Source organism: Mesorhizobium sp. B2-3-10, assembly GCF_006442275.1.
GTDB lineage: Bacteria > Pseudomonadota > Alphaproteobacteria > Rhizobiales > Rhizobiaceae > Mesorhizobium > Mesorhizobium australicum.
This window is the reverse complement of the sequence record NZ_VFVT01000013.1, coordinates 57,672-113,547: the sequence shown is the minus strand read 5'-3', so window position 1 is coordinate 113,547 and position 55,876 is coordinate 57,672. Positions and strand designations below refer to the sequence as shown.

The following is a 55,876-nucleotide window of genomic DNA, read 5'->3' as shown; positions in this document are numbered from 1 at the left end:
CACAGCGTCCCGCCAGCCCATCAATTTGACGGACCGGGTAGCGGATTCCATCTCGGGCACGAACCGCCGCTCCAGGGCCCAGGTCTTCGCGAATTCCCGCGCCTTCGGCCATACGCCGGCCTTCGAACCGGCAAGCCATGCCGCCCCCAGCGCGGTCGTCTCCAGAATTGTCGGCCGATCGACCGGCGCGTCGAGAATGTCGGCCAGGCGCTGCATGGTCCAGTCCGATGCCACCATGCCGCCATCGACCCTGAGCACCGTCTTTGCCTTGGCGCCCTTCCAATCCTTGTGCATGGCGTCGAGCAGGTCGCGGGTCTGGTAGGCGACGGATTCCAGTGCCGCGCGGGCAAACTCCGCCGGTCCGGTGTTGCGGGTCAATCCGAAAATCGCGCCCCGCGCCTCGGCATCCCAGTGCGGCGCACCGAGCCCGACAAAGGCCGGCACCAGATAGACGTTCTGCGTCGGATCGGCTTCCGCCGCGAGTTTGCCGCTCTGTTCTGCCTTGCCGATCACCTTGATGCCGTCGCGCAGCCATTGCACGGCAGCCCCAGCGATGAAGATCGAGCCTTCCAGCGCATAGGTGGTCTTGCCGTTCAGCCGATAGGCAATGGTGGTCAAGAGTCGGTTCTTCGACCGCACCAGGTCGCTGCCGGTGTTGAGCAACGCAAAACAGCCGGTGCCATAGGTGGATTTCATCATGCCCGGCTCGAAGCAGGCCTGGCCAATCGTCGCGGCATGCTGGTCGCCGGCAACGCCGAGGATTCTGATTTCGGCGCCAAACAGGTTTTTCTCTGTTATTCCATAATCATCGGCGCAATCCTTGACTTCGGGCAGCATCGCGGCGGGGATGCGCAGGATGGCCAGCAGCTCTTCGTCCCAGGCATTCTCCGCAATGTTGTAGACCAGCGTGCGCGACGCGTTGGTGGCATCCGTGGCGTGAACCTTGCCGCCGGTCAGCCGCCAGATCAAAAAGCTGTCGATGGTGCCGGCGAGCAGCTCGCCCTTCTCGGCACGCTTCCTCGCGCCCTTCACCTTGTCCAGCATCCAGGCAATCTTGGTGCCGGAGAAATAGGGGTCGAGCAGCAGGCCGGTCTTGCGGGTGAATTTCTTCTCAAGCCCCTGCTTCCTGAGCTTCTGGCATAGCGGAGCGGTGCGCCGGTCCTGCCAGACAATGGCGTTGTGAATCGGCTTGCCGGTCGCTTTGTCCCAGATGACGACCGTCTCGCGCTGGTTGGTGATGCCGATCGCAGCCACATCCGAAGCCTCGCGGCCGGCATTCTTCAGCGCGGCCCTCACAGTCTCAATGACGCTCGACCAGATCTCCTCCGGATCGTGTTCGACCCAGCCTGAGGCCGGATAGTGCTGGGTGAATTCCTTCTGCCCGGCGCCTGCGACCTTCATCGTGCCGTCGAACAGGATCGCCCGGCTCGATGTCGTACCCTGGTCAATCGCAAGGATATATCCGGTCATTCTCCCTCCCGGTAAGCAGCTTATACAAACAGGGGAGACGGCAAGAAGCCGCCTCCCCGATCATTATGACGCCGGCGCGAACGCCAGCACCGGAATTTACTTCTGCCAGCTCTTCACCAGTTCGTCGTAGTTGATGGTGATCGGCTTGTCCTTCTCCTTCTCGAGCTTCAGCTGAGGCGCGAGATTGCCTGCCTTGACCGCGTCGGCGTTCCAGTAGGCAAGGTCATGCTCTTCGGCCATCTTCGGTCCGATGTCGCCCTGGACACCGGATTTCTCGATACGTGCCATGACTTTTTCCTGATCGGCGCAGAGCGAATCCATGGCTTCCTGCGGTGTCTTGGCACCAGACGATGCGTCACCGATATTCTGCCACCAGAGCTGCGCCAGCTTCGGATAGTCCGGCACGTTGGTACCGGTCGGCGTCCACTGCACACGGGCCGGCGAGCGATAGAACTCGATCAGACCGCCGAGCTTCGGCGCACGTTCGGTGAAGCTCTTGTCATGGATGGTGGAGTCGCGAATGAAGGTCAGGCCAACCTGGCTCTTCTTCACATCGACGGTCTTCGAGGTGACGAACTGGGCATAAAGCCAGGCGGCCTTGGCGCGGTCGGTCGGCGTCGACTTCATCAGCGTCCAGGAACCGACGTCCTGATAGCCGAGCTTCATGCCGTCCTTCCAGTAGGAGCCGTGCGGAGACGGCGCCATGCGCCACTTCGGCGTGCCGTCTTCGTTCATGACCGGCAGGCCGGGCTTCACCATGTCGGCGGTGAAGGCGGTGTACCAGAAGATCTGCTGAGCGACATTGCCTTGCGACGGCACGGGGCCGGATTCGGAGAAGGTCATGCCCTGGGCTTCCGGCGGCGCATAGGCTTTCAGCCAATCAAGATACTTCTGGATGGCATAAACCGATGCTGGTCCATTGGTGTCGCCGCCGCGCGCGGTGCACGAGCCGACAGGCCGTGAATTCGCATCGACCTTGATACCCCATTCGTCGACCGGCACGCCGTTCGGCAGGCCCTTGTCGCCATTGCCGGCCATCGACAGCCAGGCGTCCGTGAACCGCCAGCCGAGCGACGGATCCTTCTTGCCATAGTCCATGTGGCCATAGACCTTCTTGCCGTTGACGTCGCGGCCAGTAAAGAATTCGGCGATGTCCTCATAGGCCGACCAGTTGACCGGCACGCCGAGATCGTAGCCGTACTTGGCCTTGAAGTCCGCCTTGTTCTTCTCATCGTTGAACCAGTCGTAACGGAACCAGTAGAGGTTCGCGAACTGCTGGTCGGGCAGTTGGTAGAGCTTCTTGTCCGGCGCGGTGGTGAACTTCGTGCCGATGAAGTCGTCGACGTCGAGCATCGGATCGGTGACGTCCTTGCCTTCGCCCGCCATCCAGTCGGTCAGGTTGCGCACCTGCTGGTAACGCCAGTGGGTGCCGATCAGATCGGAATCGTTGACCCAGCCGTCATAGATATTCTGGCCGGTTTGCATCTGGGTCTGGATCTTCTCGACGACGTCGCCTTCCTGGATGACGTCATGCGTGACCTTGATGCCGGTGATGGCGGTAAAGGCCGGTGCCAGCACCTGAGACTCGTACTGGTGGGTGGTCAAGGTTTCAGACACGACTTTGATTTCCATGCCGGCAAAGGGCTTGGCCGCGTCGATGAACCACTGCATCTGCTTTTCCTGGTCGGCGCGGGAAAGGGTCGAGAGCGGGCCTATCTCCTTGTCGAGAAAGGCTTTTGCTTCATCCATCCCGGCATAGGCATTACCGGCCCCGAGCAATAGTACAAGGGCCGTCGTCGATGTCAAAAATTGCCGTCGCATGTGTTCCTCCACAGTTAAAATGTTTCAAGTACGATCTGGAGCGGTCACCGGCACGCGACCGCTCCAACAGTTTCCCCCTCTATACGTAGCGGAACACGCCGATGGCGTAGACCACGGAGAGAGCGAGAGCCCACCACAGGTTGGGTCCGACAAGACCCAGCCAAGCGAGATGGATAAAGGCGCTGCCGAGCAGCGACAGGAAAAGACGATCGCCGCGCGTCGTCTCGAAGCGCAGGACGCCGACGCGCGGATTGCCGCCCGGCGAGGCGTATTCCCAGGCGCCCATGCCAAGCAAAAGCAGCGCGATGACGGTGAAGAACGCGGCCGTCGGCCAGGTCCATGCCATCCAGGAGAAGTCGAGGTTCACGTTACACCCTCCCCAGGGCAAAGCCCTTGGCGATATAATTTCGCACGAACCAGATGACCAGCGCGCCGGGGATCAGCGTCAGCACGCCGGCGGCGGCAAGCAGGCCCCAATCCATGCCCGAGGCCGATACCGTACGCGTCATGGTGGCGGCGATCGGCTTGGCGTCGGTGGTGGTCAGCGTGCGTGCGATCAGCAATTCGACCCACGAGAACATGAAGCAGAAGAAGCAGGCGACACCGATCCCGCTCGCGATCAGCGGCATGAAGATTTTTACGAAGAAGCGCGGGAAGGAATAGCCGTCGATATAGGCGGTCTCGTCGATTTCCTTCGGCACGCCCGACATGAAGCCCTCGAGAATCCACACGGCCAGCGGAACGTTGAACAGGCAATGCGCCAGCGCCACCGCGATATGAGTGTCGATCAGCCCGAAGGCCGAGTAGAGTTGGAAGAACGGCAGTGCGAACACCGCCGGCGGCGCCATGCGGTTGGTCAGCAGCCAGAAGAACAGATGTTTGTCGCCAAGGAAGCGGTAGCGCGAGAAGGCATAGGCCGCCGGCAGCGCCACCGATACGGAAATCACCATGTTCATGACCACATAGGTGATCGAGTTGATGTAGCCGGAGTACCAGGCCTTCTCGGTGAAGATGGTAACGTAGTTGGCGATGGTCGGCGTGTGTGGGTAGAGCGTCATCGAGTTGACGATCTCGGCATTGGTCTTGAAGCTCATATTGATGAGCCAGTAGATCGGCAGCAAAAGTACGATGATGTAGAGCGTCGGCACGATCCACCACCAGCGCGATTCCTCGCCGCGCCGGCGCATGCGCCTGTCGAGATCGCTCTGCGACAGCGTACCGGCGAGACTTTCCGAGGCGGTCCCGTTCATCGCATTGCGCTCGGTTCGTTCATTGGCGCCAGCCATTTCAGCGCTCCGCGTCGTAATTGGTCATCACGGTGTAGAACACCCATGACAACAACAGGATGATGAGGAAGTAGACCAGCGACATGGCGGCCGCCGGGCCAAGGTCGAACTGGCCGAGCGCCGTCTTGACGAGGTCGATCGACAGGAAGGTCGTCGAGTTGCCCGGCCCGCCGCCGGTGACGACGAACGGTTCGGTGTAGATCATGAAACTGTCCATGAAGCGCAGCAGCACGGCGATCAAAAGCACGCGCTGCATCTTAGGCAGCTGGATGTAGCGGAATACCGCCCATCGCGAGGCCCCGTCGATCTTTGCCGCCTGGTAGAAGGCATCGGGGATCGAGACCAGTCCGGCATAGCAGAGCAGCACGACAAGGCTGGTCCAGTGCCAGACATCCATGACGATGATCGTCACCCAGGCATCGAACGGATCCTGCACATAATTGTAGTCGATGCCGAGCGCGTTGAGGTAATAGCCCAACAGCCCGATGTCGTTGCGTCCGAACACCTGCCAGATGGTGCCGACGACATTCCACGGGATCAGCAGTGGCAGCGACATCAGCACCAGGCAGACCGGCACGCCCCAGCCCTTCTTCGGCATGTTGAGCGCGATGAAGATGCCGAGCGGCACCTCGATCGCCAGGATGATAAAGGAAAAGATCAGGTTGCGAACCATCGCTTCCCAGAAGCGGCTGGATGAAAGCAGTTCCTCGAACCATTCGGTGCCGGCCCAGGTGAAGACATTGTTGCCGAACGTGTCCTGCACCGAATAGTTGACCACCGTCATCAGCGGTATGACGGCGGTGAAGGCCACCAGCACCAGCACCGGCAGCACGAGGAACCAGGCCTTGTTGTTCCAGGTCTTGTCCATCTATGCCCCCATCTCGACACGCCAGGAATCGGCATAGATGTTGATGCCGGCCGGATCGAACCGCACCTTCGGTTCGGCTGGCACGGTCTCGTCCTCACCGATGACGGCAGCGATGTCCCTGCCTTCCAGCTTGGCGCGAACCACCTTGTGGCGGCCGACATCCTCGACCTTGGTGATCGAGACGGCCATGCCGTCCCGGCCGAGCCGCACATATTCGGGGCGAATGCCGAGTTCGACGGCGCCGCCGGCGGCTTTGGGCGCGCCCGGCAGTTCGATACGCTGCGAGCCGAGCGTCGCCGTCTTGCCGTCGATCGCCACAGGCATGACGTTCATGCCCGGCGAACCGATGAAATAACCGACAAAGGTATGGCGCGGCCGCTCGAACAGTTCGGCCGGCGTGCCGATCTGCACGATGCCGCCATCATACATGACGACGACCTGGTCAGCGAAGGTCAGCGCCTCGGTCTGGTCGTGGGTGACATACACCATCGTGTAGCCGAAGCGGCGATGAAGCTGTTTCAATTGCGAGCGCAGCACCCACTTCATATGCGGGTCGATGACGGTCAGCGGCTCGTCGAACAGGATGGCGTTGACGTCCGAGCGCACCAGGCCGCGGCCGAGCGAGATCTTCTGCTTCTGGTCGGCGGTCAGGCCCCTGGCCTTCTTCTTGGCCCAGGACGCCAGGTCGATCATCTCCAGCGTCTCGCGCACCTTGCGGTCGACGTCTGCCTCCGGCACGCCGCGATTGCGCAGCGGGAAGGCCAGATTGTCATAGACAGTCATGGTGTCGTAGATGACCGGGAACTGGAACACCTGCGCGATATTGCGCTCCTGCGTCGACAGGGTGGTCACGTCCCTGCCGTTGAACAGCAACTGGCCATGCGAGGGATGCAGCAGCCCCGATATGATGTTGAGCAGCGTGGTCTTGCCGCAGCCGGACGGCCCGAGCAGCGCGTAGGCACCACCATCCTCGAAAGTGTGATGCACTTCGCGCAGCGCGAAATCGGCATCCTTGCGCGGGTTCGGTAGATAGGAATGCCTGACATGGTTGACGTCGATGCGCGCCATATCGTCCTCCTCAAGCCGCCAGCTTCGGCGCGGTCACGGCCCGGCCGTGCTCGTCGAAGACCATGATGTGACGTGGATCGATGAACACTTCGACCACCGCGTCTGTCTCGAAATCCCTGATGCCATGGGTCAACATCACCCAGCGCACATCGGCAAAGTCGAGATGGATGAAGCTTTCGGACCCGGTGATTTCCGTGATGGTGACTTTCGCCCGCACCGGCACCGCGGAGGCATTGGGCCGGTCGAGCGAAAGATGGTGCGGCTGGAAGCCGACCGTATAGTTCGCATCGGCGATGTCGACGAGATCAGCAGGCACCGGCAGCTTGACGCCGCCCTCCAGCAGAAAATCCGCCCCCTTCTTGGCCAGCACGATGGTGTTGAGCGGCGGATCGGCGAAGGTCCTCGCCGTCACCAGGTCGACCGGTTTGCGGAACACGTCGATGGTCGGCCCAAACTGGGTGATGCGGCCTTCCGACAGCGTTGCCGTATTGCCGCCGAGCAGCAGGGCCTCATGTGGCTCGGTGGTGGCATAGACGAAGATGGTACCGGCGGCCGCGAATATCCTCGGCAGTTCGGCTCGCAATTCCTCGCGCAATTTGTAGTCGAGATTTGCAAGGGGTTCGTCGAGCAGCACAAGGCTGGCATTCTTGACGATGGCGCGCGCCAGCGCGGTGCGCTGCTGCTGCCCGCCCGACAGACTGAGCGGCGTGCGGTCGAGATAGGGGGTCAGTTTGAGGAGTGCCGCCGCTTCGCGCACCTGGCTGTCGATCTTGCCCTGCTCGACGCCGGCCACCTTGAGGGGTGAGGCAATGTTGTCATAGACGGTCATCGCCGGATAATTGATGAACTGCTGGTAGACCATGGCGATCTTGCGCTTCTGCACAGGCGTGCCAGTGACATTCCGGCCGTCGAACCAGACCGAGCCGGAGGTCGGCACATCGAGGCCGGCCATCAGCCGCATCAGGCTGGTCTTGCCTGAAAGTGTGGGCCCGAGCAAAACGTTGAGCGAGCCGTGCTGAAGCGTCAGCGACACGTCGCGGATGTGCTCGACCGCACCGACCGTCTTGGTGACGTTCCTCAGTTCCAGCATGACGCCTCCTCCCAGGCTTTCCGCATCAGCTCAAAACCTCTTCATTCGGCGGCCGCGACGTGCTGCCGGCTTATGCCGCGCATGAATTCATCGAGTGCCGCGACCTGCTCGCGGTTAAGATGCAGGCCGCGCTTGGTTCGCCGCCACAGCACGTCTTCCGCCGTGACAGCCCATTCGTTTTCAACGAGATAGCGCACCTCGGCTTCGTGGAGATCGCCACCGAAATTGCGGCCGAGATCGGCAATCGACTTGGCCAAGCCGAGCAGCACCTGTACACGCGTTCCATAGAGCCTCGTCAGCCGGCGCGCCAAGCGCTGGTCGAGGAAAGGATAGGCGCTTTTCAGCTTCGCCACCTGCGCATCGAAACCCGTGGCCGGAAAATCGCCGCCCGGCAGCGGCGCATCTGATGTCCACGGCTTGCCGCGCTTGCCGAGAAAACCTTCGATCTTCTCCAGCATCGATTCCGACAGCCGGCGATAGGTGGTGATCTTGCCGCCAAACGCGTTGACCAGCGGTGCGGCGCCGTCGCCGCCATCCGCCTTCAGCACATAGTCACGTGTCGCTTCCTGCGCCTTGGAGGCGCCGTCATCGTAGAGCGGACGCACGGCCGAATAGGTCCAGACGATGTCGGAACGCTTGACGGGAACCGCGAAATACTCGCTCGCCGCGGCACAGAGATAGTCGATCTCGGTGTTGCTGATCCTCACATCATGTGGGTCGCCGGGATAATCCTGGTCGGTGGTGCCGATCAGCGTGAACTCGTCCTCGTAGGGGATGGCGAAGATGATGCGGCCGTCCCTGTTCTGGAAGAAATAGGCGCGCGGGTCGTCGAACTTCTTGGCGATGACGATGTGGCTGCCCTGCACGAGGCGGACATTGTGCACGTCGTTGAGGCCGACGACGCCGGACAGCACGTGGTCGACCCAAGGACCCGCCGCATTGACCAGCAGCCGTGCCTTGACCTCTTCGGTCTCGCCGGTCCGCAGGTCCTCGATCTTTATCGCCCAGATTCCGCCCTCGCGGCGCGCTCCAACCACTTTGGTGCGAGTCCGGATCGTTGCGCCTCGGTCAGCGGCGTCACGAGCATTCAGCGCTACCAGCCGCGCATCGTTGACCCAGCCATCCGAATATTCGAAAGCCTTTTTGAACAGTGGCTTCAAAGGCTTGCCCGCCGGGTCGCTTGCCATGTCGAGCGTTCTGGTCGCCGGCAGCAACTTGCGCCCGCCGATGTGGTCGTAAAGGAAAAGGCCGAGCCGGATCAGCCAGGCCGGGCGCAGGCCCTTGGCATAGGGCAGCACGAAGCGCATCGGCCAGATGATGTGCGGAGCGTTCTTCCACAGAACCTCGCGCTCCATCAGCGCCTCGCGCACCAGGCGGAATTCATAGAATTCGAGATAGCGCAGCCCGCCATGGATCAGCTTGGTCGAACCGGACGAGGTTCCGCTGGCGAGATCGTTCATTTCGGCGAGAAAGACCGAGAACCCGCGTCCCACGGCATCGCGGGCGATGCCGCAGCCGTTGATACCGCCACCTATAACGAAAATGTCCCGGACTGAAGATGTGTCCACCTAGCTCCTCCACGATTTCGCATTGCACCATTTTTGCTCTTTTGCGAAACCGTGGCGGAATTATTTCGAACTCATAACGAATGTCAAACGAAATATCACACGCCTGTGAGAAGACCGTGAATTGCGTCAGCCAAGCGACGTCTCGATGAGCTGAACCTCGGCCTCCTGGCAGATCTTGCGCACGGACGGGATGTCGCAGCGATCGGTGATGAAGGTGTTGACCTGCGACAGATGGCCGATGCGCACAGGCGCCGTGCGTTCGAACTTGGTCTGATCGGAAACCAGGATGACGTGCCTGGCGTTGGCGATGATCGCTTGCGCCACCTTCACCTCGCGGAAATCGAAATCGAGCAGCGCGCCATCATGATCGATAGCCGAGGCGCCGATGACAGCGTAGTCGACCTTGAACTGCCTGATGAAATCGACCGCCGCTTCGCCGACAACACCCCCGTCGGAGCCGCGCACCACGCCGCCCGCAATCACCACCTCGATCGAGGGATAGATGCGCATCCTATTGGCAACATTGATGTTATTGGTGATGACCATCAGGCCGTCATGATCGAGCAGTGCCTTGCTGACCGCCTCCGTCGTGGTGCCGATGTTGATGAACAGCGAGGCGTTGTCGGGAATCAATCTGGCCGCCGCGCGGCCTATCGCTTCCTTCTCGTCGGCCGCGATCTTGCGCCTGGCTTCATACTCCATGTTCTCGATACCGGACGGGAACAAGGCGCCGCCATGGACTCGCGAAAGCAGCCGCTGGTCGCACAAATCGTTGAGGTCCTTGCGTATGGTCTGCGGCGTCACGTTGAAATGCGTGGCCAGGTCATCGACCAGCACGCGGCCGTTGTCCTTGGCCATCTGGATGATCTCGGCATGGCGCGGCGACAGATACATAAGGCAAGCTCCCGTTTTCGTTTTTTTTGCTTATAATAGAAAACGAAACCGATGAAAAGGTGCAAGCCGGCTAACGAAATCTGATGATTGTACGGGTGAACCTCGGTGCCACCTTCATCCAGCCTTTTCAGGCCGTGGCACGCGCAATTTCAGTAATGGCGGTGAAAGCGGCATCGACGTCTCCCGCCGTCGCGTCGAACTGGCCGACCTGGAAGCGGATCGCCACCTTTCCATCGACCTTCGTTTGCGTCAGGTAGATGCGGCCATCGTCGTTGATCGCATTGACGAGCCGCAGATTGTGCTCGTCGGCATCGGCGCCCGAGGCAGCCTTGTGCCGGAACGAAAACAGCGACAGCATCGGCTCGGTGACGATCTCGAAATCCACCTCCCTTGCCAGCCGAGCGGCAAGGCCCTCGCTCCAGGCGACATGGTTGCGGATCATGGTTCGCAGGTTTTCCAGTCCATGCGCGCGCAGCAGAAACCAAAGCTTCAGCGCCCGGAAGCGCCGACCAAGCGGCACCGACCATTCGGAATAGTTGATGATGCCGTCGCGGCCATGTGTCTTAAGGAATTCGGGCTTGATGGCCAGCGTGCGAACGAGGTCCTCGGGCTGGCGAATGAACTGCATCGAGCAGTCGAATTGCGCGCCCAGCCATTTGTGGGGGTTGAAGACGATGGAATCCGCCAGCTCGGCGCCGGCCCAGAAATGCCGGTACTCCGGGCAGATCATCGCCGACCCGGCCCAGGCGGCATCGACATGCAGGTAGAGCCCATGCCGACCGGCGACCGCCGCAATTGCTGCAATATCGTCCGTGCCCCCGGTGCTGGTGCCGCCGACGCTGGCGATGATGCCGGCGGGCAACATGCCGGCCGCGCGGTCGGCGACGATTGCCGCGTCGAGTGCGGCTGCGTCCATGGCGCGAAAACGGCCGGCGACAGGAATGCGCACGAGATTGTCCTCGCCTATGCCTGACACCCAGATCGCCCGATCGATCGAAGTGTGCACCTGATCGGAGGAATAGATGCGCAATCGGCCCTGCCCGGCCAATCCTTTTTTGTTGCCTTGCCAGTCCAGCGCCCGCTCGCGCATCGTCAACACCGCGTTGAGTGTCGCCGACGAGGCCGAATCCTGGATAACGCCGGAGAATCCTTCCGGCAGGCCGAGCGCCTGGCGCATCCAGTCGACGGTCCGCATTTCAAGCTCGGTCGCCGCCGGCGAGGTCTGCCAGAGCATGCATTGCGCGGCCATCGCCGACACCAGATATTCAGCCACCACCGAGACCGGCGCCGCGTTGGCCGGGAAATAGGCGAAGAAGCGCGGGTGCTGCCAATGCGTCATCCCCGGCACGATCTTCTCTTGGAAATCGGCGAAAATCCTGTCCATCGACTCCGCGTCTTCGGGCGGCGACGCCTCGATGCTCCTGAAAATGTCGCCCGGCTCGATCAGCGGCCGCACCGGCCGCTCACGCAAATTATTGCGATAGTCGGCGCCCCAATCGGCAGCGCGTTGCGACCATTGCCGGAAATCATCATTGTTCATCTTGTCCTCCCGACAGGTCATTCGCTGCCGGTGATAGCCGCCGGCTCCTCAAGATCGGATATTAGTCACCATGTGAAATATTTGAAGCCGCCGACGGGCGCGAGATGCGAACTAGCCAGGAAAATCCGGCAGGCTGGCGAAGGCCGTCTTCAGCGCATTCGACCATCCATCGGAGATCGTGCGATAATACTGGTCGTCCTGGCCGATCCGCTTCTTAAGGCCGACCTGAAAGGCGTCCTGCTCCAGGAAAAGCAGGTCGAGCGGCAGGCCGACCGACAGGTTCGACTTCAGCGTCGAATCGAACGACACCAGAAGCAGTTTCACCGTCTCGGCCAGGCTCATCGTCTTTTCGTAGGCGCGAATGATGATCGGCTTGCCGTACTTGGTTTCTCCGATCTGGAAGAACGGCGTGTCCTCGGTCGACTCAATGAAATTGCCTTCGGGGTAGATCATGAACAGGCGTGGCGGGCTGCCCTTGATCTGCCCGCCGAGGATGAAGGAGGCATTGAAATAGGAATCGGCCTTCTCGCCCGCGGGCGACGATTGCGCGATCACTTCCTTCACCGTGTCGCCGAGCAGCCGCACCGTCTGGTACATGGATGGCGTCTCGAGCAGCTTCTCATGGCGGTCGGTCACCGCCTTGGTGCGCTCGTCGAGCAGGCTGACCACGGCCTGTGTCGTCGCCAGGTTGCCGGCCGACATCAGCACGATGACGCGCTCGCCCGGCTGTTCCCAGACATGCATCTTCTTGAAGGTCGAGATCGAATCCATACCGGCGTTGGTACGCGTGTCCGACATGAACACGAGCCCGCGATCGATCTTGAGGCCGACGCAATAGGTCATGGAATCTCTTAAGGCGGCAATCCCTGGGGGATTACTGCTCTACCGTGACGGTGACCGCAAGCAGTTCTTCCGCCTGTCCCAGTCGAATTCCCGACACCGGCGAAGCGTCACGGTAGTCGCGGCCGGTGGCCACCTTCACATAGCGTTCGTCGGGAGAAATACCGTTGGCGGGGTCGAAGGCAACCCAGCCGAGCCCCGCGACATGCGCTTCGGCCCAGGCGTGGCTTGCAGCCTGCTCCACCGCATCCATCATCAGATAGCCGCTGACATAGCGGGCCGGAAATCCCATGGCGCGCGCGGCGGCGGCAAAGATGTGGCTATGGTCCTGGCAGACTCCGGTTTTCAGTACCAAAGCTTCCTCGGCCGAGGTCGTCGCATTGGTTGTTCCCGGCGTGTAGGCGACGCGCTCGCCAATGGCGGCCATCAGCCGGTGCAGCCTGTCAAGGTCGGTGCCCTTGCCGACCGCCTCGGTAAGATCACGGATGCCGCCGCCTATGGTGGTCAAAGCGGTCTCCTGCGCGAACAACCAGAGTGGCGCGAAGCCTTGATGAGGCCCACAAACACCCGATGTATCGCGCGTCACCACCTCGCCCAACGCTTCGACTGTGATGAAGTCGTGGTCACCCTCGACGCTCAACAGCCTGTTGTCGTTGCCGTAATGATCGGTAAATCGCACTTCCTCGCGCGCACCCTCGACCTTCAGCGCCCAGGACAGCACGGTCTGAGTCGGCCCGCTCACGGGAAGCAGCCGCAGCCTCTGGAGCAAATACTGCACCGGTGCGTCGTAGCGGTATTCGGTCCGGTGCGTGATTTTCAGCCGCATGGCCATCTTCCGTTCGCGTGCATGATCTCTAGCGAAAACCGATATCCACTTCCCGGCATCATGCTCAATAAAACCTGTAGTCCTGCGCGATCTCGTCGCCGAGTCTGGTGTTGTCGCGAATGAACCCGGCCAGGAACTCGTGCAGCCCGGCGTCGAATATGTCCTTGATCGATCCTGCTTGCAGCATTGCCTGCGTGTTTTGCGCCGTCGCATGGCAGGCATGGCGCTCGCCATAGTCGTCGCCCAGGAACTTTAGATGCTCTGCCAGGAAGCGATAGCAGAAGGTCAGCGATCGCGGCATGCGGACGTTGAGAATCAGGTAGTCGGCGATGTTGGTCGGCTTATAATCGGCATCATAAACCCAGCGATACGAGCGATGCGCCGACACCGAGCGCAGGATCGATTCCCACTGATAGTTGTCGAGCGTCGAGCCGACCCAGGAGATCGACGGCAACAGCACGTAGTATTTCACGTCGAGGATACGCGCGGTGTTGTCGGCGCGCTCGACATAGGTGCCGAGCTGCGAGAAATCGAAGATCTCGTTGCGCAGCATGGTGCCGTAAAACGAGCCGCGGATCAGCGCTGTCTCGCGCTTGATCGCGTCGAGCACGTTGGGCAGGTCGCGCTCGTCTATCGGCCTCGCCAGCATCCGTTTCAGCGCCATCCAGGCTTCGTTGATGCTCTCCCACGTCTCGCGCGTCAGCGCGGTGCGCACCATGCGCGCATTGTTGCGGGCGGTCTCGATCGACGACATCGTGCTCGATGGGTTCGACGTGTCGCGCAAGAGAAAATCGGAGACATTGGCCGCGGTATAGTCCGGGTATTTCTGCTTGAAGGTGATGTCGGAGCCAGCGCTGAGCAGCACCGAATTCCACTCCTCCGACGCGCTCTGGGTGCGGGTGAGCGCCATGCGCAGCCCGGCGTCGACCAGCCGCGCCATGTTTTCCGCCCGCTCGATATAGCGGTTCATCCAGTAGAGCCCGTTGGCGGTGCGGCCGAGAAGCATGGGAAGGCCCTTGGGCTAGTGAGTAGGGATTAGTGAGTAGTCAGTACTAAATAGTTGAATCCATATGAGATATGGCATGCGCTTTCCCTCTGTAGCTCACTACTCATTACTCACTACTCACTACTCACTACTCACTAATCGCTAATCCCTACCGGCTCAGCTCAATCATCCAGCACCCAGGTATCTTTCGTCCCGCCGCCCTGGGAGGAGTTCACCACCAGTGAGCCTTCCTTCAGCGCCACCCGCGTCAGCCCGCCGGGCACGATCTGGATGCGATCCGAGACCAGGACGTAGGGCCTGAGATCGACGTGGCGCGGCGCCAGCCCCTTTTCAGTCAGGATCGGACAGGTCGAGAGCGCGAGCGTCGGCTGGGCGATGTAATTAGACGGTTTGGCCTGCAGCTTCTTGGCGAAATCCTGACATTCCTTCTTGGTCGCCGCCGGGCCGACCAGCATGCCGTAGCCGCCGGAACCATGCACTTCCTTGATCACCAGTTCGTGGATGTGCTCGAGCACATATTTCAGGCTGTCCGGTTCCGAACAGCGCCAGGTCGGGATGTTGCCGAGGATCGCCTTGCGGCCGGTGTAGAATTCGACGATCTCGGGCATATAGGAATAGATCGCCTTGTCGTCGGCGATACCCGTGCCGGGCGCATTGGCGATGGTGATATTGCCGGCGCGATAGACATCCATGATGCCGGGTATGCCAAGCGCTGAATCCGGCCTGAAGGTCAGCGGATCGAGGAAGGAATCATCGACGCGGCGGTAAAGCACGTCGATCTGCTTGTAGCCTTCGGTGGTGCGCATCGCGACATGGCCGTCGACGACGCGCAGATCCTGGCCCTCCACAAGCTGCACACCCATCTGGTCGGCAAGGAAAGCGTGTTCGAAATAGGCGGAATTGAAACTGCCCGGCGTCAGCACCGCGATGGTCGGGGCACCCTTGGTGTTCTGCGGCCGCACGGCCGCCAGCGACTGGCGCAGCAGCTGCGGGTAGTTCTCCACTGGCCGCACCTTGATCTTCTGGAACAGCTCGGGGAACAGCTGCATCATCGTTTCGCGGTTCTCCAGCATGTAGGAGACACCGGACGGCGTGCGCGCATTGTCTTCCAGAACGTAGAACTCGTCCTCGCTGATGCGAACGATGTCGACGCCGATAATGTGGGTATAGACGCCGGCCGGCGGCCGCACGCCGATCATCTCCGGCAGGAAGGCTTCGTTCCTGGCGATCAGATCTCTTGGGACGCGGCCGGCGCGCAGGATTTCCTGGCGATGGTAGATGTCGTCGAGGAAGGCGTTCAGCGCCTGTACGCGCTGCTCGATGCCTTGCGTCAGGCGCCGCCACTCATTGCCTGAAATGATGCGAGGGACGATGTCGAACGGGATCAGCCGCTCGGAGGCTTCCTGTTCGCCATAGACGGCGAAGGTAATGCCCGTCTTGCGAAAGACGCGTTCGGCGTCCTGCATCTTCTCGGTAAGCCTGGCTGGATCCTGCTCCTTCAGCCAGCGATCGTAAGCCGAATACGGTCTTCTCAATCCGGAGACTTCCGGAAGCATTTCATCGAACGCTGCCAATCGCATACTCCCCTGTGAAGCCATTTCACTGGCGTCGTGGGAGAAAATCAAGCGCAATCGGTGATTTGGGGGAAGCGGACGATCAGTATGTTGCGGCTGCCCAAAATTAAGGCAGCCCAAATACAAGCTTGATCAGCCTTTGCCTCGTGCCCGAGCAACTGCCTCGCACTGTTAGAAGGCGCGGAAGGTGACGACGGTGAACGTGTCCTTGATGCCGGGAAGAATCTGCACCTTCTCGTTGACGAAATGGCCGACGTCTTCTTCGTCGTCGACATAGAATTTGGCGAGCAGATCGTAGTTGCCGGCGGTGGAGTAGATTTCCGAGGCGATCTCGGCATCGGCAAGCGCGCTGGCAACCTCATAGGATTTGCCCAGCTCGCATTTGATCTGCACGAAAAACGCCTTCATGGCTTCGTCCCGCTAAACTTCCAGGTCCAAGCGGCCCTTCTGGCAGACTGGAGGCAGCCTTTCAAGCACTGGAATGCGCGCTTAGCCGGCGCGGGGTCCCGGCCACCCGCCTCGCGCGGCTCCGCAACCGGCATGCCGTGCTTGCAGAGCCTGCCGCCGATCACTAGCGCGGGCATGCCCCTGCAATATCGTTCGTGCATGGCTTCTGCACCGAGGTGGGACGAATATTGGCGGCCGCTGAAACCGTGAGGCGCCCTCGCACGTATGTTAGGATGTCTCCTGGAACTTCTGGAGGCGGTTCGAGGACGGTGGAGACAAGCCATGCGCCGCGGCTTTTTCGCATTCGCGTTCGTTTCGCTCATGCTGGCTTCCCAGGCGTCTGCCGGAGATGCCGAGATCAAGGCTGGTCAGTCCGTCATCGACAGTCAGTTGAAGGCCCTCATCGCCGATGACGGCGCCAAGGCCTACAGCTTTGCCGCCCCGAACGTGAAGCAGATATTCCCGACCGTCGATGCCTTCATGAACATGGTGACCAACGGCTACCCGCCTGTGCGCAAACCCCAGTCCTATGCTTTCGGCAAGGTCGAGCAGACTGGTCCCGGTTCGATCCTCCAGCAGGTACTGATCGTCGGCCCGGACGGCAAGGATTATGAGGCGGTCTACACGCTGCAGCAGCAGCCTGACGGCACATTCCAGATCACCGGCTGCAGCCTGCGGGCGTCGAACTCGCTCAGCACCTGAACGGGCTTACGGCGCCGGGATATCGCCCCTCGTCCAGCCCTCGGAAATCTCGGCCCCGCGCGTCTTGAAGGTGCCGGTTTCGATCGCGGCGCGGATGTCCTGCATCAGCTTCTGGTAGTAGGACAGATTGTTCCAGGTCAGCAGCATCGCGCCGAGCGCCTCCTGCGAGCGCACCAGATGGTGCAGATAGGCACGCGAATAATCCCTGGCTGCCGGGCAGTCGCTCTCTTCATCGAGCGGGCGCGGATCGTCGGCATGGCGGGCGTTGCGCAGGTTGACCTTGCCGCGCCTCGTATAGGCCAGCCCGTGCCGGCCGGCCCGCGTCGGCATCACGCAATCGAACATGTCGATGCCGCGGGCAACCGATTTCAGGATATCGTCCGGGGTTCCCACGCCCATCAGATAGCGTGGCTTGTCGTCTGGCAGTTCGGGACAGGTGATGTCGAGCATGTCGAGCATCACCGCCTGCGGCTCGCCGACGGCCAAGCCGCCGACAGCATAGCCCTTGAGCTCCATCGCGCTCAGCGCCTGTGCCGAGCGAACCCTGAGCGCCGCGTTGTCACCACCCTGCACGATGCCGAACATCGCTTTGCCCGGCTGGTCGCCGAACGCCGTCTTGCAGCGTTCCGCCCAGCGCAGCGACAGTTCCATGGCGCGCTCGATCTCCCTGATCTCGGCCGGCAACGCGGTGCATTCGTCGAGTTGCATCTGGATGTCGGAATCGAGCAGACCTTGAATTTCGATCGAGCGCTCCGGCGACATCTCGTAGGCCGCGCCATCGATGTGCGAACGGAACGTGACGCCCTTTTCCGTCAGCTTCCTCAGCTTCGATAGCGACATCACCTGAAAACCGCCGCTGTCGGTCAGGATCGGGTGCGGCCAGCGGGCGAATTCGTGCAGACCGCCGAGCCGCGCCACGCGCTCGGCCCCGGGCCGCAGCATCAGGTGATAGGTGTTGCCCAGGATGATGTCGGCGCCAACGCCGCGCACCTGGTCCATGTACATGGCCTTGACCGTGCCACCGGTGCCGACCGGCATGAAGGCCGGCGTGCGGATTTCGCCGCGCGGCATGTCGATCAGACCGCGCCGCGCCTTGCCATCGGTCGCCAACACCTTGAAGGTGAAATTCTCAGCCATTGAATTCCTTGTCGAATACCGGCGCATCCGGCGCCTGCTCGTCGAGCGACTGACGGTATTGGATGCAGCCGCGCATGAATTTTGGCCAGGGCGGCACCGCGATTGACGGCTCGGTCTTTTCCGGCAGCAGGTCCCACAGATCAGGGTGATGCCAGCAGAGATCATGACCTGTGGTATCCCGGTGCGCGCGAATGCCGGCGCGCAGCTTTTTCACTTCCGCGATCAGCCTGTCGCGGTCGAAGGTCTGCAGATCATCGTCCATCGTTCTCCTCCCTGAACAGAAGACTGGCGTCTCCATAGGAATAGAACCTGTAACCGCTCTCGATCGCATGCGCATAGGCGGCACGCATCGTGTCGAGGCCACTGAAAGCCGAGACCAGCATGAACAGCGTCGAGCGCGGCAGATGGAAGTTGGTCATCAGCATGTCGGCCGTGCGAAAGCGATAGCCGGGCGTGATGAAGATGTCGGTCGGTCCGGACCATGGCGCCAGCGTGCCGTCCTCACGCGCCGCACTCTCGAGCAGGCGCAGCGAGGTCGTGCCGACGGCAATGACGCGCCCGCCCCTCGCCTTCGCCGCATTGAGCGCATCGGCGGTCGCCTGGCTGACCGAGCCGATCTCGGCATGCATCTTATGGTCCGCGGTATCGTCCGCCTTGACCGGCAGGAACGTACCGGCGCCCACATGCAAGGTGACGAAGCGGCGTTCGACCCCTTTGGCGTCCAGCGCCGCGAAAAGCGCCGGCGTGAAGTGCAGGCCCGCGGTGGGCGCCGCTACCGCACCTTCTTCCCGGGCATAGATGGTCTGGTAGTCGGCACGATCGCGCTCGTCGTCATCGCGCTTCGAGGCGATGTAGGGCGGCAGCGGAATGTGGCCGACCGCGTGCAGCGCTTCGTCGAGGAAAGGACCGGATAGATCAAAGCCGAGCAGCGCTTCGCCACCCTCGCCTTTTTCGATCACGGTGGCGTCGAGCTGGCCGAGGAAACAGGAATTGCCGTCATGGCCGAAATGGATGCGGTCGCCAGCGGCAATGCGCTTGCCCGGCCGCATGAAGGCCAGCCAGCGGTCCGGCGCCATGCGCATGTGCAGCGTGGCCTCGACCTGCGACTGTGCTTCGCCGCGCCGCCTGAAGCCTTTCAACTGCGCCGGAATGACCTTGGTGTCGTTGAAGACCAGCACGTCGCCGGCGCGGAGCAAGGATGGCAGGTCGCCAACCGTCCCGTCCTCCAGCCCCTTGCCTGGCTTGACCACCAGCATTTTGGCGCTGTCGCGCGGTTCTGCCGGGCGAAGCGCGATGCGCTCCTCCGGCAGGTCGAAGTCAAAGAGGTCGACGCGCATCGGGACTCAAAACAGCCGAACGAGCAGCGCTCCGGCCAGCAGAAGCACCGCGCCGGCGACGCGGCCGAGCGAGATTTCACGCACGGCGACCCCAAGGAAGCCGACGCGGTCGATGAGCATACCCGCGAGCAGCTGGCCGGCCACCAGGAACGCCATCAGCGCGGCCGCGCCGATGCGCGGCGTCAGGATCGTCGAAAGCGTGACATAGAAGCCGCCAAGCATGCCGCCGGCGACAAACAACCAGGGCGCGGGCGCCTTCCAGTCGAGCGAGATGCCCTGCAGCTTCACCACCGTGACGGAGATGATGCCAAGCACGATCGCGCCCGACAGGAACGAAAACGCTGCCGCCGCGACCGGGAGACCCAAGCCGCGCGCAAGCTGCGAATTGATCGGCGCCTGGATGGCAATGAAGGCGCCGGACAGGATGCCGAGAAGCGACCATACGACGCCCATCATTGTCGTTTGTCCTTACTGGATGTCGGCCGCGACCTTTAGGGACACGATCTTGTCGGGATCCTGCACCGGCTCGCCGCGCTTGATCTTGTCGACATTGTCCATGCCCTCGATGACCTGGCCCCAGACCGTGTACTGGCGGTTGAGGAACGCGGCGTCGTCGAAGCAGATGAAGAACTGCGAATTGGCCGAGTTCGGGTTCTGCGAACGAGCCATCGAGCAGGTGCCGCGGCCGTGGTTTGCGTTGGAGAACTCGGCCTTCAGGTCAGGCTTTTCCGAGCCGCCCATGCCGGCGCGAGACGGCGCGAAGCTGGGCTTGCTGGAATTGCCGAATTTCACGTCGCCGGTCTGCGCCATGAAGCCTTCGATGACGCGGTGGAAGACGACGCCGTCATAGGCGCCTTCACGCGCCAATTCCTTGATGCGGGCGACATGGCCAGGAGCCAAATCGGGAAACAGTTCGATGACGACCTTGCCCTTGGTCGTTTCCATGATGAGCGCGTTCTCGCGGTCCTTGATCTCAGCCATGTCAGATATCCTTTTGTAAAATTGGAACTATTTGTCGGCGGCGATGCGCACTTTGATCATCCGGTCGGGATCGATGACCGTGCCATTGTCCGCCTCGTCGCCCTTCTTGATCTTGTCCACCAGGTCCATGCCGCTGACGACATTGCCGACAATCGTATACTGGCCATCGAGCGGCGGCGCCGGTGCGAACATGATGAAGAACTGCGAATTGGCGGAGTTCGGATCCTGCGAACGGGCCATGCCGACCACGCCGCGCTTGTAATGCTCGGCCTGCGAGAACTCGGCAGGCAGGTCGGGCAGGTCGGAGCCGCCGGTGCCGACGGCCTGGGCATTGAAGCCCTTTTTCATGTTGCCGAACTTGACGTCGCCGGTCTGCGCCATGAAGCCATCGATGACACGGTGGAATGCGACATTGTCGTAGGCATGGTCACGCACCAGCTTCTTGATCTGCGCGACATGCTTGGGCGCCAGATCGGGGCGCAGCGCGATGGTCACGTCGCCATCTTTCAGCGTGATGATCATCGTGTTTTCCGGATCTGCGGCATAGGCCGAGACCGATGCGGTCACGAGACCGGCGAGCACAACAAGGAATGAGGCGAGCCTTTTGAGCTGCATGAGGGTTCTCCGAGCTTATTTCGCGAATTTTGCGGTGAGCGCGCCGGCCACGGCCGCCGGCACGAAGGGGCGGATGTCGCCGCCCATCGAGGCTATCTGGCGCACAAGTGTGGCGGTAATGGTGCGCACCGACGGGCTGGCGGGCAGGAAAACCGTCTGCAATTCAGGCGCCATGGTTTCGTTCATGCCGGCCATCTGCATTTCGTAGTCGAGGTCGGTGCCGTCGCGCAGACCGCGGATCATGATCGAGGCGCCTTCTCTCCTGGCCGCATCGATCACCAGCCCATCGAAGGCAACCACCTTGATGCGGGCGCCATCGCGGCCGAATTCGGCCTTCGCGGCGGCTTCGATCAACTGCACCCGATCCTCGAACGAAAACAGCGGCTTCTTGCCCGGATGAATGCCGATCGCGGCATAAACAATGTCGGCAACCGCCAGCGACGCTTTCAGCACATCGAGATGGCCGTTGGTCAGCGGGTCGAAGGAGCCGGCATAAAGGGCGATGCGTTCGGTCATGGCGGAGCTTCTAGCGAGCCTCTATCACAAAGGCAAATCCGATTGGCAGGCGGCCCATGAACCTTTTCCGGCGCATGAACGACAGATGAACACGCTGATCACGAAGCCTTCACGCAGCGTTCACTAGGCTGCACCCTTAATAAGATGAAACCAAAGTCCCATATATCCGTTGTAAGGCGCAGGAGAACACGCACATGCTGATCTACATGCTCGCCACCGCAATGACCGTCGCCATGCTGATCGCCACGCTATTCGGGCTGCATCAGGAAGCACAGCGCATCCGCGTCAAGGCCACCACCAAGCGCTTCGAAGGCTTTGGCCTGCGCAAGCCGTATCGCCACTACTAAGACAGTCCGCAACGCTGCCGCGCCGGCCGACAGGCCGGCGTTGCTATGTCAAACGTACTAGGAACTATTCGGCGTTGTCCGGACCGCTGTCATTCGAATCCGGCCCCGCGCCACCCTCGACGGCCTCTTCCACTTCCTCGTCCGATTGCGGCTCCGAAATCCGCTCGACCGAAACCACCTTTTCACCTTCAGCCGTGTTGAAGATGGTCACGCCCTTGGTGGCGCGGCTAGCGAAACGGATGCCGTTGACGGGTACCCGGATGACGGTGCCGCCATCCGACACCAGCATGATCTGATCGTCATTGCCGACCGGGAAGGTTGCCACCAGCTGGCCGATTTCGGCTGCCTTGGACACGTCGGTGGCACGGATCCCCTTGCCGCCGCGGCCGGTCAGGCGGAAGTCGTAGGACGACGAGCGCTTGCCGTATCCATATTCAGTCACCGTCAGCACGTACTGCTCATGCGCCTTGAGGAATTCGTAGCGGTCGTCTGGAAGCTCGGTCTCCTCGCCGATCTCCTCATTGGTGAGCGCGATCTCTTCTTCCTCTCCGGCTGTCTCGGCGGCAAGCCGCCGCTCCGACGCCGCCCGCTTGAGGTAAGCGGCGCGTTCCGCCGGTGAAGCATTGACATGCTCGATCACCGACATGGAGATGATGCGGTCGGTTTCAGCCATGGTTATGCCGCGAACGCCGACGGAATTGCGGCTCTGGAAGACGCGCACGTCGCCGACGGAGAAGCGAATGCACTGGCCCGAATTCGCCGTCAGAAGCACGTCGTCATTGTCGGTGCAGGTCTCGACGCCGAGAATTTCGTCGCCCTCCTCCTCCAGCTTCATGGCGATCTTGCCGTTGCGATTGACCTGGACGAAGTCGGACAATTTGTTGCGGCGCACGGTGCCGCGCGTCGTGGCGAACATCACGTCGAGATCGCCCCAGCTCGTCTCGTCCTCGGGCAGCGGCATGATGGTGGTGATGCGCTCGCCCTGCTCCAGCGGCAGCATGTTGATCAGCGCCTTGCCGCGTGACTGCGGGTTGCCGATCGGCAGCCGCCAGACCTTTTCCTTATAGACGATGCCGCGCGAGGAGAAGAACAGCACCGGCGTGTGGGTGTTGGCCACGAACAGCCGGGTGACGAAATCCTCTTCCTTGGTCGACATGCCGGAGCGGCCCTTGCCGCCGCGGCGCTGCGCCCGATAGAGCGACAGCGGCACGCGCTTGATGTAGCCGGAATGGCTCACCGTCACGACCATGTCCTCGCGCTGGATCAGATCCTCATCTTCCATGTCCGCGCCGCCATCGGTGAGCTCGGTGCGGCGTGGCGTGCCGAATTCGTCGCGCACGGCGGCGAGCTCGTCCTTGACGATCTGCTGGATGCGCGCGCGCGACGACAGAATGTCGAGGTAGTCCTTGATCTCGTCGCCGATCGTATTCAACTCATCGGCGATTTCGTCGCGGCCAAGCGCGGTCAGGCGCTGCAGGCGCAGTTCGAGGATGGCGCGCGCCTGTTCCTCGGACAGATTGTAGGTGCCGTCCTCGTTGATACGATGGCGCGGATCGTCGATCAGGAGGATCAACGATTCAACGTCACCCGAGGGCCAGCGCCGCTCCATCAACTGCTCGCGCGCCGTCTGCGGGTCCGGCGCGCTGCGGATCAGCTTGATGACCTCGTCGATGTTGGCGACGGCGATGGCCAGGCCAACCAGCACATGGGCGCGGTCCCGCGCCTTGCGCAGCAGGAACTTCGTCCGCCGGCTGATCACCTCCTCGCGGAAGGTGACGAACGCCTTCAGCATGTCGGTCAGGTTCAGCAGCTCCGGTTTGCCGCCGTTCAGAGCCACCATATTGGCGCCGAAAGAGGTCTGCAGAGGCGTGAACCGGTAGAGCTGATTGAGGACGACGTCGGCAACGGCGTCACGCTTGAGCTCGATGACGACGCGATAACCCTGGCGGTCGCTTTCGTCGCGGATGTCGGAAATGCCCTCGACGCGCTTGTCGCGCACCAGTTCGGCCATCTTCTCGATCATCGAGGCCTTGTTCACCTGGTAGGGAACCTCTGTGATGATGATCGATTCGCGGTCATTGCCGCGCTGTTCGATGTTGACCTTGCCACGCATGACGATGGAGCCGCGGCCGGTGGAATAGGCGCTGTAGATGCCGGAACGGCCAAGCACGATGCCGCCGGTCGGAAAATCGGGGCCCGGAATGATCTCCATCAGCGCCGGCAGGTCGATCGCCGGATTGTCGATGACGGCAATAGCGGCGTTGCAGACTTCACCGAGATTGTGCGGCGGAATGTTGGTGGCCATGCCGACGGCAATGCCGCCCGAACCGTTGACCAGCAGATTGGGAAAGCGCGCAGGCAGAACCTTCGGCTCGGTGTCCGAAGCATCATAAGTGTCCTGGAAATCGACGGTATCCTTGTCGATGTCCTCCAACAGCTCGTGCGCGACCTTGGTCAGGCGCGATTCGGTGTAGCGCATCGCCGCCGGCGGATCGCCGTCGATCGAACCGAAATTGCCCTGCCCGTCGATCAGCGGCACGCGCAACGACCAGTCCTGCGCCATGCGCACCAGGGCGTCATAGATCGAGGCGTCGCCATGCGGATGGTATTTACCCATCACGTCGGCTACGGGGCGCGCCGATTTCACATATTTGCGGTTCCAGTGGTAGCCGCTCTCATGGGCGGCATAGAGGATACGACGGTGCACCGGCTTCAGGCCGTCGCGCACATCGGGCAGCGCACGGCTGACGATCACGCTCATGGCGTAATCGAGATAGGAGCGCTGCATCTCCTCGATGATGGATATCGGCTCGATGCCGCTGGGGCCGCCGTCTGTGCCGCGCGGTGTCTTCTGGTCGGTCAAATCGGATCACAATCTAATCAGGAATCACTCGCTGCTTATATAGGAAGCGAGGCCGAAACTCCAATGTCCGGGGCACTTTTCCAGTGTCAATTTTAGCGGTAATTTCAAGTGGATACCACTGATTGCGACGATATGGCCACGACCCTTTCGCCGCCAGCAAGGCAAAAGCCGGCAATGGACCGTTTTCCCCAGACGAACGCCGCGAGCGCGATCAATTGGAGCTCCTGGCAACTTTTCAGCGGCTGCCAACGCGCCCGGACCGATACCGGCCAGGCGTCTCGCCCATGACCCGCCGAAACCGGCGGTTGAAGGTCGACAGATCGTTGAAGCCGGCTTCGAAAGCAATTGCCGAGATGGCATCGTCGGACGTGCGCAATCGCACCGCCGCGCGATGCAATCGGGTCCTGAGCAGGTACTGATAGGGCGTCATGCCGGCAACCTGCCGGAAGGTGCGCAGGAAATGATAAGGACTGGTCGCGGTCTCATCCGCCAACGCTGGAAGCGAGACCGGTCCGTCGGCATGCAGTTCGATCCGCCTCACCGCCTCGGCAACCCTTTTCTGGTCGCGGCGGCTTGGATCGCGACTGGCGTGCCTTGCGCCTGAGACTGTCGCCACGGCGGCACCGGCGATGCGCAGGGCGATTTCCTCGAAGGCACCTGCGTCCGCCATGTCGCGCGCGGCTTCCGCCTCGGCCAGCAGCGGTGCGATGGCCGGTAACGGCGGCAGGCGTGGCGTCTCGAAGGTGAGCTTCCCAGCGCCGGGTACGTCGGCGACGATCCGGTCCATATAGGCCGGCCCGAAATGGAAGGAGAGGCAACGGTCGCCGCTGCCATGCTCGTGCCCGCATTCGTAGCATGTGCCGGAATTGCCAAGCAGGAGGCTGCCTGGCGCGAGCATGGCGGTGCCTTGCTGTGCGCGATAGCGGAAGGTGCCACTGGTGACCGCCGCGACGCAAAAATCCCGATGGACTTCCTCGAACGGCCGATCGCCGGCGCTGGCCGTGCAGATCACATCCGCCACGTGCCAGCCAGGTCCGGATGCAAGGGTGTTCGCGGTCGCCGTCATGGCTGAAATATAGCAATTTTTCCCAAGCCCAAAACCCCGCCGGCACCTATTCCTCGCGGTCTCCTGACAAGAAGAGGCCGCAGCCATGCCCGACCAATCCACATTTGCCGAAGCCTTGCACAGTCCCGGACCGATCCAAGGGCTTGCCGAAAAACTGAGCCTTTACGGCCGCTTCGTCGGTGCGTGGACGTTTGACGCCGCGCGCCATCTCGAGGACGGCACGGTGCTGACCGGACGCGGCGAGGTGCACTTCGGCTGGGCGCTGGAAGGCCGCGCCATCCAGGATGTCTGGATCCTGCCCGCGCGTGACGCCGGCCCCTCGCCATCGCTTGGCAAATGGACCTTTTACGGCACGACGCTGCGGGTCTATGACCCTGGAATCGATGCCTGGCACATCTTCTGGAGCGACCCGCGCAACCAGTATTTCAGCCGCCAGCTCGGCCGCGCCGAAGGCGGCACGATCGTGCAGGTCGGCGCCGACGGCACTGGTTCCTCGGTACGCTGGAGCTTTTCGCGCATCACCGAGAATTCCTTCCGATGGCTCGGCGAGCGCTCGCATGACGGCGCGGACTGGCACCTCGAAGTCGAGTTCCTGGCGCGTCGTCAATCCGAAAGATGACGCCACAACCCTTAGTAACAATGGAGAAAACCATGTTCGATCATATCTCGATCGGCGTTCGCGACGTCACTGCCTCCAAACGTTTCTACGATGCCGCGTTGAGGCCGCTCGGCTTCACTTGCGTCAGCCAATCGCCGGGTTCGCTCGGCTATGGTGTCCAGTCTGTCGCGCCCCAGGCTGTCGCGCTGTGGGTCAACGAGGCGGCGCGCCCGGTGCCGGCGGACGAAAGATCCGGCCTGCATTTCTGCTTCGCCGCGCCGACACGGGATAGCGTCGGTGCCTTTCATGCCGGCGCGTTGCGCGAAGGCGGCAGCGACAATGGCGCACCGGGCCTGCGCGCCGACTATGGCGAGAACTATTACGCGGCCTTCGTCGTCGATCCGGACGGCTATCGCCTGGAGGCCTATTGCGGCGCCGCCGCCTAACCTGCGGTTCTGACTGTTCCCACCGACCGGGGTATGCTCTACCAATGTGGGTACGGGCGTGGCCCGGCGGGAGGGGTCAGCGATGCCGAGTTTCGACAGCCTGTTCAATGCCTTCGTCACCATTCTCGTGACCATCGATCCGCCTGGGCTGGCGCCTCTGTTCCTCGCCGTGACGCGCGGCATGAACCGCGAGGAGCGCAGCCAGGTTTCCGTGCGCGCCTCGGTCATCGGTTTTCTGGTGATGGCGCTGTTTGCGGTGGCCGGCGCATCGATCCTGTCGGTGTTCGGCATCACCTTGCCGGCGTTCCGTGTCGCCGGCGGGTTCCTGCTGTTCTTCATCGCCTTCGAAATGGTGTTCGAGCGCCGGCAGGACCGCAAGGAAAAGATCGGCGACGTCGCCATCACCAAGGACATGATCCACAACATCGCCGCCTTCCCCCTGGCGATCCCGCTGATCGCCGGCCCCGGCGCGATTTCAGCGACGGTGCTGCTCTCAGGCTCGTTTCAGGGTTTTGCGGCGCAGGCGGCCCTGGTCGGCATCATTCTTGTCTGCCTCGTCATAACCTATCTGGTATTCGTGCTGTCGGAACGCATCGACCGCATCCTCGGCCAGACCGGCCGCTCGATCCTGACCCGCCTGCTCGGGGTTATCCTGGCGGCACTGGCCGTGCAGTTCGTGGCAGATGGCATCAAGGCGCTGATGGCCTCGTAGGCCCGCTTATTTTGCGGTCGTATCGATGACTTCAAAGTCGTGGGTAATCGTCGCGGTCTTGGCCATCATGGCGGAGGCCGAGCAGTATTTTTCGATCGAAAGGTCGATTGCCCGCTTGACCTTGTCGCTGGACAGCGCCCGCCCCTTGACGATGAAATGCATATGGATGCGGGTGAACACTTTGGGATCGGTTTCGGAGCGGTCGGAATCGAGCTCGACCACGCAATCCTCGACGGCCTCGCGCCCCTTTTCGAGGATATGGACGACATCATAGGCCGAGCAGCCGCCGGTGCCGATCAGCACCAGTTCCATCGGGCTCGGTCCCGGCGTCTTGCCTTCCGGGCCTGACGCCGTGCCCAGCACGACCTTGTGGCCGCTGCCGGACTCGCCGACGAAGGTGCGCTCCTCGACCCATTTTACCCGTGCCTTCATCGCCAGTCCTCTTACGTCTCTGATCGCGCCAACGTCAGCTCAAAACCACCATGCAAAACCCCGAAAGTCCATGCGGACCCTCGGGGCATATCAAGTAAAGGCATTCGCTATTTGGTGCGGCTTTCGATCAGAACGGAATTTCGTCGTCCAGTTCGCGCGACGAACCACCGCCACCGCCGCCCCTGGGAGCGTTGCCGCCACCGCGGTTGAACCCTTCGTTCGGGCTCGACTGGCCGAAATCGGAACCACGGCTGCTGCCGCCACCGCTGTAGCCGCCAACCTGACCGCCCTCACCCTGGCCACGCGCGTCGAGCATCTGCAACTCGCCGCGGAATTTCTGCAGCACGACTTCGGTCGTGTATTTGTCGGCACCGGTCTGGTCCTGCCATTTGCGCGTCTGCAGCTGGCCCTCGACATAAACCTTCATGCCCTTCTTCAGATACTGCTCCGCCACCTTGGCGATGCCCTCATTGAAGATGACGACGTTATGCCACTCGGTCTTTTCCTTGCGCTCGCCGGAATTCTTGTCGCGCCAGCTTTCCGACGTCGCGATGCGAATGTTGACGACCGGCTCGCCCGAGTTCAGGCGGCGGATTTCAGGGTCAGCGCCGAGATTGCCGACCAGAATGACCTTGTTGACGCTACCCGCCATGATATTTCTCCGCACTATCCGAAACAAATTTTTGTCGCAGCACCTTACAGGCTACGCACGTCAGCCGCTTGCCAAGGCTGGCTTTTCCCACAAGGTTTTTGTTCCCTTTTCGTTCCTATATGCACTGCGGCCAATTGTCAAGGAATGGCAGCAATGCCGGAACGCCGCATATGGGTCTCAAAACAGCGCTTGCCAAATCGATAAGTATCGACTTATGCTTTTGTCATGATCGAAGCAGAGATTTTCCGCGCCTTGGCCGACCCGACACGCCGCGCCGTCTTTGAGCGTCTCGCCACAAGCGAGATGAGCGTGTCGGAATTGCGCAGCGGCCTGACGGTGTCGCAACCGGCGGTGTCGCAGCATCTGGCGGTGCTGCGGGGCGCCGGCCTCGTGGTCGAGCGGCGGGCCGGCCGCAACGCCTATTATCGTGCGGATCCGCAGGGGCTTGCCCCGCTGCTCTCATGGATCGAACGCTACCGTACCTTCTGGCCGGAGCGCATCGAAAGGCTGAAGACGGTTTTGAAGGACATGGATCAATGAACAGCCAAAGCGAAGTCTCTCCCGATGCGATTGAGTTCGAATACGATCTTGCCGAGCCGCCGGAAAAGGTTTGGCGGGCGCTGACCGTGCCGGAACTGCTCGCCGCCTGGATGATGCCCAACGACATCAGGCCGCAGACCGGCAGCCGCTTTGCCTTCGCCGGTCAAGACGCGGCGATCGAATGCGAGATTCTCGATGCCGAGCCCGAACGCCTGCTGCGCTATTCCTGGCGCGAGCGGTCGGACGATGCCGCGCACCCACTCGACAGCACCGTCACCTTCACACTCGCCCGAACCGTTTCCGGCGGCACGCATCTGCGCATCGTCCATGACGGCTTTGCTCGCAAGGCGATGCCGGCCGTGGCCATGGCGGGGGCAGGCTGCCGGCTTTCGCTGCACGGGACCGGCACGCCTATAGCCGCGAACACCCCACGCCTTCTGCTGCTGCACGCGGCTTGAACACGGAAAATTGGAGACAGAAAAATGGGCGGTGTTGCCAGTCTTGTGCCGATGGTAATCGAGCAATCGAGCCGCGGCGAACGCGCATTCGACATTTTTTCGCGGCTGCTGCGCGAGCGCATCGTCTTCGTCAACGGGGAGATTAACGATGACGTCTCGGCGCTGGTCTGCGCGCAGCTTTTGTCGCTGGAGTCGGACAATCCCGAGAAGGAGATCTCGCTCTACATCAACTCGCCCGGCGGCATGGTGACCAGCGGCTTCGCCATCTACGACACGATGCAGTATATCAGCTGCCCGGTGTCGACCGTATGCATGGGCTTTGCCGCGTCGATGGGATCGTTCCTGCTGATGGCGGGCACCGCCGGGCGCCGCATCGCACTACCCAACGCCACCATCCTGCTACATCAGCCGCTGGGCGGCTTCCAGGGCCAGGCTTCCGACATCCAGCGGCACGCCGAACGCATCGGCCAGACCAAACGCCACATGACCGAACTCTACGCCCAGCATTGCGGCCGCAGCTATGAAGACGTCGAGCGCACGCTCGACCGCGACCATTTCATGACCGCCCGCGAGGCCCAGGCCTGGGGCATCGTCGACCATGTGTTCGACACCCGCAAAAAGGCTGCGTAAGACCAGAGTGAGGTCAAATCCTGCTGCTTGTCGAAGATTTGACGATCCCGCTCTGGCTCCGGTGGCGGCAGGCCCCTATAACAAGGGATGACCGACACTCATCGATCAAGAACATCGCACCGTGTCACGGCCGCCATGGTGCTTGCCATCGTCGGCCTTGTGTCCAGGTCGGCACTTGCCGACGAGGCCTCGTCGTCGGTTCGGAAAGGCGCCCTGCCCGGCGTAACCGGCGACTATCGCATCGCAAAGCCCGCCCCGGTGCCCGAACCCGACGACGCGTTCCCCAGCAGCGGCAACGGGCAGTTCAAGATCGGCAATACCGATGTCAGGATTTCCGGCAGCATCACCGTCGATGTCGGAGTTGGCGGGACCAAGCCACCCAGATAGGCAAAGATCGGGCCTTCCAACTGGAGCCCGCCAAAAGAACAGCCCCGCCGTGCCTTGGGCAAACGGGCGGGGCTTTTCTGGATCTCAAATCCATTTTTGCCGGGAGTGTACTGCCGGCGTTTGATTTCGGATGCTTCGCGGCATTCAGCCGACGATCCGACTAGCAGTCTCTGATTTTCAGGGATACGGCAGGTCACGGTTTGTCGGGTGGCGCAAACGCCTGCCCTTGGCACTTATGCCTGCCGCGGCTCCAGTAACAACTGAAGCCCTGGGGGACTATCCGGTGGCGTCATGCTCCGCTCCTCTTGTCCGTTGCGACATTGTCGTCGTGAAGCGCAAATCGCAAATGCCTGCGGCGTCTCGCAGGCCGCCTTGCGGCGGCGAGGCCATCGATAGACGGCCGGCTTCGCTGACTTCGCAAGACTGCTCCCGTGAGTTGGCCGCGTCAACCATCAATAGCCGGTTACGGAAAAATGTGATCGCCGGGAGCTTACGTTCGGGTCAGCTCCCGCACAGCTTTGTCAGGAGCGTGTTCGGCCTTTGTTCTTTCCGCTTGCCCCCTCGCGCGAAAGGCGGTTAAACGACTTCTGTCGAGAATTGTGGCGTCTCTCGACGTGGCGGCAAAAATAACTACATAGGGAATGGCCGGGGAAACCCGCCGATCCCACAAATTCCAGATCTGAGGCGGCGACCTGACATGGCCGACCATAAATATCTTTCCATTCGCGGGGCGCGCGAACACAATCTGAAGAATGTCGATCTCGACCTGCCGCGTGACAGCCTGATCGTCATGACCGGCCTGTCGGGCTCCGGCAAATCGTCGCTTGCTTTCGACACCATCTATGCAGAAGGCCAGCGCCGCTATGTCGAGAGCCTCTCGGCCTATGCCCGGCAATTCCTCGAAATGATGCAGAAGCCGGACGTCGACCAGATCGACGGCCTGTCGCCGGCCATCTCGATCGAGCAGAAGACCACGTCGAAGAACCCGCGTTCGACGGTCGGTACCGTCACCGAGATCTACGACTATATGCGCCTTCTGTTTGCCCGCGTCGGCGTGCCCTATTCGCCGGCCACCGGCCTGCCGATCGAGAGCCAGACGGTCAGCCAGATGGTCGACCGGGTGCTGGCCGTCGAGGAAGGCACGCGCCTGTTTCTGCTGGCGCCCATCGTGCGCGGCCGCAAGGGCGAATATCGCAAGGAACTGCTGGAGTTGCAGAAGAAGGGCTTCCAGCGCGTCAAGGTCGACGGCGTCTTCTATGAAATCGCCGATGTGCCGGCGCTGGACAAGAAATACAAGCACGACATCGACGTCGTCGTCGACCGCATCGTCGTTCGCGGCGACCTTGCCACAAGGCTTGCCGACTCCATCGAGACGGCGCTGAAGCTGGCCGAGGGGCTGGCGGTGGCGGAGTTCGCCGACAGGCCGCTCGATGCCAGCCAGACTGGCGAGGATTCGGTCAACAAGTCGAAGAACGAGACGCATGAGCGCATCCTGTTCTCGGAAAAGTTCGCCTGCCCGGTCTCCGGCTTCACCATTCCGGAAATCGAGCCCAGGCTGTTCTCCTTCAACAACCCGTTTGGCGCCTGCCCGACCTGCGACGGTCTCGGCAGCCAGCGCGCCATCGACCCCAACCTCGTGGTGCCGGACGAGAACGTGTCGCTGCGCGACGGCGCCGTCAGCCCATGGGCGAAATCGACCTCGCCCTATTACTCGCAGACGCTCGAGGCATTGGGCAAGGCGTACGACTTCAAGCTCGGCGACAAGTTCAAGGATCTTTCAGCGCAAGCCCAGGAAGCGATCCTGCGCGGCACCGGCGAGCGCGAGATCACCTTCCAGTATGATGACGGCCTGCGCTCCTACAAGACGACCAAGACCTTCGAAGGCGTCATCCCCAATCTCGAGCGCCGCTGGAAGGAGACCGAATCCGCCTGGATGCGCGAGGAGATCGAGCGTTTCATGTCGGCAACGCCCTGCCCGGTCTGCAAGGGCTACCGGCTGAAGCCGGAGGCGCTGGCGGTGAAGATCGCCGGCAAGCACATTGGCGAAGTGACGGAACAGTCGATCCGCAACGCCGACAAATGGTTCACCGACCTGCCGGCGCAGCTCAACGACAAGCAGAACGAGATCGCTGTCCGCGTCCTGAAGGAAATCCGCGAGCGTCTGCGCTTCCTCAACGATGTCGGGCTCGACTATCTCACCTTGTCGCGCAATTCCGGCACGCTGTCGGGTGGCGAAAGCCAGCGCATCCGGCTGGCCTCGCAGATCGGCTCAGGCCTGACCGGCGTGCTCTACGTGCTGGACGAGCCGTCGATCGGCCTGCACCAGCGCGACAATACCCGCCTGCTCGACACGCTCAAGCACCTGCGCGACATCGGCAACACCGTGATCGTCGTCGAGCATGACGAGGACGCCATCCTGCATGCCGACTATGTCGTCGATATGGGTCCGGCCGCCGGCATCCATGGCGGCGAGATCATCGCCCAGGGCACGCCGCAGCAGGTGATGGCCAATCCCAATTCGATCACCGGCAAATATCTGTCCGGCGCGCTCGAAGTGGCAACGCCCGGCGTGCGCCGCGAGGCGAAGAAAAACCGGCGGCTGAAGATCGTCGGCGCGCGCGGCAACAATCTGAAGAACGTCACCGCCGAAATCCCGCTCGGCACCTTCACCGCCGTCACCGGCGTGTCGGGCGGCGGCAAGTCGACCTTCCTGATCGAGACGCTGTTCAAGGCGGCCTCGCGCCGCATCATGGGCTCGCGCGAGCATCCGGCCGAACATGACCGCATCGAGGGATTGGAGTTCCTCGACAAGGTCATCGACATCGACCAGTCGCCGATCGGCCGCACGCCGCGTTCGAACCCCGCCACCTATACCGGCGCCTTCACGCCGATCCGCGACTGGTTCGCCGGGCTACCGGAAGCGAAGGCGCGCGGCTATCAGCCCGGCCGTTTCTCCTTCAACGTCAAGGGCGGCCGCTGCGAGGCCTGCCAAGGCGACGGCGTCATCAAGATCGAGATGCACTTTTTGCCCGACGTCTACGTCACCTGCGACGTCTGTCACGGCAAGCGCTACAACAGGGAGACGCTCGACGTGCTGTTCAAGGGCAAGTCGATCGCCGACGTGCTCGACATGACCGTCGAGGAAGGCGTCGATTTCTTCGCCGCCGTACCCGGCGTACGCGACAAGCTGGAGACGCTGAAGCAGGTCGGCCTTGGTTACATTCATATCGGCCAGCAGGCGACGACGCTGTCCGGCGGTGAAGCGCAGCGCATCAAGCTCGCCAAGGAACTGTCGCGCAAGGCGACCGGCAAGACGCTCTACATCCTCGACGAGCCGACCACAGGCCTGCACTTCCACGACGTCGCCAAGCTGCTGGAAGTGCTGCACGAACTGGTCGACCAGGGCAATACCGTCGTCGTCATCGAGCACAATCTCGAAGTGATAAAAACCGCCGACTGGGTGCTCGACCTCGGCCCTGAAGGTGGCGACGGCGGCGGCGAACTGGTGGCGTCCGGCACACCGGAAGCGATCGTGCGGGAGAAGCGCAGCTACACCGGCCAGTTCCTCAAGGAGTTGCTGGAGCGTCGCCCTGGAGGCAAACGCGAAGCGGCGGAGTGATGGGTAAGGATGATCTCATCACGGTCCAGAGCAGCTTTGGCATGAGGCTTGCCGGCCCTGAAGATCTCGCCGCGATCGTCGCGCTGACGCAAGCCGCCTACGCTCCCTACTCCGCCATACTCGATGCACCGCCGATCCCGGTTACCGAGGACTACGCGCCGCGTATTGCCCAGGGTCAGGTCTGGCTGCTGGAGATCGGTGATGAACTTGCCGGAGTGATCACGCTGGAGCGGCATGAAGATCACGCGATGATCTTCTCCGTCGCGGTGTCGCCTGCCTTCCAGGGCAAGGGGTTCGGTATTGCATTGCTGAAGCACGCTGACGAGCAGGCGCGGCAGTGGGGCCTGCCGGAGATACGGCTCTACACCAATGCGAAAATGGAACGAAACATCGCGCTCTATCTCGCTTACGGCTATCGCGAAACGGGTCGCCGGCCCAATCCCTACCGGCCAGGGTGGATACTCGTCGACATGGCCAAACCCGTCGACAACAGGTCCACCACGGCCTGATCGCCACTAGAAATCTGGGAGGACGACAATGAGCAAATCGGGAACAATCCGCGCCGGCATGGGCGGCTGGACCTTCGAACCCTGGGACACGTCCTTCTACCCCGAGAAACTGTCGAAGGCCAAGCAACTGCAATACGCTACCCGGCAGGTGCCGAGCATCGAGGTCAACGGCACTTATTATTCGAGCTTCAAGGAGCCGACCTTCGTCAAATGGGCCAACGAAGCACCTGACAATTTCGTCTATTCGCTGAAAGGCAACCGCTTCGTTACCAACCGGCGCGTGCTGGGCGAGGCCGGTGAATCGATGATGCGTTTCCTGGGTTCCGGCGTTGCCGCGCTCGGCGACAAGCTGGGACCGATCCTGTGGCAGTTCGCTCCGACCAAGAAGTTCGATCCGGACGATTTCGAGGCGTTTCTGAAGCTGCTGCCGGAAAAGCAGGATGGTGTCGCGCTGCGCCACGCGCTGGAAGTGCGCAACGACAGTTTCATCGTGCCGGAATTCCCAGCGCTCGCGCGCAAATACAAGGCGGCGATCGTCTATGCCGACCATGCCAAATATCCTGATATCGCCGACATCACTGGCGATTTCATCTACGCGCGGCTGCAGACCGGCTCGGATGACAATCCGGACTGCTACACGCCAAAGGGCCTCGACGAATGGGCGGCGCGGGCCAAGATCTGGGCGCAAGGCAAGCAGCCGGCGGATCTGCGGCGCGCCGACCCTGCCAGCGACGCGCCGGTCCAACCGCGCGACGTGTTCGTCTACTTCATCACCGAGGGCAAGGTGCGGGCGCCGTTCGGGGCGATGGCATTGATGAGGCGCGTAGCCGACTGAAAAGGCATCAGTCGGTTTCCAGCTACACACAATAGGCGCATAGCCTGTGCGTATTAGCGTAGCAAAGCGCCTGTTCCTGGGCATCTTCGCCACGATCGTAACCTTATCGACACTTCCTTGCCGCATGAATGCGCCGACGCCAAGCCGCAGAGCTGGGACCGCCGCCGGCAGGGAAAGAGGGCATGTCGCTCGACTACACTTCACTTCTGCTGGCCGTCGGTTTCTCGGCCGCTTGCCTAAGCCTGACATTGTTCGGCATGTGGCTGACCGCCCGCTCGGAAAAATTCCTGCTGACATGGGCGATCAGCCTGGTGTTCGTGGTCGGCGATATTTTTATCTATGACGCCTATATCGAGATGCCGGGACGCCTGCTCGGCATCGCCACCTCCGCGTTTCTGCTGATCGGCTTTTCGGCCATGCTGGGTGCGGCCTATCAGTTCCGAACCGGCGGCTCGCCACTGCCGCGGACCCTGTGGGGTTGCTATTCCCTGGCGATAGCGTTGCCCCCCATGGCTCTGGGCTACGATGGCCTCGGCTTCGTGGCGGAGAACATGTTTGCCGCCGTGCTCCTGTTCGCCACGGCTTTCGAATACTGGAAGGGCCGTGATGAGGCACCCGCCCTGACGATCGGCATCACCGCGCTCTATTCGGCCACGGCCACCTCCTTCGGGCTCTGCGCCATGGTTCTCGCCTGGGAAGGAAAACTGGTGCTCGGACATGCACCAAGCAACTGGGCCGAGGAGCTCAGCCTCGTCGTGGTTATCGCCAGCATGACAGGTATTGGCGCGCTCTCGCTTGCCCTCAATCAGGGGCGTCTGGCGAGGCACCACCATCGCAACGCCCAGACGGATTCCCTGACCGGCCTGCTCAACCGGCGCGCGCTGTTCGACATGCATGGCCATGTCCCGGTCGGCGCCTTTACCGCGGTGGTCGTCTTCGACCTCGACAACTTCAAAACCATCAACGACGAATTCGGCCATGCGGCGGGCGATGAAGTGCTGAGGGTGTTCGCCAACGAGTTGGTAGCCAACCTTCGACCGGCCGACGTCGCCGCGCGCATGGGCGGCGAGGAATTCGCGCTGGTACTGAAGCGCACGCTGCCGGAGGCGGTCGAGGAAGCAGCCGAGCGTATCCGGGCGGCTTTCGCGGCGCGACTGATAGAAACCGAAACCGGTTCCCTCACCTGTACGGTCAGCGCCGGATTTGCGTTTGGCAGCAAAGAGGGGATCAGCCTGGACAAGGTACTCAGCGCCGCCGACAAGGCGCTCTATGACGCCAAGCGGGGAGGTCGCAACCGCGTCACCGCCTCGCCATTCCGACGCGCGAGCTAAACGCGCGTATCATGCCAAGCCCGCCGGGCGACATGCATTAGGCCGCCATGACGATTTCATTGAAGGTATCGAGATCGACATAGAAGACCTTGGTGATCTCCTCGATCAGGTCGTCGTAGTCACAGCCCTGCGACCTCAGAATGTTGATGGCGGCGATGATGTCGACGCGTTCGGTAAGCCGCCGCTTCTGGTAGTCCTCGACGTAACGTTCCATGGCTGTCCCTTAGCCTGTGTGCCCAAACGCGTTTGAACGACAATCAGATCGGGAAGCTAGGAAGCCTTGCTTGCGTGGAACTTGCAGGGCCTTTGCCGCGCCGCGATCTGCGATGACCAGACTGATACGGAAACGGCCGACTCACAAAGCCACGAAAAGACTAGCATGCGATATTGCATGTGCCAGAGACGCAGATGATGGATGTAGGAAATATTGGACTTGCCAATAACTTCAAATCTTCAATGAAGTCTGGCGCCGATTCTAGACCGTGAGGAATTTGCGGACATCAGCCCGGTCTAAATCTTCCGCTGGGCCGGTGTGGACGATCTGGCCGCGATCCATGATGTTGACCTCGTCGGCGAGTTCGCGGCAGAAATCGAGATACTGTTCGACCAGCAGCACCGCAATGCCGGCCTGGTCGCGCAGATAGCGTATGGCGCGGCCGATATCCTTGATGACAGAGGGCTGGATGCCTTCGGTCGGCTCGTCGAGCACCAGCAGCTTCGGCCGCATCACGAGTGCCCTGCCGATGGCGAGCTGCTGTTGCTGGCCGCCGGAAAGATCGCCACCACGGCGGCCAAGCATCTGCTTCAGCACCGGAAACAGCTCGAAGACGTGCGCAGGCACGTTGCGGTCGGCGCGCTTCAAGGGCGCGAAGCCGGACTCGAGATTTTCCCGCACGCTGAGCAGCGGAAAGATCTCCCTGCCCTGCGGCACGAATGCGATGCCCGACCGGGCGCGGTCATACGCCGCGCTCCGGTCGAGCGCCTTCCCCTCGAAGGCAACGCTTCCGCTCGTCAGCCGGTTATGGCCGACGATCGATCTCATCAAACTGGTCTTGCCGACGCCGTTGCGGCCGAGCACGCAGGTGATTTTGCCCGCACCCGCCTTCAGCGACACCCCGCGCAACGCCTGGGCGGCGCCGTAGTGCAGCGTGGCATTGGAAACCTCGAGCATGTCAGCGCCTTCTCCAGAACCTCAGCAAAGACAGATCGAAGCGATGGAATTGAACCCGCCAATGCATGCTCATCTCCCCAGATAGACTTCGACGACGCGCTCGTCGGCCGAAACGAAATCGAGCGTCCCTTCCGAGAGCACCGAGCCTTCATGCAGGCAGGTAACCTTGACGCCGAGTTCGCGGACGAAATGCATGTCGTGTTCGACGACAATGACCGAGTGGTCACGGGCGATATCCCTGAGCAGCCGCGCGGTTTCCTCGGTCTCGGCATCGGTCATGCCGGCCACCGGCTCGTCGACCAGAAGCAGCTTCGGGTCCTGCGCCAGCAGCATGCCGATCTCGAGCCATTGTTTCTGGCCGTGGCTAAGATTGGCGGCGAGTTCGCGGCGCTTGTCGCCCAACCGGATGATGCCAAGGATGTCATCGATCTGCCGCGCCTCGGCGGGCGATTGGCGATGGAACAGCGCCGGGAAGATCGAACGCGGTCCCTTCAGCGCCAGCATCAGGTTTTCTTCGATCGTGTGGCTTTCGAAAACGGTCGGCTTCTGGAATTTGCGGCCGATGCCCATCATGGCGATCTCGGCTTCGTCATGCCTGGTCAGGTCCACCTGGCCGTCGAAGAACACTTCGCCTTCATCCGGCCTCGTCTTGCCGGTGACGATGTCCATCATCGTCGTCTTGCCGGCGCCGTTGGGGCCGATGATGGCGCGCATCTCGCCCTTGTCGAGCACCAGGGACAGATTGTTGATGGCGCGAAAGCCGTCGAAGGACACCGAGACGCCGTCGAGATAGAGGATAGTGTTGGATTTGCTCATGGTCGCCTACTCCGCCGCCTGCGGTTCGGGGTCGGACCAGGACCATTCGCCTGGGTTTCTCGCCGGCGAGCGAGCGGGCTTCGAGGTCGCGGACGCGATGCCAACCTCGGCGCCGGCTTCTTCAGCCTGGGACGCCACGCGCAGCGCCCTGGCATTGCCGCGCCAGCTGTCCCACATGCCGATGATGCCCTTGGGCAGGAGCAAGGTGACGGCGACGAACAGGCCGCCGAGCGCGAACAGCCAGAATTCCGGCAGCACGCCGGTGAACCAGGATTTGCCGGCATTGACCAGCAACGCGCCGATGATCGGCCCGACAATGGTGCCGCGGCCGCCGACCGCCGCCCAAATCACCACCTCGATCGAATTGGCCGGCTCGAATTCGCCTGGATTGATGATGCCGACCTGCGGCACGTAGAGCGCGCCGGCAATGCCTGCCATGACGGCCGAAACGGTAAAAGCGAACAGCTTTACGTTCTCGGCCCGCCAGCCGAGGAAACGCGTGCGGCTCTCGGCGTCGCGCACGGCCATCAGCAGCTTGCCGTATTTGGAGCCGACGATCGCCCAGGTGATGAAAACGGCGAGTGCCAGCATCACCGCGCTGGCCGCGAACAGTGCCGAACGGGTCGTATCGGCCTGCACGTTGAAGCCCAGAATATCCTTGAAATCGGTCAGGCCGTTATTGCCTCCGAAACCCATGTCGTTGCGGAAGAAGGCAAGCAGCAGCGCATAGGTCATCGCCTGGGTGATGATGGAGAGGTAGACACCGGTGACGCGGCTGCGGAAGGCGAACCAGCCGAAGATGAAGGCAAGCAGGCCGGGCACCGCCAGCACCGTGATGGCGGCGAACCAGAAATGGTCGAAACCGGTCCAGAACCAGGGCAATTCCTTGTAGTTCAGGAACACCATGAAATCGGGCAGGATCGGGTTGCCGTAGACGCCGCGCGAGCCGATCTGGCGCATCAGATACATTCCCGTCGCATAGCCGCCGAGCGCGAAGAAGGCGCCGTGGCCGAGCGAGAGGATACCGCAATAGCCCCAGACCAGATCGAGCGAGAGCGCCAGCAGTGCATAGCAGAGATATTTGCCGGTCAGCGCCACGATGTAGGACGGAATGTAGAAGGCGCTTGTCGGCGAGACGGCCAGGTTAAGCACCGGCACGATTATAGCCACCGCCAGCAGGATGAAGATGGTGATGGCGATGCGGCGATCCGCGCCGGCGGCAAAGAAGCGTCCCGATATCATGCTTCCACCGCCCTGCCCTTGAGCGCGAACAGGCCTCGCGGGCGCTTCTGGATGAACAGGATGATCAGCACCAGCACGACGATCTTGCCGAGCACCGCGCCGGCATAGGGCTCGAGAACCTTGTTGACGATGCCGAGCGAAAAGGCGCCGACCAATGTACCCCAGAGATTGCCGACACCGCCGAAGACGACCACCATGAAGCTGTCGATGATGTAGCCGCGACCAAGATTGGGCGAGACATTGTCGATCTGGCTGAGCGCGACGCCGGCGATACCGGCAATGCCGGATCCCAGCGCGAAGGTCAGCGCGTCGACCCAGGGCGTCCTGATACCCATCGAGGCGGCCATGCGCCGGTTGGCGGTGACGGCGCGCATCTGCAGCCCCCAGGGCGTGCGCTTCATCACATAGAGCAACATGCCGAATACCGTGAGCGCGAACACCAGAATCCACAGACGGTTCCAGGTGATGGCCAGTTGCCCGACGTCGAAGGAGCCGGACATCCAGGACGGATTGCCGACCTCCTGGTTGGTCGGTCCGAAGATCGAGCGCACCGCCTGCTGCAGGATGAGCGAGACGCCCCAGGTTGCCAGCAGCGTCTCCAGCGGCCGGCCGTAGAGGAACCGGATCACGCCGCGCTCGATGATGAGACCGACGAATGCCGCGACCAGGAAGGCGAGCGGCAGCGCGATCACCAGCGACCAGTCGAACAGGCTGGGAAGGGACGTCCGGATCACCTGCTGGACGACGAAGGTCGTATAGGCGCCAAGCATCACCATCTCGCCATGCGCCATGTTGATGACGCCCATGACGCCGAAGGTGATGGCAAGCCCGATCGCTGCCAGCAGCAGCACGGAACCCAGCGAAATCCCGTACCAGATGTTCTGTCCGGCATCCCACAGGGCCAGCGTCGAATTGATGTTGGCGATCGCTGCCGTCGCCGCGTCCTTGACCGCGCCGGAGGCACTGGCCTCGACCGAAGTGAGCAGCGAAACCGCGTCCCGGTCGCCACGCGCGCCGATCAGGGCGACCGCGGCGAGTTTGTCGGCCTCGGGCCTGTCGGAAACAAGCACCGAGGCCGCGCGGGCCTGTTCGAGCAGAGCCTTGACGCTGGCCACGGTCTCGCTGGCGATTGCCGTGTCGAGTGGCTCGATGTTGGCTGCGTCGGGCGTCTTGAACATGGTGCGGGCGGCTGCCAGCCGCACGGCCGGATCCTTGGCGCCAAGCGTCAGCGTGCCGAGCGCATCGCGGATGACGCGGCGCAGCGTGTTGTTGACCTTGATCTTGGCGACGTCGTCCTTGGCCGCCTCGCCCGATGCTTCGCTGCTGAGCGGATCGAAAAGTTGGACGCTTTCGCCGGTTTCCTTGCCGACGAGGACCAGGGAATCGGCCTTGCGGATATAGAGATTGCCATCGGCGAGTGCCGAAAGCGGGTGTTCGACCAAAGGATCGCCGGTGGCGGCGAGGTCATGCACGACGGCTCCGGTCTCGGAAAAGCCCTTGGCGCTCGCGAACTTGGCGATGATGGCGCGCAGATCGGCTTCGCCTGCGCCCGACGACGACAGTGTCGCCAGCAGGAACAACAGCGTCAGGCCAATCGTGCGGATCAAGGTCATCGGCTTGAGTTAACCCTTGAAGGTTTGAAATGGGCGCGTCCGGACAGTGGAGGAAACCGTCCGGACGCGTGCGGTCTTGGGCTTGGCATGAAGGCCCAGCCCGGGGAGGATCAGTTTGTGCCCTTGCCGCCGCACTTGCCGGTGGCAACGTTGAAGTTGCCGCACGACAGCGGCTTGCGCCAATCGGAGATCAAATCCTTGGAGTCCGGCAGGTAGTCGGACCATTCGTCGCCCATCACAAGGCCGGGCGTGCGCGAAACCGTTTCGAACTGGCCGTCGGCCTGGATTTCGCCGATCAGCACCGGCTTGGTGATGTGATGGTTCGGCATCATCGTCGAGTAGCCGCCGGTCAGGTTTGGCACAGAAACGCCGATCATGGCGTCGATGACCTTGTCCGGATCGGTGGTGCCGGCCTTCTCGACCGCCTTCACCCACATGTTGAAGCCGATATAATGGGCTTCCATCGGGTCGTTGGTGGTGCGCTTGTCGCTCTTGATGAACTTGTGCCAGTCGGCGATGAACTTCTTGTTCTCGGGCGTATCGACGCTCTCGAAATAGTTCCAGGCGGCGAGATGGCCGACCAGCGGCGCGGTGTCGAGACCGGCCAGCTCTTCCTCGCCGACCGAGAAGGCCATGACCGGGATGTCCTCGGCCTTGATGCCCTGGTTGCCGAGTTCCTTGTAGAACGGCACGTTGGCATCGCCATTGACGGTCGAGACGACGGCGGTCTTCTTGCCGGCCGAGCCGAATTTCTTGATCGCCGAGACTTCGGTCTGCCAGTCGGAGAAGCCGAACGGCGTATAGTTGACCATGATGTCTTCGGCCGCGACGCCCTTGGCCTTCAGATAGGCTTCAAGGATCTTGTTGGTGGTGCGCGGATAGACGTAGTCGGTGCCTTCGAGCACCCAGCGCTTCACCGAACCGCCGTCCTCGCTCATCAGGTAATCGACGGCCGGAATGGCCTGCTGGTTCGGCGCGGCACCCGTGTAGAAGACATTGCGCTCGCTTTCCTCGCCCTCATACTGGACCGGATAGAACAGGATATTGTCGAGTTCGGAAAACACCGGCAGCACCGACTTGCGCGACACCGAGGTCCAGCAGCCGAACACCGCGGCGACCTTGTCCTTCGAGATCAGCTCACGCGCCTTTTCGGCGAACAGCGGCCAGTTGGAAGCCGGATCGACGACGACCGCCTCGAGCTTCCTGCCGAGCAGGCCGCCCTTGGCGTTCTGCTCGTCGATGAGCATCAGCATGGCGTCCTTCAGCGTCGTCTCCGAAATCGCCATCGTGCCCGACAGCGAATGAAGAATGCCGACCTTGATCGTATCATCGGCGGCCCTGGCCGGAGCAGACATCACCAGGCCGGCGGCAACTACGCTCGCCGAGAACATTTTTGCTATTGTCGAGAAATTACCCCTCATGCGGAAGACTCCCAAGCTGGTTGATTGCACCGCGACTATGCAATGCAACCCCCGTGCCAACCGCTGAAGGCATGCGGAAAAGCGCAAAATAGATACATGTTATCAGTGCGTTGCTACATTAGATTGAACGAAACAAAGAGAGCCGGTTAAAAATTGATTGAGGGAAATTTGCGCAATGCACAAGGCATATGCCTAAGTTTTGCCCATATTCTCCAGATGCCTATATTTTGATCTTAGAGGCAGATCGCCGACGGCAAATGTTGCGGCGCGGCGCAAAAATAGGGCAAGCTTGGTCGTTCAAGCGGACGGCATCATGACATCAGCCATTTCACGCATATTCATCGGCATAGTGGCTCTGGCGGCGGCAACCGGAGCGGCCCGAGCCGACTTCAGCGACGGCAGGATGCCCGACGGCATCTATCACTGCGAGGCCTACCTGCTCGGCATGTTCCTCAAGCTCGGCGACATCACCATCAAGGGAAACGTCTATAGCGGCCCGGTCACGTTCGGGACCGCGCAGCAGGGCTACAACTACCAGATGGATGCAAACGGCGTGATCTCCTGGCTGGGACCAGTTGGCGGTTACACCACCGGCGGCAACTCGCTCTCGCTCACCCAGGCAACGCTGGACGGCCAGAGTCCGCCCTCCTTCGACATCATCATGAAGCAGCCCGACGGCGCCTTCACCGCCACGACCTGCACCAGGGGAAGCAATCAATAGATCTTCCCTGGCAATGACACCGCCTCGGTCTGCAACCCTGCCCGTCTTCTCATCTCATCTGGATGTTGCCGAAGGACCGCCAGCCGGTCGGCGCCTGAGGCCATGAAAAAAAGGCGCGGAACTGGTCAAGTTCCGCGCCAGCAGGCAGTCGGGAGGTCAGATGGTTTTCGCCGACATCTGCGCGGCGATATAGTCGGCCTGGCGGATCGCCAGCGACACGATGGTCAGGGTCGGGTTTTCGGCCGCACCCGTCGTGAACTGGCTGCCGTCCGACACGAACAGGTTCTTGATGTCGTGTGCCTGGCCATGCTTGTTGACGACGCCGTCGGCGGCCTTCTCGCTCATCCGGTTGGTGCCGAGATTGTGCGTCGAGGGATAGGGTGGCGTCGGGAAGGTGCGTGTGGCGCCGACCGCATCGTAAAGCGCGGTGGCCTGCTTGTAAGCATGATTGCGCATCGCCGTGTCGTTGGCATGGTCGTCGAAATGCACATCGGCGATCGGCATGCCGTGCTCGTCCTTCTCGTCGCCATGCAGCGTGATGCGGTTCTCCTCGCGCGGCATGTCCTCACCGACAATCCACAGGCCGGCCATGTGGTCGTAGTGGTCGAGCGCGGTGGTGAAGGAACGCCCCCAGCCGCCAGGGTTCAGGAAGGCAGCCATGAAGGGCAGGCCGAGCGACAGCGTCTCGAACTCGTAACCGCCGACAAAACCGCGTGACGGATCATGGCGCGCCTCATCACGGATGATGCCGGCCATGGTTGTGCCGCGATACATGTGCACTGGCTTGTCGAAGATGGCATAGACCGATCCCGTGGTATGCCGCATGTAGTTCTTGCCCACCTGCCCTGACGAGTTGGCAAGGCCGTGCGGGAACTTGGCTGATTCGGAATTGAGCAGCAGGCGCGGGCTCTCGATCGAATTGCCGGCGACCGCCACGATGCGGGCCTTCTGCTCCTGCAGCTTGCCGTCCTTGTCGGCATAGACGACGCCGGTGACCGTTCCAGAGGCGTCATGGTTGATCTTGATCGCCATGGCGTTCGGCCGGACCTCGAGGTGGCCGGTCGCCTCGCCCTTCGGGATTTCGGTATAGAGCGTCGACCATTTGGCGCCCCATTTGCAGCCCTGGAAGCAGAAGCCGGTCTGCTGGCAGGAATTGCGGTCGTCGCGCTCCACCGAGTTGATCGCCATGTTGCCGGTATGGCATTCCTTGTAGCCGAGCTTGTCGGCGCCGGCCTTCAGCACCTTGAAATTGTTGTTGCCCGGCAGGCGCGGCCAGCCATTGGTGCCGGTGACGCCCATCTTGGCTTCCGCCTTGGCGTAGTAGGGCTCCATCTCGGCCAGCGTCACCGGCCAATCCAAAAGGTTGGCGCCTTCCAGCTTGCCGTAGGTCGACAGCGTCTTGAACTCATGCTCCTGGAAGCGCAGCGATGCGCCCGCCCAGTGCGTGGTCGAGCCGCCGACCGACTTGACGATCCAGGCCGGAAGGTTGGGAAAATCCTTGGCCACGCGCCAATCGCCGGATGTGGTGCGCTTGTCCGTCCAGGCGAGCTGAGCGAACGAATCCCACTCGTCGTTGATGAAGTCCTCATATTCGTGGCGGGCACCGGCCTCGAGGATGACGACGTCGATGCCCTTCTGCGCCAGTTCGTTGCCGAGCGTGCCGCCGCCGGCGCCGGAGCCGATGATGACGACCACGCCGTCGTTTTTCAGATCAAATGCTGCTGCCATGGTTTCCTCCCATGAAATCAATTGAATGCGGTTGAGGCGAAGCGGGTCAGAGCCACTCGATGTCGCTGAATCCCCGCGCGATGTAGCCGCCCTTGGAATAGGATTCGCCCTCGTAGCCGAAGATCGGCCAGACCTCCTTCTGGTTGTAGAGGCTGACGACAAGACCGCCGCGAACCGCCTGGAAGAAGGCCGTACCCTCAATGTCCCTGAGCAGCGCGACCCGCTGCTCTTCCCAGCCGAGCCCGCGATAACCGCCCTCGCCGGCTCTCTTGTCGAGATCGGCGATCCCGTTTTCGATAAGCTCCTTGTGAGCCTTGTCCTTGGCGGCCATCTCGTCATGGCCCTTGACCGCGACGGCGTAATATTTGTCAGGGACTTGGTCATGCGGGTAGATATCGCGCGCCAGCTGGATCAGCGTCGCCATTGTCTCGGGCTCCAGAGCCGAGGTTTCCAGCCCCCAGGCATGTTGCGGACTGATGACGGCGCTGCCGGAAATGACGAGCAGCGCGCCGACGCCGCCGCGTTTGAGAAGTTCGCGCCGTGAAAGCCCGGGCTTCCCCTCGTGGATCGTGACCATGTTTTCCTCCCTGCTTGCTGTTCGCACTCGAAAGAGTGCCGTTGCCGGCGCCGCGCCGGTCCGCGCGGCCGGTTGTCCCTATTGGAAGCGCCCTCCGCGCTGCAGGACCTCGACCTTGTAGCCGTCGGGGTCCTCGATGAAGAAGAAGCGGGCGATGAGCGACCCGTCGCGGCTGAATTCGACGATCTTCTTCGGATTGAGGCCGAGAGCGCCGAGCCGATCATGTTCGCTGTCGAGATCGGCGACCGAGACCGCGAGGTGACCGTAGCCATCGCCCAGCGCATAGGGCTCCGCGCGCCCCTTGTTGACGGTCAACTCAACCTCGAAAGGCGCATCGGCATTGCTGAGGTAGACCAGCGTGAAGGTCTCGAAGTCCAGTCGTTGGGCGACCTCAAGGCCGAATGCCCGGGTGTAGAAATCGATGGAGCGGGCTTCGTCGAGAACCCGGATCATGGTGTGGATTGCCTTCGCCAAATCAGACTCCGCAGCTTCATGCTTTCGAAGGTGATTATGCGCGCCGGTGAAGAAAGGTGGTGGCAGCCGACTACCACGCATGGGGTTGGAAAAACGGATATGCCCATCCCAAGGACGTAAGTCTGCCAAGGACGAAAGTCTGATTGCCGTTGACGACCTTCCGGTCGATGATGAAACCGCAGGCAGTGTTCAAAAGGCACCGACCGCCCCGTCGGCGCCCAAGACCAACAAAAACGGGAGGTAACGATGTGCAGAGTCTTTGCCGCACAGGATCCGGAAGGCTATCGTCAGATCAACCGGTCGATCCGCATTGACGGACATTCGACGAGCATCCAGCTCGAGGTCACGTTCTGGGCCTTGCTCGACGAAATCGCCGAAAGCCAGAACCTGACGACGCCGAAATTCATCTCGAAGCTCTACGACGAAGCCATCGAGATCAACGGCGAGATCCCTAATTTCGCGTCGATGCTGCGCACCACTTGCGCACTCTATCTACGCGGCCACCGACCATCCATGGAGGAGGTGTTGAAGCGAGAGGCCGCCTAGCGCCCTTCCGTGGCGACTTCGAGCGCGAGCCGGCTCATGTCGGTGAAAAGCGCCTGGCGTTCGGAATAGTCGGTCTGTTCGCCGGTAAGCAGATTGTCGACGACGGTCAGCAGCGACAACGCCCTCGCGCCGAAATGGGCCGATATGCGATAGAGAGCGCTGGTTTCCATGTCTACCGCCAGCGCCCCGAGCGCCCTTGCGTCGGCATAACGGGCACGCGCTTCAGGATGGTAGAATATATCGGTGCAGGCTGTCAGGCCAGCGTGGTGGTCGATGCCAAGTGCGGCTGCCTTGCTCAATGCGCTAGCCAGCAGCGCCGGATCCGGGCCAACATCGGCTACGTAAAGGCCAAAAACTCGACCGCTCTCGGTATTTTCAGGCCGTGCCGATTGCGAGATCACAAGGCTGCGCAGCTTTGCCTCGGCGCTCAGGCTGCCGCAGGTACCGGTGCGGATCAGTGTTCGGACGCCATAAAAGTCAAGCAGTTCATGGGCGTAGATCAGGAAGGATGAAACGCCGATGCCCGTCGCCTGAATGCTGACAGGCTTGCCGCGAAACAAGCCGGTAAAGCCGAGAGCGCCGCGTCGGCGATTGACGCAGCGCGATGCCTCCAGGAATGTCTGCGCCATCCACTCCGCGCGCTGCGGGTCGCCCGGCAACAAAACCGTGTCGGCGTAATCGCCCTTGCCTGCCTCGATGTGTGGCGTCAACAGCCGCTCCCCCAAGCCCGCCTGCTGTATTTTCAACAATCATGGCGTTGTTACGGCGTTGTGCAAGAGCGCGGCATTGGAAGCACCTAGGATTCAAGGACATCCTTGACGATCGTGGCCAGTTGCTTGAGCGAGAACGGCTTTGGCAGGAAGCCGAAATGCGCCTCCGCCGGCAGGTTCCTGGCGAAAGCGTCCTCGGCATAGCCGGAGACGAAAACGAACTTGATGTCCGGCTGGCGTTTGCGCAACTCTCCGAGCAGGGTCGGCCCGTCCATTTCCGGCATCACCACGTCGGAAACGACGATGTCGACCTTGCCGCCCAGCGCTTCGAACACTTCCAGCGCCTCGACGCCCGAGGATGCCTCGTGAACGGTATAGCCGCGCGAAGTCAGTGCCCGCATGCCGCCCATGCGCACGGCATCCTCATCCTCGACCAGCAGGACCGTCGCCGACCCGGACAGATCCTTGGTGCTATCGGCCGGTTTGACTGCCGCTGCCGCCGGCGCTTCACCGGCTTCGGCTGCCGTTTTCGCTTCCACGATGTGACGCGGCAGGAAGATGCGGAAGGTGGACCCCTTGCCGACTTCGGAATCGCAGAAAATGAAACCGCCGGTCTGCTTGATGATGCCGTAGACCATGGACAGGCCAAGGCCCGTGCCCTTGCCGACCTCCTTGGTGGTGAAGAACGGCTCGAAGATCTTCTTCAGCACGTCGGGCGCGATGCCTGAGCCAGTATCCTCGACTTCGACCACCACATAGTCGGCGGCCGCGAGTTCGCGGTAGGGAAAGCTCTTGCATTCCTCGGCGGTCACGTTGCGGGTGCGCACGGTCAGATCGCCGCCCGCCGGCATCGCGTCGCGCGCGTTGACCGCCAGGTTGACCACCACTTGCTCGAACTGCCCGATATCGACCTTGACCGGCCACAGGTCGCGGCCGTGATCGACCTTGAGCTTGATGTCGTTGCCGACCAGCCGGGCAAGCAGCATCCTGAGATCGGCGAGCACGTCGGTGAGGTTCAGCACTTCCGGCCGCAGCGTCTGCTTGCGCGAGAAGGCCAGCAACTGCCTGACCAGGGAGGCGGCGCGATTGGCGTTCTGCTTGATGTTCATGATGTCGGGGAAGGACGGATCCGACGGCCGGTGATTGGTCAAAAGCAGGTCGGACGCCATGATGATGGCGGTCAGCACATTGTTGAAGTCGTGCGCGATGCCACCGGCGAGCTGGCCGACGGCCTGCATCTTCTGGCTTTGCGCCATCTGCCCTTCGAGCGCCTTCTGCTCGGTCGTCTCGACGGCGTAGACGATGGCCGCTTCCTCGGCTCCTTCGCCGCCGGTGCCATCGGCCACGGCGTTGACGTAGAAACGGATATGCCGCTCATCATTGCCGGGCAGCACGGTCTCAATCGGATCAATGTCGGCCTGCCGCTGCCGGGCTTTCTCGAAAGCCGCGGCAAAGGCCGGCCGGTCGCGGTCATGGATCACCGTGTCGAGCCGCACGCGGCGATCCACGGCATCGCGGTCGACGACCGAGGAAAACAGCGACAGGAACGGTGCGTTGGTGCGCAGGATGCGCCCGCTGGCATCGACACCGGCAATCGCCATCGGCGTCGAATTGAAGAAGCGGGTGAAGCGCACTTCCGAGGCGCGCAGGTCGGCCGAGGCATCCTCGCCCTGTGTGCGGTTGAGCACGATGGTGCGGGTTGGCCCGCCGACGCCCTCACGGCTGGCCGAAACGCGATGCATGAAGCGCACCGGCAGCGCCTCGCCGGTCATCGTCGTCAAGTCGAGATCGATGACCGCATTGCGCGTCGTCCCGGGGTCCGCCTTGACGGAGCGCACCAGCGCCATGCCGTCGCCAGCAACAATATCGGGCAAGGCGACGGCGCCGGGGGTGAAGCTGGCGAGATCGATGCCCAGCCATCCGGCGAGCGTGGCGTTGATGTAGGTGACGCGGCCGTCCTGGTCGGCCGAAAAGAAGCCGGCCGGCGCGTGGTCGAGGTGGTCGATTGCCTTCTGCAGATCGAGGAAGAAACGCTCCTGCTCGGCCCGCTCTTGCGAAATGTCGGCGAGCTGCCAGGCCAGCATCGGCAGCCGCTGGCCCGGGACGCTGAACGCGCGGGCGCGTGCCCGGTACCAGCGCGCGCCCGGTTCGGCGCCGGGCCGGATCGATTGCGCCAGCCGGAACTCGCCGTCGCCCGGCTGCCCGTCACGCAAGCCGGACGCCAGCCGGTAAATGGTCACCGAGGCTTCGGGGACATCGGAGAGCAATCCTTCGACCGTCTTCAGGTCAGCGGCCGATGAGGCGCCGGTCATATCGGCGTAGGCGCGGTTGGCGTAGACGACGCGACCCTTGGTGTCCGTGACCAGCAGGCCCTGCGACATCGAATCGACGAAGGCCTTGGACAGTTCGTCGCCCGTCGAGCGCGGTGTGATCTGCACGAAGCCGATCGCGGTCGCGAACAGGAAGCCGACACCGATCATCGCCAGTACGCCGAGCATGCCGAGCAGGAACGGATCGCCGAGGCGCTCGCGGAAAAGGCCGAAGACGATTGCGGCGCCCGTCAGGACGACGATGAAGATGATAAGCCGGGTGACCGCGCCCGGTCGCGTATTCTGGTCGACGATCGGTGCCGGATAGAAATCGCCGCGCGCTTCCTTGGCCATATGCCCCCTGCTCATGAAATCCGATGTTCCGACACCCGCCCCCAATGCATGTCGCCCAAAAATGACTTCGGTTTTGGGAAAACGACATGCATGAAAAACACGGACCTGAAACGCGCCGCATGAATCCGTTTCAGCGCGACGCGCTTTAGCCGGTTGAATCACATTCTCCTGGTCTGGAAAAGGCCCGGGCGGCAAATGTCGGATAAAAATGCTGTCGGCTGGCCTTCCCTGTGTTTCAAGCTGTTCACGATGCGTGAAAGGCAACTTGCGGTAGCCAGTCGCAACGGTCTAGTGTCGCGTCACTTTCCAAACCGTTCGGGGGAAACCAATGCAGTGGCTGGATAGCGTGGCGGGTCCCGGTTATGCGGCGGCACTCCTGTGGACCTTCGCGGCGCTGATCCTGCTGGTCATCGTTCTCGTCATCGTCAGGCTCGTGCGCAACCTGACCTTCGGCACGTTTGTCGCCGGCGGCCGCAACCGCAAGACGCGGCTCGCCGTCATGGACGCAACCGCCGTCGACAGCCATCGCCGACTGGTGCTGGTGCGACGCGACGACATCGAACATCTGCTTCTGATCGGCGGCCCGACCGACGTCGTTGTCGAACGCGACATCCGCCTCGCCGCGCCGCGCCGTCCGGCGTTGACTGGAGATGGCGGCCTGCAGCCTGTCCCGGCGGCCGCCGCCCCGGCTGCGAAGCCTCGGTCGCCGCAGCCCGCTCCCGTGCCTCCGAGACAAGCACCCGCTCCGCAGCCGGTGGCCATGGCACAGCCTGCCCGCCAGCGTCCGGCGGCGCCACCACCGGCTCCGGCGCCCGCACCGAAACCAGCGGCGCAAACCTATCAATCGACGAATGTCACGCCGCTGCCTGCCTATGGCTCCGCCAACGTCAATGCCGCCAGGCACACGCCGCCACCGCCGACGCAGGACAGCATCGACGACACGCTGATGAAAGAACTCGAGGTTTCGCTCGACCAGCCCCGCTCCGGCGGCCCGGTGGGCAAACCGGCAGCCAAGGCGCCGCCCTCGCTCGACGATGAAATGACCAGGCTGTTGGGCGAACTTTCAAGCCAAAAGAGATGAACTGCGCCTAGGTCAAGAGATGAACTGTCGCCTGCCAGTGACTAGGCTGGCCGGCGTTCAAGCGTGTTCAAATCTATTGAAGGTGGCACGCATCGAACAGAAATGGCCGGATAACCGGCCATTTGGAAATCAATGCAAAGGCGGTCCATCAGTCGTCGCGATAGACTTTTTCACGGCGCTCATGCCGTTCTTGCGCTTCGATCGACAAGGTGGCGATCGGGCGCGCGTCGAGCCGCTTCAAGGCGATCGGCTCACCGGTTTCTTCGCAATAGCCGTAAGTGCCTTCATCGATGCGCTGCAGTGCCGAATCGATCTTTGAGATGAGTTTCCGCTGACGGTCGCGGGCCCTGAGTTCGATGGCGCGGTCAGTTTCCGAAGAGGCGCGGTCGGCGAGGTCGGGATGGTTGGCGTTTTCCTGCTGCAGGATTTCGAGGGTTTCGCGCGCCTCGCGCAAGATGTCATTTTTCCAGGTGACGAGCTTCTGGCGGAAGTAGGATTTCTGCCGTTCGTTCATGAACGGCTCGTCTTCGGAGGGTACGTAATCGGCGGTAACGATGTCGTTCATTCGACTCACCCAACAGCCCCAAATTTGGCGCCTATATATTCGCCACCAGACGCCTGCACAAGCGCAATCAGCCACCGACTCACGCAATTGTTAAAGTGCGTCTCCAGCCTTCTCCGAAGCGGCATAAATCTGTTTTGATGGCGAAAGTACGACGATCCTCGCCCATCGCCCTGCAAGTGATTCGCCGCGCTGAAGCACGCGCACCATTGTGCGTGCGGCTTTTCTCGTGGCTAATCGCGGCAGGACTTCAGCTCTCGGGCACCGTTGGAGGTTGGGTGAGCAGGCTTTATCTGTTGCGACACGCCAAGGCCGGTTGGGCCTTGCCAGGCATGCGTGATTTCGATCGTCCATTGGACGCATCCGGCCGCGCCGATGCCGAAAAAATGGGGACCGCGATGCGTTCCCGCTCCTATGTGCCGGACCTGACGCTGTGTTCCAACGCCAAACGCGCCAGGGAAACCCTCGAGGGTCTGGCCGGCCAGACCGACACAGGCAAGGTGCTGTTTTTGGACGCGCTCTACAGCGAGGACGCGGCCTGCTATCTCCGCCTCGTCCGAGATCATGGCGGCCCCGGTTCATTGCTGGTCATAGGCCACAACCCGATGACGGAGGATCTCGCCATGGCGGTTTCGGGCGATGGCGGCGAGCCGGAGCGGGCAATGCTCAATCACGGCTTTCCAACCACGGGCCTCGCGGTCGTCCGTTTCCCCGGCGATCTGGCGAAAGCGACCCAGGGAGCGGGTTATCTCGAAGCGTTCCTGACACCGGCAGATCCCTGATGCCGATTTCCAGCGCCATTTCAAAGCCGGGTTCCAGCGCCTATATCGGGCGGACGCAAGCCCGAGAGATCATGTTTTGGCATCATCGCTGACCACCTTCACCGACGAGGCAAGAATTGCCCTCGACACATTGTCGGGACGTGCCACCGGACTTTTTTCTCCATCGCTGCGTCTGGGTGTCACGGGTCTCTCCCGCGCCGGCAAGACCGTCTTCATCTCTGCCCTCGTCCACAATCTGATCCACGGCGGACGTCTGCCGCTGTTCGAGGCGCAGAAATCGGGGCGGATCGCGCGCGCCTTCCTCGAACAGCAGCCCGACGACGCCGTGCCGCGTTTTCAATATGAGGACCACATCGCCGCTTTGGTCAACGATCGCGTCTGGCCGGACTCGACCCGCGCCATTTCGGAACTGCGGCTGACGATCGAATATGAATCGGCCTCCGGCTGGAACCGCATGTTCTCGTCGGGCAAGCTGTCGGTCGACATCGTCGATTACCCCGGCGAATGGCTGCTCGACCTGCCGCTGCTCGGCAAATCCTTCGCCGATTTTTCGCGCGAAGCCCTCGAAATGGCCACGCTACCGGTGCGCGAGGACCTTTCGCTGGCCTGGCGAGCGATCTCGGCGGAAATCGACCCGAATGCCGACGCCGAGGAAATGACGGCGCGCCGGCTGGCTGAAAGCTTCGCCGCCTATCTCAAGGCATGCAAGCTCGACGAACGGGCGCTTTCGACCTTGCCGCCCGGCCGTTTCCTGATGCCCGGCGATCTCGAAGGCTCGCCCGCGCTGACTTTCGCGCCGCTGGCCGGCCTGGGCGACAGGCGCGCGCGCAACGGCTCGTTGCACGCCATGATGGAACGGCGCTACGAGGCCTACAAGACGCATGTCGTCAAACCGTTCTTCCGCGAGCACATCACGCGCCTGGACCGCCAGATCGTGCTCATCGACGCCATGCAGGCGCTGAACGCCGGGCCTGGTGCCATGGCCGACCTGGAGCGCGCCGTCACCGAGATCCTCAGCTGTTTTCGCCCCGGCCGGGGCAGCTTCATTACCGACCTTTTCTCCCGGCGTATCGACCGCATCCTGGTCGCGGCGACCAAGGCCGATCATCTGCACCACGAAAGCCATGACCGGTTGCAGGCGATCGTGCGGCGCCTTGCCGACCGCGCCGTGGCGCGGGCGAATTTCACCGGCGCCGATGTCGACGTCGTCGCCATGGCGGCGGTGCGCGCCACCCGCGAAGGCACCGTCAAACAGGGTCGCGAAACATTGCCTGTTATCATCGGCACGCCGATCGCCGGCGAGAAGATCGATGGTGAAACATTCGACGGAAAGACGGAAACAGCTATATTTCCTGGTGATTTACCGGAGAACATTGATGCTGTTTTCGATCTTTCGGGGCCGGATCACAGGCAGGACTCCACGGACCCGGCAATCCGCTTCGTCCGGTTCCGTCCGCCGAAACTCGAACGCACGGCCGAAGGTGTCACGCTGTCGCTGCCCCATATCAGGCTCGACCGCGCCTTGCAGTTCCTGATCGGAGACCATCTGGCATGACCGCGCCCCGCAAACCGGCGGCATTCCGCATCGAGCCGGAAGCCGCGCCGAAACAAGACGCGCCACAAGCCCGCCAGACCGAACCGTCGCGCAGACCGCGCTCCATGAAGGCCGATGTGGCGCTGGTCATCCCGGCGGAGGTCGACGTTTTCGACGAACCGGACGCTATTGCCGCCGAGCCGCCGCCATCGGTCGCCCCCAGAAGGCGCTCGGTTCTCGGCAGCATCTTCTTCGGCGCCTTCGGCGTGCTGGTTTCGCTGGCTGTCGGCCTGTGGACCGACCAGTTGATACGCGATCTCTTTGCCCGCGCCGAATGGCTGGGCTGGCTGGCCGCCGGGATGGCGGCGATTGCGCTGCTGGCGCTGCTGGTAATCCTGATTCGCGAGTTCCTGGCCATCGCCCGCCTCGCCGAGGTCGAAAAGCTGCAGAAGCGCGCGCTCGATGCCATCGCGCGCGACGATCCGAAGGCGGCACGCGCGGTGGTCGACGAGTTGTCGGCCTTTGTCGCGGCCAAACCCGAGACCGCTGCCGGCCGGCGCGCGCTGGCTGAATTGCGCGGCGAGATTATCGACGGCGCCAATCTGGTGCGCCTGGGGGAGGCGGAAATCCTCGGCCCCCTTGATGTCAGGGCCAAGGTGATGATTCTCGAGGCCGCGAAGCGGGTCTCGCTGGTGACGGCGGTGAGCCCGCGCGCGCTGGTCGATGTCGCTTATGTCGTGTTCGAGGCCGGGCGCCTCATCCGCCGGCTGTCGGAACTCTATGGCGGACGGCCCGGAACGCTGGGTTTCTTCCGCCTGGCGCGCAGCGTACTGGCGCATCTGGCGGTCACCGGTTCGATCGCCATCGGCGACAGTTTCGTCCAGCAGATCGTCGGCCACGGCCTGGCGGCTCGCCTCTCGGCAAAGCTGGGCGAAGGCGTCGTCAACGGCATGATGACGGCGCGCATCGGTATCGCCGCGATGGAGACGGCGCGTCCCCTGCCCTTCAGCGCTGCCAGGCGCCCGGGGCTGGGCGATTTCCTCGCCGCATTGACGTCGTTCGCAGCCAAGAAAGACGCCGAAACAGCCGGCTCCGGCAAATAGCGTCCAGCTCTTCGGGACGATGATCGGACTGCTGTTTCGAGGGCCCGCGGTGACGAAGCATTAACCAATCTTCTTCATGGTCGAACCGGTTTCAAATAGCCTCGTTGTTGCCGGGTGTCGT

At 62.2% G+C, this 55,876-nt stretch carries 57 protein-coding genes (1 of these 57 running past the window's edge); 19 read left to right on the top strand and 38 right to left on the bottom strand.

The genetic code is table 11. From position 1 onward, the window contains the following. The 15 genes from glpK to FJ943_RS28445 form a co-directional block, all read right to left on the bottom strand. Positions 1 to 1,470, bottom strand: partial view of a glycerol kinase GlpK gene (gene glpK, locus FJ943_RS28515; RefSeq protein ID WP_140726897.1) — the 5' portion only. The gene continues 24 nt to the left of window position 1, outside the view; 1,470 of the gene's 1,494 nt are visible here — the first part of the coding sequence; its start codon is at positions 1,468 to 1,470; the stop codon falls past the left edge of the window. 96 nt (positions 1,471 to 1,566) lie between these two features. After that, on the bottom strand, positions 1,567 to 3,291 hold the full coding sequence (locus FJ943_RS28510; protein ID WP_140726894.1) for an ABC transporter substrate-binding protein: 1,725 nt from the start codon (positions 3,289 to 3,291) through the stop codon (positions 1,567 to 1,569). Positions 3,292 to 3,370: 79 nt separating this feature from the next. After that, the gene (locus FJ943_RS28505) at positions 3,371 to 3,637 is read right to left on the bottom strand and encodes a DUF2160 domain-containing protein (protein WP_181174667.1); all 267 of its coding nucleotides are present in this window, start codon (positions 3,635 to 3,637) and stop codon (positions 3,371 to 3,373) included. Positions 3,638 to 3,659: 22 nt separating this feature from the next. Further along, on the bottom strand, positions 3,660 to 4,577 hold the full coding sequence (locus tag FJ943_RS28500; RefSeq protein ID WP_140726888.1) for a carbohydrate ABC transporter permease: 918 nt from the start codon (positions 4,575 to 4,577) through the stop codon (positions 3,660 to 3,662). 1 nt (position 4,578) lies between these two features. Then, the gene (locus FJ943_RS28495) at positions 4,579 to 5,445 is read right to left on the bottom strand and encodes a sugar ABC transporter permease (RefSeq protein WP_015317735.1); all 867 of its coding nucleotides are present in this window, start codon (positions 5,443 to 5,445) and stop codon (positions 4,579 to 4,581) included. Then, on the bottom strand, positions 5,446 to 6,513 hold the full coding sequence (locus tag FJ943_RS28490) for an ABC transporter ATP-binding protein (protein WP_140726885.1): 1,068 nt from the start codon (positions 6,511 to 6,513) through the stop codon (positions 5,446 to 5,448). A 10-nt stretch (positions 6,514 to 6,523) separates the two neighbouring features. Continuing rightward, on the bottom strand, positions 6,524 to 7,603 hold the full coding sequence (locus tag FJ943_RS28485; RefSeq protein WP_140726882.1) for an ABC transporter ATP-binding protein: 1,080 nt from the start codon (positions 7,601 to 7,603) through the stop codon (positions 6,524 to 6,526). A 41-nt stretch (positions 7,604 to 7,644) separates the two neighbouring features. Beyond that, positions 7,645 to 9,171, bottom strand: a complete 1,527-nt coding sequence (gene glpD / locus FJ943_RS28480; protein ID WP_140726879.1) for a glycerol-3-phosphate dehydrogenase — start codon at positions 9,169 to 9,171, stop codon at positions 7,645 to 7,647. A 126-nt stretch (positions 9,172 to 9,297) separates the two neighbouring features. Beyond that, positions 9,298 to 10,065: a DeoR/GlpR family DNA-binding transcription regulator gene (locus FJ943_RS28475; RefSeq protein ID WP_015317731.1), complete on the bottom strand. Its 768-nt coding sequence runs from the start codon at positions 10,063 to 10,065 to the stop codon at positions 9,298 to 9,300. Positions 10,066 to 10,192: 127 nt separating this feature from the next. Further along, positions 10,193 to 11,605, bottom strand: coding sequence for a pyridoxal-dependent decarboxylase (locus FJ943_RS28470; RefSeq protein ID WP_140616335.1), 1,413 nt, complete (start codon positions 11,603 to 11,605; stop codon positions 10,193 to 10,195). Positions 11,606 to 11,716: 111 nt separating this feature from the next. Beyond that, positions 11,717 to 12,448 carry a peptidase gene (locus FJ943_RS28465; protein WP_023773863.1) on the bottom strand — a complete coding sequence of 244 codons (732 nt, stop codon included), beginning with the start codon at positions 12,446 to 12,448 and terminating at the stop codon, positions 11,717 to 11,719. A gap of 31 nt (positions 12,449 to 12,479) precedes the next feature. Further along, the gene (locus FJ943_RS28460; RefSeq protein WP_015317728.1) at positions 12,480 to 13,271 is read right to left on the bottom strand and encodes a transglutaminase family protein; all 792 of its coding nucleotides are present in this window, start codon (positions 13,269 to 13,271) and stop codon (positions 12,480 to 12,482) included. A 64-nt stretch (positions 13,272 to 13,335) separates the two neighbouring features. Continuing rightward, positions 13,336 to 14,277: an alpha-E domain-containing protein gene (locus FJ943_RS28455; RefSeq protein WP_140616333.1), complete on the bottom strand. Its 942-nt coding sequence runs from the start codon at positions 14,275 to 14,277 to the stop codon at positions 13,336 to 13,338. A 161-nt stretch (positions 14,278 to 14,438) separates the two neighbouring features. Then, positions 14,439 to 15,851 carry a circularly permuted type 2 ATP-grasp protein gene (locus tag FJ943_RS28450; RefSeq protein WP_181166272.1) on the bottom strand — a complete coding sequence of 471 codons (1,413 nt, stop codon included), beginning with the start codon at positions 15,849 to 15,851 and terminating at the stop codon, positions 14,439 to 14,441. Between the two features lie 171 nt (positions 15,852 to 16,022). After that, entirely contained in the window at positions 16,023 to 16,259 is a 237-nt protein-coding gene (locus FJ943_RS28445) for an Lrp/AsnC family transcriptional regulator (protein WP_010909609.1), read from the bottom strand. Positions 16,260 to 16,580: 321 nt separating this feature from the next. Between FJ943_RS28445 and FJ943_RS28440 the strand changes: the two genes are divergently transcribed. Next, positions 16,581 to 17,000: a DUF4864 domain-containing protein gene (locus tag FJ943_RS28440; protein WP_140726876.1), complete on the top strand. Its 420-nt coding sequence runs from the start codon at positions 16,581 to 16,583 to the stop codon at positions 16,998 to 17,000. A gap of 6 nt (positions 17,001 to 17,006) precedes the next feature. Here the strand turns inward: FJ943_RS28440 and tgt are convergent, their stop codons facing one another. From tgt to coaD, 7 genes are read right to left on the bottom strand one after another with little or no spacing between them, the layout of a single operon-like run. Then, on the bottom strand, positions 17,007 to 18,137 hold the full coding sequence (tgt, locus tag FJ943_RS28435; protein ID WP_140726873.1) for a tRNA guanosine(34) transglycosylase Tgt: 1,131 nt from the start codon (positions 18,135 to 18,137) through the stop codon (positions 17,007 to 17,009). Beyond that, positions 18,130 to 18,399, bottom strand: a complete 270-nt coding sequence (locus tag FJ943_RS28430; RefSeq protein ID WP_140726870.1) for a hypothetical protein — start codon at positions 18,397 to 18,399, stop codon at positions 18,130 to 18,132. The genes tgt and FJ943_RS28430 overlap by 8 nt, the downstream gene beginning before the upstream one ends. Further along, positions 18,389 to 19,474 (bottom strand): tRNA preQ1(34) S-adenosylmethionine ribosyltransferase-isomerase QueA, encoded by a 1,086-nt coding sequence (gene queA, locus FJ943_RS28425; RefSeq protein WP_140726867.1) that lies wholly within the window; start codon positions 19,472 to 19,474, stop codon positions 18,389 to 18,391. The genes FJ943_RS28430 and queA overlap by 11 nt, the downstream gene beginning before the upstream one ends. Before the next feature lie 6 nt (positions 19,475 to 19,480). Then, positions 19,481 to 19,930 carry a DMT family transporter gene (locus FJ943_RS28420; RefSeq protein WP_015317721.1) on the bottom strand — a complete coding sequence of 150 codons (450 nt, stop codon included), beginning with the start codon at positions 19,928 to 19,930 and terminating at the stop codon, positions 19,481 to 19,483. A 12-nt stretch (positions 19,931 to 19,942) separates the two neighbouring features. After that, positions 19,943 to 20,455, bottom strand: coding sequence for a peptidylprolyl isomerase (locus FJ943_RS28415; RefSeq protein ID WP_140726865.1), 513 nt, complete (start codon positions 20,453 to 20,455; stop codon positions 19,943 to 19,945). A gap of 27 nt (positions 20,456 to 20,482) precedes the next feature. After that, positions 20,483 to 21,070 carry a peptidylprolyl isomerase gene (locus FJ943_RS28410; RefSeq protein WP_140726862.1) on the bottom strand — a complete coding sequence of 196 codons (588 nt, stop codon included), beginning with the start codon at positions 21,068 to 21,070 and terminating at the stop codon, positions 20,483 to 20,485. Between the two features lie 15 nt (positions 21,071 to 21,085). Further along, on the bottom strand, positions 21,086 to 21,586 hold the full coding sequence (gene coaD, locus FJ943_RS28405; RefSeq protein ID WP_015317718.1) for a pantetheine-phosphate adenylyltransferase: 501 nt from the start codon (positions 21,584 to 21,586) through the stop codon (positions 21,086 to 21,088). A 194-nt stretch (positions 21,587 to 21,780) separates the two neighbouring features. Between coaD and FJ943_RS28400 the strand changes: the two genes are divergently transcribed. Then, entirely contained in the window at positions 21,781 to 21,933 is a 153-nt protein-coding gene (locus FJ943_RS28400; protein ID WP_023783997.1) for a hypothetical protein, read from the top strand. A 64-nt stretch (positions 21,934 to 21,997) separates the two neighbouring features. On the opposite strand, the gene gyrA is transcribed toward FJ943_RS28400, so the two are convergent. Both gyrA and FJ943_RS28390 read right to left on the bottom strand, forming a co-directional pair. Further along, positions 21,998 to 24,796 (bottom strand): DNA gyrase subunit A, encoded by a 2,799-nt coding sequence (gyrA, locus tag FJ943_RS28395; RefSeq protein ID WP_140726859.1) that lies wholly within the window; start codon positions 24,794 to 24,796, stop codon positions 21,998 to 22,000. Positions 24,797 to 25,031: 235 nt separating this feature from the next. Continuing rightward, positions 25,032 to 25,862 carry an AraC family transcriptional regulator gene (locus FJ943_RS28390; RefSeq protein WP_140726856.1) on the bottom strand — a complete coding sequence of 277 codons (831 nt, stop codon included), beginning with the start codon at positions 25,860 to 25,862 and terminating at the stop codon, positions 25,032 to 25,034. Between the two features lie 85 nt (positions 25,863 to 25,947). Between FJ943_RS28390 and FJ943_RS28385 the strand changes: the two genes are divergently transcribed. From FJ943_RS28385 to FJ943_RS28375, 3 genes are all read left to right on the top strand, one after another. Continuing rightward, a complete protein-coding gene (locus FJ943_RS28385) occupies positions 25,948 to 26,481 on the top strand; it encodes a hypothetical protein (RefSeq protein WP_140726854.1) in 534 nt (177 codons plus the stop codon). Positions 26,482 to 26,513: 32 nt separating this feature from the next. Continuing rightward, positions 26,514 to 26,906: a VOC family protein gene (locus FJ943_RS28380; RefSeq protein WP_140726851.1), complete on the top strand. Its 393-nt coding sequence runs from the start codon at positions 26,514 to 26,516 to the stop codon at positions 26,904 to 26,906. Positions 26,907 to 26,988: 82 nt separating this feature from the next. After that, a complete protein-coding gene (locus FJ943_RS28375) occupies positions 26,989 to 27,618 on the top strand; it encodes a MarC family protein (RefSeq protein ID WP_015317712.1) in 630 nt (209 codons plus the stop codon). A 6-nt stretch (positions 27,619 to 27,624) separates the two neighbouring features. Here FJ943_RS28375 and FJ943_RS28370 read toward each other — a convergent pair whose 3' ends face one another. Next, the gene (locus tag FJ943_RS28370; RefSeq protein ID WP_015317711.1) at positions 27,625 to 28,050 is read right to left on the bottom strand and encodes an OsmC family protein; all 426 of its coding nucleotides are present in this window, start codon (positions 28,048 to 28,050) and stop codon (positions 27,625 to 27,627) included. Positions 28,051 to 28,177: 127 nt separating this feature from the next. Then, complete coding sequence (locus tag FJ943_RS28365; RefSeq protein WP_023773877.1) at positions 28,178 to 28,702, bottom strand: single-stranded DNA-binding protein; 525 nt, start codon at positions 28,700 to 28,702, stop codon at positions 28,178 to 28,180. 225 nt (positions 28,703 to 28,927) lie between these two features. On the opposite strand from FJ943_RS28365, the gene FJ943_RS28360 reads away from it, so the two are divergent. The 8 genes from FJ943_RS28360 (at position 28,928) to FJ943_RS28325 (ending at position 37,011) form a co-directional block, all read left to right on the top strand. Further along, positions 28,928 to 29,242, top strand: a complete 315-nt coding sequence (locus tag FJ943_RS28360) for a metalloregulator ArsR/SmtB family transcription factor (RefSeq protein ID WP_015317709.1) — start codon at positions 28,928 to 28,930, stop codon at positions 29,240 to 29,242. Continuing rightward, positions 29,239 to 29,700, top strand: a complete 462-nt coding sequence (locus tag FJ943_RS28355) for an SRPBCC domain-containing protein (RefSeq protein WP_140616308.1) — start codon at positions 29,239 to 29,241, stop codon at positions 29,698 to 29,700. Before FJ943_RS28360 ends, FJ943_RS28355 begins: the two co-directional genes overlap by 4 nt. Before the next feature lie 24 nt (positions 29,701 to 29,724). After that, positions 29,725 to 30,330, top strand: a complete 606-nt coding sequence (locus FJ943_RS28350) for an ATP-dependent Clp protease proteolytic subunit (protein WP_015317707.1) — start codon at positions 29,725 to 29,727, stop codon at positions 30,328 to 30,330. Between the two features lie 87 nt (positions 30,331 to 30,417). Further along, the gene (locus FJ943_RS28345) at positions 30,418 to 30,717 is read left to right on the top strand and encodes a hypothetical protein (RefSeq protein ID WP_140664216.1); all 300 of its coding nucleotides are present in this window, start codon (positions 30,418 to 30,420) and stop codon (positions 30,715 to 30,717) included. Positions 30,718 to 31,414: 697 nt separating this feature from the next. Continuing rightward, positions 31,415 to 34,336 carry an excinuclease ABC subunit UvrA gene (uvrA, locus tag FJ943_RS28340; protein WP_140664219.1) on the top strand — a complete coding sequence of 974 codons (2,922 nt, stop codon included), beginning with the start codon at positions 31,415 to 31,417 and terminating at the stop codon, positions 34,334 to 34,336. Positions 34,337 to 34,377: 41 nt separating this feature from the next. Then, the gene (locus FJ943_RS28335; protein ID WP_140726918.1) at positions 34,378 to 34,845 is read left to right on the top strand and encodes a GNAT family N-acetyltransferase; all 468 of its coding nucleotides are present in this window, start codon (positions 34,378 to 34,380) and stop codon (positions 34,843 to 34,845) included. Between the two features lie 28 nt (positions 34,846 to 34,873). After that, positions 34,874 to 35,680, top strand: a complete 807-nt coding sequence (locus FJ943_RS28330) for a DUF72 domain-containing protein (RefSeq protein WP_140664221.1) — start codon at positions 34,874 to 34,876, stop codon at positions 35,678 to 35,680. Between the two features lie 182 nt (positions 35,681 to 35,862). Further along, the gene (locus FJ943_RS28325; protein WP_140664224.1) at positions 35,863 to 37,011 is read left to right on the top strand and encodes a GGDEF domain-containing protein; all 1,149 of its coding nucleotides are present in this window, start codon (positions 35,863 to 35,865) and stop codon (positions 37,009 to 37,011) included. A gap of 37 nt (positions 37,012 to 37,048) precedes the next feature. Here FJ943_RS28325 and FJ943_RS28320 read toward each other — a convergent pair whose 3' ends face one another. From FJ943_RS28320 to urtA, 6 genes are all read right to left on the bottom strand, one after another. Then, on the bottom strand, positions 37,049 to 37,225 hold the full coding sequence (locus FJ943_RS28320; RefSeq protein ID WP_013531844.1) for a hypothetical protein: 177 nt from the start codon (positions 37,223 to 37,225) through the stop codon (positions 37,049 to 37,051). A gap of 261 nt (positions 37,226 to 37,486) precedes the next feature. Next, entirely contained in the window at positions 37,487 to 38,182 is a 696-nt protein-coding gene (gene urtE / locus FJ943_RS28315; protein WP_015317701.1) for an urea ABC transporter ATP-binding subunit UrtE, read from the bottom strand. Positions 38,183 to 38,251: 69 nt separating this feature from the next. Next, the gene (urtD, locus tag FJ943_RS28310; RefSeq protein WP_015317700.1) at positions 38,252 to 38,998 is read right to left on the bottom strand and encodes an urea ABC transporter ATP-binding protein UrtD; all 747 of its coding nucleotides are present in this window, start codon (positions 38,996 to 38,998) and stop codon (positions 38,252 to 38,254) included. Positions 38,999 to 39,004: 6 nt separating this feature from the next. Further along, positions 39,005 to 40,240, bottom strand: coding sequence for an urea ABC transporter permease subunit UrtC (gene urtC, locus FJ943_RS28305; RefSeq protein ID WP_140726848.1), 1,236 nt, complete (start codon positions 40,238 to 40,240; stop codon positions 39,005 to 39,007). Next, positions 40,237 to 41,853 carry an urea ABC transporter permease subunit UrtB gene (gene urtB / locus FJ943_RS28300; protein ID WP_140726845.1) on the bottom strand — a complete coding sequence of 539 codons (1,617 nt, stop codon included), beginning with the start codon at positions 41,851 to 41,853 and terminating at the stop codon, positions 40,237 to 40,239. The genes urtC and urtB overlap by 4 nt, the downstream gene beginning before the upstream one ends. A gap of 110 nt (positions 41,854 to 41,963) precedes the next feature. After that, the gene (gene urtA / locus FJ943_RS28295; protein WP_246671954.1) at positions 41,964 to 43,244 is read right to left on the bottom strand and encodes an urea ABC transporter substrate-binding protein; all 1,281 of its coding nucleotides are present in this window, start codon (positions 43,242 to 43,244) and stop codon (positions 41,964 to 41,966) included. 343 nt (positions 43,245 to 43,587) lie between these two features. On the opposite strand from urtA, the gene FJ943_RS28290 reads away from it, so the two are divergent. Further along, positions 43,588 to 43,995, top strand: a complete 408-nt coding sequence (locus FJ943_RS28290) for a hypothetical protein (protein WP_140726841.1) — start codon at positions 43,588 to 43,590, stop codon at positions 43,993 to 43,995. 156 nt (positions 43,996 to 44,151) lie between these two features. Here the strand turns inward: FJ943_RS28290 and FJ943_RS28285 are convergent, their stop codons facing one another. The 3 genes from FJ943_RS28285 to FJ943_RS28275 form a co-directional block, all read right to left on the bottom strand. Beyond that, positions 44,152 to 45,723: a GMC family oxidoreductase gene (locus FJ943_RS28285; RefSeq protein WP_140726838.1), complete on the bottom strand. Its 1,572-nt coding sequence runs from the start codon at positions 45,721 to 45,723 to the stop codon at positions 44,152 to 44,154. Between the two features lie 46 nt (positions 45,724 to 45,769). Continuing rightward, a complete protein-coding gene (locus tag FJ943_RS28280; protein WP_140726836.1) occupies positions 45,770 to 46,300 on the bottom strand; it encodes a gluconate 2-dehydrogenase subunit 3 family protein in 531 nt (176 codons plus the stop codon). A gap of 78 nt (positions 46,301 to 46,378) precedes the next feature. Continuing rightward, a complete protein-coding gene (locus FJ943_RS28275; RefSeq protein WP_015317693.1) occupies positions 46,379 to 46,774 on the bottom strand; it encodes a VOC family protein in 396 nt (131 codons plus the stop codon). 246 nt (positions 46,775 to 47,020) lie between these two features. Between FJ943_RS28275 and FJ943_RS28270 the strand changes: the two genes are divergently transcribed. Then, complete coding sequence (locus FJ943_RS28270) at positions 47,021 to 47,320, top strand: ribbon-helix-helix domain-containing protein (protein ID WP_015317692.1); 300 nt, start codon at positions 47,021 to 47,023, stop codon at positions 47,318 to 47,320. On the opposite strand, the gene FJ943_RS28265 is transcribed toward FJ943_RS28270, so the two are convergent. Together FJ943_RS28265 and FJ943_RS28260 are read right to left on the bottom strand one after the other, a co-directional pair. Then, positions 47,317 to 48,030 (bottom strand): DeoD-type purine-nucleoside phosphorylase, encoded by a 714-nt coding sequence (locus FJ943_RS28265; protein ID WP_140726833.1) that lies wholly within the window; start codon positions 48,028 to 48,030, stop codon positions 47,317 to 47,319. The two genes, FJ943_RS28270 and FJ943_RS28265, sit on opposite strands and share 4 nt — an antisense overlap. Positions 48,031 to 48,116: 86 nt before the next feature. Beyond that, positions 48,117 to 50,693, bottom strand: coding sequence for an ATP-binding protein (locus tag FJ943_RS28260; protein WP_140716916.1), 2,577 nt, complete (start codon positions 50,691 to 50,693; stop codon positions 48,117 to 48,119). A 328-nt stretch (positions 50,694 to 51,021) separates the two neighbouring features. Between FJ943_RS28260 and FJ943_RS28255 the strand changes: the two genes are divergently transcribed. Further along, entirely contained in the window at positions 51,022 to 51,774 is a 753-nt protein-coding gene (locus tag FJ943_RS28255) for a flagellar biosynthetic protein FliO (RefSeq protein WP_015317689.1), read from the top strand. Between the two features lie 148 nt (positions 51,775 to 51,922). Here the strand turns inward: FJ943_RS28255 and dksA are convergent, their stop codons facing one another. Further along, positions 51,923 to 52,339, bottom strand: a complete 417-nt coding sequence (gene dksA, locus FJ943_RS28250; RefSeq protein WP_015317688.1) for an RNA polymerase-binding protein DksA — start codon at positions 52,337 to 52,339, stop codon at positions 51,923 to 51,925. Between the two features lie 275 nt (positions 52,340 to 52,614). Between dksA and FJ943_RS28245 the strand changes: the two genes are divergently transcribed. The 3 genes from FJ943_RS28245 (at position 52,615) to FJ943_RS28235 (ending at position 55,755) form a co-directional block, all read left to right on the top strand. Then, complete coding sequence (locus tag FJ943_RS28245) at positions 52,615 to 53,118, top strand: histidine phosphatase family protein (protein ID WP_140726830.1); 504 nt, start codon at positions 52,615 to 52,617, stop codon at positions 53,116 to 53,118. Between the two features lie 76 nt (positions 53,119 to 53,194). Next, on the top strand, positions 53,195 to 54,673 hold the full coding sequence (locus FJ943_RS28240; RefSeq protein WP_140726827.1) for a YcjX family protein: 1,479 nt from the start codon (positions 53,195 to 53,197) through the stop codon (positions 54,671 to 54,673). Then, a complete protein-coding gene (locus FJ943_RS28235; protein ID WP_140726824.1) occupies positions 54,670 to 55,755 on the top strand; it encodes a TIGR01620 family protein in 1,086 nt (361 codons plus the stop codon). Before FJ943_RS28240 ends, FJ943_RS28235 begins: the two co-directional genes overlap by 4 nt. Positions 55,756 to 55,876: the final 121 nt, after the last annotated feature.

Coding starts and splice junctions, on each gene's coding strand:
- FJ943_RS28510 (WP_140726894.1), bottom strand. CDS start 3,291: ATGCGACGGCAATTTTTGACATCGACGACGGCCCTTGTACTATTGCTC.
- FJ943_RS28505 (WP_181174667.1), bottom strand. CDS start 3,637: ATGGCATGGACCTGGCCGACGGCCGCGTTCTTCACCGTCATCGCGCTG.
- FJ943_RS28500 (WP_140726888.1), bottom strand. CDS start 4,577: ATGGCTGGCGCCAATGAACGAACCGAGCGCAATGCGATGAACGGGACC.
- FJ943_RS28495 (WP_015317735.1), bottom strand. CDS start 5,445: ATGGACAAGACCTGGAACAACAAGGCCTGGTTCCTCGTGCTGCCGGTG.
- FJ943_RS28490 (WP_140726885.1), bottom strand. CDS start 6,513: ATGGCGCGCATCGACGTCAACCATGTCAGGCATTCCTATCTACCGAAC.
- FJ943_RS28485 (WP_140726882.1), bottom strand. CDS start 7,603: ATGCTGGAACTGAGGAACGTCACCAAGACGGTCGGTGCGGTCGAGCAC.
- FJ943_RS28475 (WP_015317731.1), bottom strand. CDS start 10,065: ATGTATCTGTCGCCGCGCCATGCCGAGATCATCCAGATGGCCAAGGAC.
- FJ943_RS28470 (WP_140616335.1), bottom strand. CDS start 11,605: ATGAACAATGATGATTTCCGGCAATGGTCGCAACGCGCTGCCGATTGG.
- FJ943_RS28465 (WP_023773863.1), bottom strand. CDS start 12,448: ATGACCTATTGCGTCGGCCTCAAGATCGATCGCGGGCTCGTGTTCATG.
- FJ943_RS28460 (WP_015317728.1), bottom strand. CDS start 13,271: ATGCGGCTGAAAATCACGCACCGGACCGAATACCGCTACGACGCACCG.
- FJ943_RS28455 (WP_140616333.1), bottom strand. CDS start 14,277: ATGCTTCTCGGCCGCACCGCCAACGGGCTCTACTGGATGAACCGCTAT.
- FJ943_RS28445 (WP_010909609.1), bottom strand. CDS start 16,259: ATGAAGGCGTTTTTCGTGCAGATCAAATGCGAGCTGGGCAAATCCTAT.
- FJ943_RS28440 (WP_140726876.1), top strand. CDS start 16,581: ATGCGCCGCGGCTTTTTCGCATTCGCGTTCGTTTCGCTCATGCTGGCT.
- tgt (WP_140726873.1), bottom strand. CDS start 18,137: ATGGCTGAGAATTTCACCTTCAAGGTGTTGGCGACCGATGGCAAGGCG.
- FJ943_RS28430 (WP_140726870.1), bottom strand. CDS start 18,399: ATGGACGATGATCTGCAGACCTTCGACCGCGACAGGCTGATCGCGGAA.
- queA (WP_140726867.1), bottom strand. CDS start 19,474: ATGCGCGTCGACCTCTTTGACTTCGACCTGCCGGAGGAGCGCATCGCG.
- FJ943_RS28420 (WP_015317721.1), bottom strand. CDS start 19,930: ATGATGGGCGTCGTATGGTCGCTTCTCGGCATCCTGTCCGGCGCCTTC.
- FJ943_RS28415 (WP_140726865.1), bottom strand. CDS start 20,455: ATGGCTGAGATCAAGGACCGCGAGAACGCGCTCATCATGGAAACGACC.
- FJ943_RS28410 (WP_140726862.1), bottom strand. CDS start 21,070: ATGCAGCTCAAAAGGCTCGCCTCATTCCTTGTTGTGCTCGCCGGTCTC.
- coaD (WP_015317718.1), bottom strand. CDS start 21,586: ATGACCGAACGCATCGCCCTTTATGCCGGCTCCTTCGACCCGCTGACC.
- FJ943_RS28400 (WP_023783997.1), top strand. CDS start 21,781: ATGCTGATCTACATGCTCGCCACCGCAATGACCGTCGCCATGCTGATC.
- FJ943_RS28390 (WP_140726856.1), bottom strand. CDS start 25,862: ATGACGGCGACCGCGAACACCCTTGCATCCGGACCTGGCTGGCACGTG.
- FJ943_RS28385 (WP_140726854.1), top strand. CDS start 25,948: ATGCCCGACCAATCCACATTTGCCGAAGCCTTGCACAGTCCCGGACCG.
- FJ943_RS28380 (WP_140726851.1), top strand. CDS start 26,514: ATGTTCGATCATATCTCGATCGGCGTTCGCGACGTCACTGCCTCCAAA.
- FJ943_RS28375 (WP_015317712.1), top strand. CDS start 26,989: ATGCCGAGTTTCGACAGCCTGTTCAATGCCTTCGTCACCATTCTCGTG.
- FJ943_RS28370 (WP_015317711.1), bottom strand. CDS start 28,050: ATGAAGGCACGGGTAAAATGGGTCGAGGAGCGCACCTTCGTCGGCGAG.
- FJ943_RS28365 (WP_023773877.1), bottom strand. CDS start 28,702: ATGGCGGGTAGCGTCAACAAGGTCATTCTGGTCGGCAATCTCGGCGCT.
- FJ943_RS28360 (WP_015317709.1), top strand. CDS start 28,928: ATGATCGAAGCAGAGATTTTCCGCGCCTTGGCCGACCCGACACGCCGC.
- FJ943_RS28355 (WP_140616308.1), top strand. CDS start 29,239: ATGAACAGCCAAAGCGAAGTCTCTCCCGATGCGATTGAGTTCGAATAC.
- FJ943_RS28350 (WP_015317707.1), top strand. CDS start 29,725: ATGGGCGGTGTTGCCAGTCTTGTGCCGATGGTAATCGAGCAATCGAGC.
- FJ943_RS28345 (WP_140664216.1), top strand. CDS start 30,418: ATGACCGACACTCATCGATCAAGAACATCGCACCGTGTCACGGCCGCC.
- uvrA (WP_140664219.1), top strand. CDS start 31,415: ATGGCCGACCATAAATATCTTTCCATTCGCGGGGCGCGCGAACACAAT.
- FJ943_RS28335 (WP_140726918.1), top strand. CDS start 34,378: ATGAGGCTTGCCGGCCCTGAAGATCTCGCCGCGATCGTCGCGCTGACG.
- FJ943_RS28330 (WP_140664221.1), top strand. CDS start 34,874: ATGAGCAAATCGGGAACAATCCGCGCCGGCATGGGCGGCTGGACCTTC.
- FJ943_RS28325 (WP_140664224.1), top strand. CDS start 35,863: ATGTCGCTCGACTACACTTCACTTCTGCTGGCCGTCGGTTTCTCGGCC.
- FJ943_RS28320 (WP_013531844.1), bottom strand. CDS start 37,225: ATGGAACGTTACGTCGAGGACTACCAGAAGCGGCGGCTTACCGAACGC.
- urtE (WP_015317701.1), bottom strand. CDS start 38,182: ATGCTCGAGGTTTCCAATGCCACGCTGCACTACGGCGCCGCCCAGGCG.
- urtD (WP_015317700.1), bottom strand. CDS start 38,998: ATGAGCAAATCCAACACTATCCTCTATCTCGACGGCGTCTCGGTGTCC.
- urtC (WP_140726848.1), bottom strand. CDS start 40,240: ATGATATCGGGACGCTTCTTTGCCGCCGGCGCGGATCGCCGCATCGCC.
- urtB (WP_140726845.1), bottom strand. CDS start 41,853: ATGACCTTGATCCGCACGATTGGCCTGACGCTGTTGTTCCTGCTGGCG.
- urtA (WP_246671954.1), bottom strand. CDS start 43,244: ATGTTCTCGGCGAGCGTAGTTGCCGCCGGCCTGGTGATGTCTGCTCCG.
- FJ943_RS28290 (WP_140726841.1), top strand. CDS start 43,588: ATGACATCAGCCATTTCACGCATATTCATCGGCATAGTGGCTCTGGCG.
- FJ943_RS28285 (WP_140726838.1), bottom strand. CDS start 45,723: ATGGCAGCAGCATTTGATCTGAAAAACGACGGCGTGGTCGTCATCATC.
- FJ943_RS28280 (WP_140726836.1), bottom strand. CDS start 46,300: ATGGTCACGATCCACGAGGGGAAGCCCGGGCTTTCACGGCGCGAACTT.
- FJ943_RS28270 (WP_015317692.1), top strand. CDS start 47,021: ATGTGCAGAGTCTTTGCCGCACAGGATCCGGAAGGCTATCGTCAGATC.
- FJ943_RS28260 (WP_140716916.1), bottom strand. CDS start 50,693: ATGGCCAAGGAAGCGCGCGGCGATTTCTATCCGGCACCGATCGTCGAC.
- FJ943_RS28255 (WP_015317689.1), top strand. CDS start 51,022: ATGCAGTGGCTGGATAGCGTGGCGGGTCCCGGTTATGCGGCGGCACTC.
- dksA (WP_015317688.1), bottom strand. CDS start 52,339: ATGAACGACATCGTTACCGCCGATTACGTACCCTCCGAAGACGAGCCG.
- FJ943_RS28235 (WP_140726824.1), top strand. CDS start 54,670: ATGACCGCGCCCCGCAAACCGGCGGCATTCCGCATCGAGCCGGAAGCC.